50 protein-coding genes, 4 tRNA genes and 1 other RNA gene (2 of these 55 running past the window's edge) are annotated in these 57,671 nt (G+C 43.9%); 28 read left to right on the top strand and 27 right to left on the bottom strand.

Translation table 11 applies throughout. From position 1 onward, the window contains the following. Both FAI41_01945 and FAI41_01940 read right to left on the bottom strand, forming a co-directional pair. Window positions 1-205 carry the 5' end (the start) of an AbrB family transcriptional regulator gene (locus FAI41_01945; GenBank protein QCE32438.1) on the bottom strand. Its footprint begins 911 nt before the window's first position, so the window shows 205 of its 1,116 coding nt (coding positions 1-205); it begins with the start codon at window positions 203-205; the stop codon falls past the left edge of the window. Between the two features lie 15 nt (window positions 206-220). Continuing rightward, window positions 221-793, bottom strand: coding sequence for a hypothetical protein (locus FAI41_01940; protein ID QCE32437.1), 573 nt, complete (start codon window positions 791-793; stop codon window positions 221-223). Between the two features lie 183 nt (window positions 794-976). Between FAI41_01940 and FAI41_01935 the strand changes: the two genes are divergently transcribed. Next, on the top strand, window positions 977-2,494 hold the full coding sequence (locus FAI41_01935; GenBank protein QCE32436.1) for a bifunctional heptose 7-phosphate kinase/heptose 1-phosphate adenyltransferase: 1,518 nt from the start codon (window positions 977-979) through the stop codon (window positions 2,492-2,494). A gap of 21 nt (window positions 2,495-2,515) precedes the next feature. Beyond that, window positions 2,516-3,709 (top strand): hypothetical protein, encoded by a 1,194-nt coding sequence (locus FAI41_01930; protein QCE32435.1) that lies wholly within the window; start codon window positions 2,516-2,518, stop codon window positions 3,707-3,709. Between the two features lie 18 nt (window positions 3,710-3,727). Here FAI41_01930 and ssrA read toward each other — a convergent pair. Next, window positions 3,728-4,061, bottom strand: a transfer-messenger RNA (tmRNA) gene (gene ssrA, locus FAI41_01925). A gap of 102 nt (window positions 4,062-4,163) precedes the next feature. On the opposite strand from ssrA, the gene FAI41_01920 reads away from it, so the two are divergent. From FAI41_01920 to rimI, 5 genes are all read left to right on the top strand, one after another. Continuing rightward, window positions 4,164-5,078, top strand: coding sequence for an FAD-dependent thymidylate synthase (locus tag FAI41_01920; GenBank protein ID QCE32434.1), 915 nt, complete (start codon window positions 4,164-4,166; stop codon window positions 5,076-5,078). Window positions 5,079-5,341: 263 nt separating this feature from the next. Then, window positions 5,342-5,944: a NifU family protein gene (locus FAI41_01915; GenBank protein QCE32433.1), complete on the top strand. Its 603-nt coding sequence runs from the start codon at window positions 5,342-5,344 to the stop codon at window positions 5,942-5,944. Between the two features lie 69 nt (window positions 5,945-6,013). Further along, the gene (locus FAI41_01910) at window positions 6,014-6,607 is read left to right on the top strand and encodes a malonic semialdehyde reductase (protein QCE33763.1); all 594 of its coding nucleotides are present in this window, start codon (window positions 6,014-6,016) and stop codon (window positions 6,605-6,607) included. Beyond that, a complete protein-coding gene (gene tsaB / locus FAI41_01905; GenBank protein QCE32432.1) occupies window positions 6,604-7,278 on the top strand; it encodes a tRNA (adenosine(37)-N6)-threonylcarbamoyltransferase complex dimerization subunit type 1 TsaB in 675 nt (224 codons plus the stop codon). The genes FAI41_01910 and tsaB overlap by 4 nt, the downstream gene beginning before the upstream one ends. Next, the gene (gene rimI / locus FAI41_01900; GenBank protein ID QCE32431.1) at window positions 7,275-7,754 is read left to right on the top strand and encodes a ribosomal-protein-alanine N-acetyltransferase; all 480 of its coding nucleotides are present in this window, start codon (window positions 7,275-7,277) and stop codon (window positions 7,752-7,754) included. Before tsaB ends, rimI begins: the two co-directional genes overlap by 4 nt. Here the strand turns inward: rimI and FAI41_01895 are convergent. Further along, window positions 7,732-8,007 carry a sulfurtransferase TusA family protein gene (locus tag FAI41_01895; GenBank protein QCE32430.1) on the bottom strand — a complete coding sequence of 92 codons (276 nt, stop codon included), beginning with the start codon at window positions 8,005-8,007 and terminating at the stop codon, window positions 7,732-7,734. The genes rimI and FAI41_01895 overlap by 23 nt on opposite strands. Before the next feature lie 105 nt (window positions 8,008-8,112). Here FAI41_01895 and FAI41_01890 point away from each other — a divergent pair, with 105 nt between their 5' ends. From FAI41_01890 to lnt, 3 genes are all read left to right on the top strand, one after another. Further along, on the top strand, window positions 8,113-8,574 hold the full coding sequence (locus tag FAI41_01890; protein ID QCE32429.1) for a transcriptional repressor: 462 nt from the start codon (window positions 8,113-8,115) through the stop codon (window positions 8,572-8,574). Window positions 8,575-8,671: 97 nt separating this feature from the next. Then, the gene (locus FAI41_01885) at window positions 8,672-9,580 is read left to right on the top strand and encodes a GNAT family N-acetyltransferase (GenBank protein ID QCE32428.1); all 909 of its coding nucleotides are present in this window, start codon (window positions 8,672-8,674) and stop codon (window positions 9,578-9,580) included. Between the two features lie 27 nt (window positions 9,581-9,607). Further along, on the top strand, window positions 9,608-11,182 hold the full coding sequence (lnt, locus tag FAI41_01880; protein QCE32427.1) for an apolipoprotein N-acyltransferase: 1,575 nt from the start codon (window positions 9,608-9,610) through the stop codon (window positions 11,180-11,182). On the opposite strand, the gene FAI41_01875 is transcribed toward lnt, so the two are convergent. Beyond that, on the bottom strand, window positions 11,121-11,792 hold the full coding sequence (locus FAI41_01875) for a protein tyrosine phosphatase (protein QCE32426.1): 672 nt from the start codon (window positions 11,790-11,792) through the stop codon (window positions 11,121-11,123). The genes lnt and FAI41_01875 overlap by 62 nt on opposite strands. A 78-nt stretch (window positions 11,793-11,870) precedes the next feature. On the opposite strand from FAI41_01875, the gene FAI41_01870 reads away from it, so the two are divergent. After that, window positions 11,871-12,302, top strand: a complete 432-nt coding sequence (locus FAI41_01870) for a hypothetical protein (GenBank protein QCE32425.1) — start codon at window positions 11,871-11,873, stop codon at window positions 12,300-12,302. An 85-nt stretch (window positions 12,303-12,387) separates the two neighbouring features. Here the strand turns inward: FAI41_01870 and FAI41_01865 are convergent, their stop codons facing one another. From FAI41_01865 to FAI41_01855, 3 genes are read right to left on the bottom strand one after another with little or no spacing between them, the layout of a single operon-like run. Then, a complete protein-coding gene (locus FAI41_01865) occupies window positions 12,388-12,588 on the bottom strand; it encodes a Trm112 family protein (protein ID QCE32424.1) in 201 nt (66 codons plus the stop codon). 6 nt (window positions 12,589-12,594) lie between these two features. Then, window positions 12,595-13,221, bottom strand: coding sequence for a peptidase (locus FAI41_01860; protein ID QCE32423.1), 627 nt, complete (start codon window positions 13,219-13,221; stop codon window positions 12,595-12,597). A gap of 10 nt (window positions 13,222-13,231) precedes the next feature. After that, window positions 13,232-14,167 (bottom strand): tetratricopeptide repeat protein, encoded by a 936-nt coding sequence (locus FAI41_01855; protein QCE32422.1) that lies wholly within the window; start codon window positions 14,165-14,167, stop codon window positions 13,232-13,234. A 183-nt stretch (window positions 14,168-14,350) separates the two neighbouring features. Here FAI41_01855 and FAI41_01850 point away from each other — a divergent pair. Further along, window positions 14,351-14,425, top strand: a tRNA-Gly gene (locus FAI41_01850). A gap of 59 nt (window positions 14,426-14,484) precedes the next feature. After that, window positions 14,485-14,559, top strand: a tRNA-Gly gene (locus tag FAI41_01845). Window positions 14,560-14,788: 229 nt separating this feature from the next. On the opposite strand, the gene FAI41_01840 is transcribed toward FAI41_01845, so the two are convergent. Beyond that, window positions 14,789-15,187, bottom strand: coding sequence for a hypothetical protein (locus FAI41_01840; protein ID QCE32421.1), 399 nt, complete (start codon window positions 15,185-15,187; stop codon window positions 14,789-14,791). Window positions 15,188-15,388: 201 nt separating this feature from the next. On the opposite strand from FAI41_01840, the gene FAI41_01835 reads away from it, so the two are divergent. The 4 genes from FAI41_01835 to FAI41_01820 are packed head-to-tail and all read left to right on the top strand — an operon-like array spanning window position 15,389 to window position 21,996. Further along, window positions 15,389-15,811 carry an EamA family transporter gene (locus tag FAI41_01835; GenBank protein ID QCE32420.1) on the top strand — a complete coding sequence of 141 codons (423 nt, stop codon included), beginning with the start codon at window positions 15,389-15,391 and terminating at the stop codon, window positions 15,809-15,811. A 13-nt stretch (window positions 15,812-15,824) separates the two neighbouring features. Beyond that, window positions 15,825-19,292 (top strand): type I restriction-modification system endonuclease, encoded by a 3,468-nt coding sequence (gene hsdR, locus FAI41_01830; GenBank protein ID QCE32419.1) that lies wholly within the window; start codon window positions 15,825-15,827, stop codon window positions 19,290-19,292. After that, window positions 19,289-20,737 (top strand): SAM-dependent methyltransferase, encoded by a 1,449-nt coding sequence (locus FAI41_01825; GenBank protein ID QCE32418.1) that lies wholly within the window; start codon window positions 19,289-19,291, stop codon window positions 20,735-20,737. Before hsdR ends, FAI41_01825 begins: the two co-directional genes overlap by 4 nt. Continuing rightward, on the top strand, window positions 20,734-21,996 hold the full coding sequence (locus FAI41_01820; GenBank protein QCE32417.1) for a hypothetical protein: 1,263 nt from the start codon (window positions 20,734-20,736) through the stop codon (window positions 21,994-21,996). Before FAI41_01825 ends, FAI41_01820 begins: the two co-directional genes overlap by 4 nt. Before the next feature lie 18 nt (window positions 21,997-22,014). Here FAI41_01820 and FAI41_01815 read toward each other — a convergent pair whose 3' ends face one another. The 4 genes from FAI41_01815 to FAI41_01800 form a co-directional block, all read right to left on the bottom strand. Next, window positions 22,015-24,819: a TonB-dependent receptor gene (locus FAI41_01815; GenBank protein ID QCE32416.1), complete on the bottom strand. Its 2,805-nt coding sequence runs from the start codon at window positions 24,817-24,819 to the stop codon at window positions 22,015-22,017. A gap of 218 nt (window positions 24,820-25,037) precedes the next feature. After that, window positions 25,038-27,155, bottom strand: coding sequence for a TonB-dependent siderophore receptor (locus tag FAI41_01810; protein QCE32415.1), 2,118 nt, complete (start codon window positions 27,153-27,155; stop codon window positions 25,038-25,040). A gap of 107 nt (window positions 27,156-27,262) precedes the next feature. After that, entirely contained in the window at window positions 27,263-28,534 is a 1,272-nt protein-coding gene (locus FAI41_01805) for an AI-2E family transporter (GenBank protein QCE32414.1), read from the bottom strand. Window positions 28,535-28,639: 105 nt separating this feature from the next. Further along, a complete protein-coding gene (locus tag FAI41_01800) occupies window positions 28,640-29,164 on the bottom strand; it encodes an inorganic diphosphatase (protein ID QCE32413.1) in 525 nt (174 codons plus the stop codon). A gap of 262 nt (window positions 29,165-29,426) precedes the next feature. Here FAI41_01800 and FAI41_01795 point away from each other — a divergent pair. From FAI41_01795 to FAI41_01760, 8 genes are all read left to right on the top strand, one after another. Continuing rightward, window positions 29,427-29,500: transfer RNA gene (locus FAI41_01795), tRNA-Met, on the top strand. Window positions 29,501-29,564: 64 nt separating this feature from the next. Further along, window positions 29,565-31,244 (top strand): energy-dependent translational throttle protein EttA, encoded by a 1,680-nt coding sequence (ettA, locus tag FAI41_01790; GenBank protein ID QCE32412.1) that lies wholly within the window; start codon window positions 29,565-29,567, stop codon window positions 31,242-31,244. Between the two features lie 20 nt (window positions 31,245-31,264). Beyond that, on the top strand, window positions 31,265-31,813 hold the full coding sequence (locus FAI41_01785; protein QCE32411.1) for a GNAT family N-acetyltransferase: 549 nt from the start codon (window positions 31,265-31,267) through the stop codon (window positions 31,811-31,813). Between the two features lie 15 nt (window positions 31,814-31,828). After that, a complete protein-coding gene (argC, locus tag FAI41_01780) occupies window positions 31,829-32,800 on the top strand; it encodes an N-acetyl-gamma-glutamyl-phosphate reductase (protein QCE32410.1) in 972 nt (323 codons plus the stop codon). Window positions 32,801-32,931: 131 nt separating this feature from the next. Next, a complete protein-coding gene (locus FAI41_01775; GenBank protein QCE33762.1) occupies window positions 32,932-35,232 on the top strand; it encodes a nitric-oxide reductase large subunit in 2,301 nt (766 codons plus the stop codon). Window positions 35,233-35,353: 121 nt separating this feature from the next. Further along, a tRNA-Leu gene (locus FAI41_01770) sits at window positions 35,354-35,440 on the top strand. A 305-nt stretch (window positions 35,441-35,745) separates the two neighbouring features. Beyond that, complete coding sequence (locus FAI41_01765; GenBank protein QCE32409.1) at window positions 35,746-37,089, top strand: hypothetical protein; 1,344 nt, start codon at window positions 35,746-35,748, stop codon at window positions 37,087-37,089. Between the two features lie 228 nt (window positions 37,090-37,317). Beyond that, entirely contained in the window at window positions 37,318-37,965 is a 648-nt protein-coding gene (locus FAI41_01760) for a hypothetical protein (GenBank protein QCE32408.1), read from the top strand. Here FAI41_01760 and FAI41_01755 read toward each other — a convergent pair. Continuing rightward, window positions 37,901-38,572: a DUF4232 domain-containing protein gene (locus tag FAI41_01755; protein QCE32407.1), complete on the bottom strand. Its 672-nt coding sequence runs from the start codon at window positions 38,570-38,572 to the stop codon at window positions 37,901-37,903. The two genes, FAI41_01760 and FAI41_01755, sit on opposite strands and share 65 nt — an antisense overlap. A gap of 141 nt (window positions 38,573-38,713) precedes the next feature. On the opposite strand from FAI41_01755, the gene rfbB reads away from it, so the two are divergent. Together rfbB and FAI41_01745 are read left to right on the top strand one after the other, a co-directional pair. After that, on the top strand, window positions 38,714-39,790 hold the full coding sequence (gene rfbB, locus FAI41_01750) for a dTDP-glucose 4,6-dehydratase (protein ID QCE32406.1): 1,077 nt from the start codon (window positions 38,714-38,716) through the stop codon (window positions 39,788-39,790). 28 nt (window positions 39,791-39,818) lie between these two features. Next, the gene (locus FAI41_01745; protein QCE32405.1) at window positions 39,819-40,712 is read left to right on the top strand and encodes a glucose-1-phosphate thymidylyltransferase; all 894 of its coding nucleotides are present in this window, start codon (window positions 39,819-39,821) and stop codon (window positions 40,710-40,712) included. 78 nt (window positions 40,713-40,790) lie between these two features. Here the strand turns inward: FAI41_01745 and FAI41_01740 are convergent, their stop codons facing one another. From FAI41_01740 to FAI41_01730, 3 genes are all read right to left on the bottom strand, one after another. Further along, window positions 40,791-42,095: a hypothetical protein gene (locus tag FAI41_01740; GenBank protein QCE32404.1), complete on the bottom strand. Its 1,305-nt coding sequence runs from the start codon at window positions 42,093-42,095 to the stop codon at window positions 40,791-40,793. Between the two features lie 84 nt (window positions 42,096-42,179). Next, entirely contained in the window at window positions 42,180-43,208 is a 1,029-nt protein-coding gene (galE, locus tag FAI41_01735; GenBank protein QCE32403.1) for a UDP-glucose 4-epimerase GalE, read from the bottom strand. 47 nt (window positions 43,209-43,255) lie between these two features. Beyond that, on the bottom strand, window positions 43,256-44,080 hold the full coding sequence (locus FAI41_01730; protein QCE32402.1) for a hypothetical protein: 825 nt from the start codon (window positions 44,078-44,080) through the stop codon (window positions 43,256-43,258). A 165-nt stretch (window positions 44,081-44,245) separates the two neighbouring features. On the opposite strand from FAI41_01730, the gene FAI41_01725 reads away from it, so the two are divergent. Then, on the top strand, window positions 44,246-44,743 hold the full coding sequence (locus FAI41_01725) for a hypothetical protein (GenBank protein ID QCE32401.1): 498 nt from the start codon (window positions 44,246-44,248) through the stop codon (window positions 44,741-44,743). Window positions 44,744-44,826: 83 nt separating this feature from the next. Here FAI41_01725 and fdhE read toward each other — a convergent pair whose 3' ends face one another. The 10 genes from fdhE to FAI41_01675 form a co-directional block, all read right to left on the bottom strand. Continuing rightward, the gene (fdhE, locus tag FAI41_01720) at window positions 44,827-45,810 is read right to left on the bottom strand and encodes a formate dehydrogenase accessory protein FdhE (protein ID QCE32400.1); all 984 of its coding nucleotides are present in this window, start codon (window positions 45,808-45,810) and stop codon (window positions 44,827-44,829) included. A gap of 96 nt (window positions 45,811-45,906) precedes the next feature. Beyond that, window positions 45,907-46,584 (bottom strand): formate dehydrogenase subunit gamma, encoded by a 678-nt coding sequence (locus tag FAI41_01715; GenBank protein ID QCE33761.1) that lies wholly within the window; start codon window positions 46,582-46,584, stop codon window positions 45,907-45,909. Between the two features lie 23 nt (window positions 46,585-46,607). Further along, on the bottom strand, window positions 46,608-47,714 hold the full coding sequence (gene fdxH, locus FAI41_01710; protein QCE32399.1) for a formate dehydrogenase subunit beta: 1,107 nt from the start codon (window positions 47,712-47,714) through the stop codon (window positions 46,608-46,610). Window positions 47,715-47,731: 17 nt separating this feature from the next. Then, on the bottom strand, window positions 47,732-50,836 hold the full coding sequence (fdnG, locus tag FAI41_01705) for a formate dehydrogenase-N subunit alpha (protein ID QCE32398.1): 3,105 nt from the start codon (window positions 50,834-50,836) through the stop codon (window positions 47,732-47,734). A gap of 238 nt (window positions 50,837-51,074) precedes the next feature. After that, window positions 51,075-51,683, bottom strand: a complete 609-nt coding sequence (locus tag FAI41_01700; protein QCE32397.1) for a hypothetical protein — start codon at window positions 51,681-51,683, stop codon at window positions 51,075-51,077. Continuing rightward, window positions 51,667-52,383, bottom strand: a complete 717-nt coding sequence (locus FAI41_01695) for a ubiquinol-cytochrome C reductase (GenBank protein ID QCE32396.1) — start codon at window positions 52,381-52,383, stop codon at window positions 51,667-51,669. Before FAI41_01695 ends, FAI41_01700 begins: the two co-directional genes overlap by 17 nt. Further along, window positions 52,380-53,705, bottom strand: a complete 1,326-nt coding sequence (locus FAI41_01690; protein QCE32395.1) for a cytochrome bc complex cytochrome b subunit — start codon at window positions 53,703-53,705, stop codon at window positions 52,380-52,382. Before FAI41_01690 ends, FAI41_01695 begins: the two co-directional genes overlap by 4 nt. Continuing rightward, window positions 53,702-54,295, bottom strand: a complete 594-nt coding sequence (petA, locus tag FAI41_01685) for a ubiquinol-cytochrome c reductase iron-sulfur subunit (GenBank protein ID QCE33760.1) — start codon at window positions 54,293-54,295, stop codon at window positions 53,702-53,704. The genes FAI41_01690 and petA overlap by 4 nt, the downstream gene beginning before the upstream one ends. Window positions 54,296-54,435: 140 nt before the next feature. Beyond that, window positions 54,436-57,057: an aconitate hydratase AcnA gene (gene acnA, locus FAI41_01680; GenBank protein QCE33759.1), complete on the bottom strand. Its 2,622-nt coding sequence runs from the start codon at window positions 57,055-57,057 to the stop codon at window positions 54,436-54,438. 47 nt (window positions 57,058-57,104) lie between these two features. Continuing rightward, a protein-coding gene (locus FAI41_01675; protein ID QCE32394.1) for a citrate synthase crosses the window boundary here: on the bottom strand, window positions 57,105-57,671 show its end. It continues 783 nt past the right edge of the window; only the last 567 of its 1,350 coding nucleotides appear in the window; its start codon lies beyond the right edge, outside the window; the stop codon is at window positions 57,105-57,107.

Below are 57,671 nucleotides of genomic sequence, written 5' to 3'. Positions count from 1 at the left end.
GTTTGATTTTGAGGTTTCGGCCACTCACCGCACAGATAACAGCAGCAATCATAGGGCCGAGCATGAGGCCAGCGCCAAGATGAACAGTAAAAAAAGCAAGCGTCAGAAGAAGGGAGATAATGACAAGTGCGACCCAACTCCCAAAAAGGGAGTGGGGTTTTTCCTGTAAAGTCGGGCTACTCGGAGAAGGTTGCAAAACAGACACCTGAAAAGAGAGGAATCAGGCGCTGGCTCCGCCTGGAGGAGGGGGAGGATTTTTATTTTTACGGAAACGGTCGAGCTGCACAATCTCTGCTGTTTCTGTTGGAGCGGATGGAGAGTCCTGTTGTTCTTCGTCCGTATCCTCTTCCGGGAAAGGAGAACCGATAGGCACAGAGAATTGCAACTCTAACGGTACGGCTGGGTCAGAAAAAACGGCAATGGCCTTGAAAGGCACTGTGAGACGTGTTGGTTGTCCATTGAAAGAAAGCAGAACAGAAAAATGCTCTTTTCCAGCTTCACGGGAGATTTTTAGCTCACCAAACTGGCGCTGCAGGACAATGGTAATGTTTTCAGGATAACGGGCACGGAGCCAATCCGGCAAAATAGCCCCCGGATAATCCGTACGGTATGAAATGAAAAAATGATGTTCCCCCGGCAAGCCTTCCTCGGCAACATATTCCAAGGCTTTAACCATGACTTCCCGCTGGGCTTCTTCTAGCCATTTCGGGTAAGGAAGAAGACTCTGATTTAACAATTGTCCAAAGTCAACGGGGATGCCGTCATCGCCACCATTGTGATCATTTCCGCTCATAATAAATAAGATGCTTTTCACGATTTTAGAAAATTAAAAAAATCAGGCAGAAGATTTGCCTAAATAACTTAGAATTGCTTTTGATTATATCTTTATTCCCTTTAAGGGTAAAAGGGAAAGATAAAAGTTATTTTCTAGGAAAAGGGAGATTGGTTGGAATCTTCCGTTAAAGGCTAAGGATTTATGGGCTTTTTAGGTAAGAAATACGGGCATATCCTCATCATTGGCGATGTGATGTTGGATCAATATGTCTTAGGTCACGTTGATCGCATCTCTCCTGAGGCGCCTGTTCCGGTTGTCTTGGAAAAAAATCTTTTTGCTGTTCCGGGAGGTGCTGCCAATGTTGCTGCCAATGTTGCCGCTCTGGGCGCTTGCGTGAGGCTCATTGGGATTACGGGAAAAGATTCTGAAGGGCAAAAACTTAAAAATCTTTTAAAGGCGCTGTCTTTTCCTGAAAATAAATTACCTGAGGCCGCTTTGACAGAGGGAGCGGGGCAGGTCGATATCTCTGCGCTTCTGACATATGAGGGGCGTCCGACAACGGTGAAAACCCGTCTGGTCAGCGGTAATCAGCAAATTGCCCGTTTAGACAGGGAAGAGACTGGCGCTTTCCCAGATTTTATGTGCAAGAAAATCATTCAAGCTGTTAAAGAAGCGCTTGTCTGGGCGGATATCATTGTTTTTTCCGATTACAAAAAAGGGCTTTTGGAAGGTGGCGTTTTCCAAGAAATTGTCGTTTGGGCCGAGAACAGCGGTAAAAAGATACTGGTTGATCCGAAACAGGCAGATCTTTCTTTTTACAAAGGTGCTTCTTTATTAACGCCCAATAAGGCAGAGCTTTTAAAAGCAACGCATTTGCCTTTGGAGACAGAGTCTGAAATTGAGACAGCTTTAGAAGAAGCAGCGCAACAATCTGGTGCGGAAATTTTACTTACACGTTCTGCAGACGGTATGTCTTTTAGGCAACGAAATGGAAAAGTTTCTCATTTTTCAGCACACCGTGTGGAGGTGGCGGATGTTTCAGGCGCAGGAGATACCGTTTTAGCAACACTTGCGGTGATGTTGGCGAGGGAGTTTCGCATGACGGATGCCATTCAAATGGCAATAACAGCAGCTTCATTGGCTGTTACACGTCATGGAACCGTGCAAATTACCCTTGATTCTCTGCGTGAAAAAAGACAATCTTTAAGTAAGGAAAAAGAAGTGTCTGTGCCTTTTGCGCCGATTTTTAAAGATGCAGTGGAGGCGAGGCTTTTTTGTCATTCTTTGCGTGAAAAAACGTTGCATGAAAAAAAGAAGCGCTTGATTTTTACCAATGGATGCTTTGATATTCTTCATTTGGGCCATTTAAATCTTTTGCAAAAGGCTGCGGCGCTTGGCGATTATTTAATTGTTGGCTTAAACACCGATTGTTCTGTCAAAAAATTAAAGGGAGATAAACGTCCTCTCCAGTCAGAAGCGATCCGTGCGGCAACTCTTGCCGCTTTGAAGTGGGTTGATATGGTTATTTTATTTGAGGAGGAGACGCCAGCAAAGCTTCTTAAGGAAATTCAGCCGGATGTTATTGTTAAAGGGGGCGATTACCGTCCCGAAGAGGTTGTCGGAGGTCATGCAGCAGAAGTTTTTATTTTTCCGATAGAGGAAGGATATTCGACAACTTTATTTTATGAGAATTTATTAGAAAAACACAAAGTACCCTAGAGGCATTATAAGGAAATTACGATGGATCATCTGCAAGATAAATGGCTTCATTGGATATGTTTAGAGGCAGCGCCTTTATGGGCGTCTGCCGGGTTTAACAGCTCTCTAGGGCTATTTCATGAGCGCTTAACCTTTTCAGGGGAGGCATGTGATCCGCCGGCTTTGCGCTTGATGAGTCAGGCACGACAGGTCGCTTCTTTTGCAACCTTGGCACGTTTTAAAGAGGGGCAGAAAGCATGGGGAAATTTAGCCCTTTCTGTCATGGCGCGCCTTGAGAAACTTTATCACCAACGAGATGGCGGTAAAGGATGGATTTTTTCACTGGATCAAAAGGCGGAAATTTCAGATCGTAAACGGGATCTTTATGGCCATGCTTTTGTTTTATTCGCCTATGCGTCTTTAGGAAAGCTTTTAGAACAGCAAGATAAGGCGGAATTTAGTGCCTTAAAGCAGAAATCTCTTGTGATGGGGCAGGAAATTTTTACGCTTTTTGGCGTAGAAGATGAAAAAGGACATTTCCAAGAATTCCAAGCATGGCGTGAAGTACTTCCTTTCAGGGGAGAACATGCGCAAAATCCTTGGATGCATTTACTGGAATCTTGTTTAAGCCTTTTCGAAGTTTTCGGTGATAAAATTTGGAAAGAGAGAGCAAAGGTTATTTTGAAGCTTTTGCGGGTGCATCTTTTGACGCCGGAAGGCATTTTACCAGAAAAATTTAATGAGACTTGGCGGAGCTGGAAAAAGATCGGTAAAAATCCGATTGAGCCGGGGCATTTAATCGAATGGCGATGGCTCTTGGGAGAGGCGCGGCGGCTTTTGGATTTAGAACATTCAGAAGAGATTCATTTGATTGAAATTGCAGAGGGTTTTAGCGCTTTTGCAGAAAAATATGGACGCAGCTCACAGAAGGAAAGTTTTTTGGTTAATGCCGTTTTAGAAAATGGCAGAGTAGCAGATCCTGCAATGCGTCTTTGGCCGCAAACCGAATATCTTCGTCTCTTGGCATCACCGCATGTGCATTTAGCGCCGGAAAAGGTGCAACAAGAACTTATTGCACAAAGCGAGATGTTTTTTACCCATTTCATCCCTTCTTCTTTGAAGGGCGGATGGATTGACCGCCTCACGAAAGAGGGCAGGCAAGCAAGTTCAGAGATGCCGGCAACATCTTTTTATCATATTTTAAGCGCTGTTCTGGCAATCAGCGCCCGAAAGTAAATGAATTTTTAGAGAAAAAGTGGGAAGGCTTCTGTTGCCCGGTGCCCTCCCAAACCGCGCTTATCTCTGCGTATTAGGCAGCGACAGCGAGCACCTCATGGTTATCATTGGCACTTATAGAGTTTTAGTCCGGTAACGGTGGTACCATGCCGAGCAAAAAGAATATCTTTATTACGCACGTCGATCCTGTTTCGTCCCCATAAAATCACCTTGATAACAAAGGTATAAAGAAATGGTGGAGACGCCGGGCACTGCCCCCGGGTCCGTAACGTCTATTTCATAAGCCGTTTATTGCCATAGCTGACGAATCAGCATCAACAAGATGGACATTTTATCTGTGCTTTTCAAGGGGAAAAATCATTTTTTACCTAAATTTTTTCGGGATAGTTTGCGAAGGTTTTTAAAAAACGCTATTTCCGTAAGAGTAATTTTTATCTTTAGGGGATGGCGTGTTATGGGGCTGACATCGGAACAACAGCAAGAAGTCGCAGAGCTGAGGCAGGAAAAAAGACAAACGTTCAGAGCGGTTTCTGAGGGACTTGAGAAAATTCTATTTGAGCCTTTTAAAATGCTCGATCATGGTTTTTTGCGGGTTGTCGATTATATGGGGGATGATTCCGCTATCGTGCAGGCTGCACGTGTCTCTTATGGGCGTGGTACGAAAAAAAGCCTTCAGGATAAGGGGCTTATTCGTTACTTGATGCGCCACCGCCACACGACCCCTTTTGAAATGTGCGAAATTAAATTTCACGTTAAAATGCCTATTTTTGTTGCCCGTCAGTGGCTACGTCACCGTATGGCCAGTGTGAATGAATATTCTGCACGTTATTCCGTGTTAGATAATGAATTTTATTTGCCTGCTCCTGATCGGATGGGTGCGCAAAGCGACACAAACCATCAGGGAACAGGGGATATGCTCAGTCCGGAAAAAGCGGAACAGGTTTTAGAGCTTCTCCGTTCAGATGCCGAGAGATGCTATCGTAATTATGAGGCAATGATGGGAAAAGAAGGGGAAGAGGGGCTTGCCCGTGAATTGGCACGCATTAATTTAACAGTTGGCACATATACGCAATTTTATTGGAAAATTGACCTTCATAATTTGCTTCATTTTGTTTCATTGCGTGCTGATCCACATGCGCAGCATGAAATTCAGGTCTATGCCCTGAAAATCCTTGAAATTTTAGATCTCTGGGTACCTTTTGCCGCTGACGCTTTCAGGGAGTACCGTCTTGGAGCAAGAACGCTTTCTGCTTCTATGGTTGAGGCTGTTAAACGCATGATTGCCGGTGAAAAAGTCAGTGTCGAAGAGACAAAGATGAGCAAGCGTGAATGGGCAGAAATGTGTGAGGCCTTGGACTTAAAGGGGTAAAATTTTGAAAGACGGCTTAAAGGACGACTTACCCCCGGAATATGCCTTCATTGAGGATGAGGAAAAAAGAATTGGGCAATATACCGCTAAAATGTTTCGGATTTGGGGCATTGCAGCGGTTATTCTCATAGCTATTTCTGTGGGGATAGAAATTTTTTGGCCATTGCCAAAGTAAAAAATTTCAGAGAGATTCCTAGGTTTTCGGTATCTCTCTTCTTATATCTTAAAGATTAGCGCAATTATAAAGTTAAAAGGAATGAGACATGAGCGACCAGCAGGAAACAATGATACCTGTCCTTATTGATGTGCAGGACACCCCTAATCCGCAGGTACGGAAATTTGCATTAGGATTTCCTGTTACCGGTGCCGGAGAGCCGATTGAACTTTCTAACTTTGCGCAAGCACGTGAGGTCTCAGATCTTGCTGCGGATTTATTTGACTTCCCAGAAACAGAAAATGTTTTCTTAGGAAAAGATTTTATTTCCGTCATGGTGCGTTCGGGGACTTCATGGGAAGGATTTTCCCCTGTTGTTTTAAGTACGATTAGCCATTATCTTTCCCAAAAAAAGCCCCTCATTAAGACAGAGGCTTTGGCAAAAATTTCAACAGATGAGGCTGAGATTCGCCCAGAAGATCAAGAAATCGTTACAAAAATCAAAGAAATTATTGAGCATCGTGTCCGTCCGGCTGTTGCTCGGGATGGTGGAGATATTCTTTTCCGTTCTTATCAGGATGGGATTGTTTATCTCGTTCTTAAGGGGGCCTGCGCCGGCTGTCCTTCAGCACAAGCCACTTTAAAGGATGGTGTTGAAAGACTGCTTCAGCATTTTATTCCGGAAGTGAAAGAAGTGCGTCAGGCCGTATAAATATTTTTATTTTAGCCTATGAAAGAAAGAGACAAAATGCCCCTTGAGCATTCAGATACTGATCAGGAAATGAAAAACCTTGAGGGGCAGGCACTTTTGACAATGTGCCGGACGCCCAAACATTTTTTAGAAAAAGAAGTTGATCCTCAAATGTTAGAAGCGCTCTATGATCTTCTAAAATGGGGGCCGACATCTGGAAATAGTGCGCCGGCACGCTTTCTTTTTATAACCAATGAAAAAGACAAAGAGGCACTTTTGGCTTCGCTTTCACCGGGGAATATTGAAGCGCTTCGCTCTGCACCGGTAATTGCCGCTATTTGTTATGATCCTTTATTTTTTAACAAATTGCCTAAAATTGGGAGCGAACCGGCATTAAGAGAATGGTTTTCCGCTGATGTCGCTTTGAGCGAAGAGACAGCCTTTCGAAATTCTACTTTGCAGGGTGCCTATTTTATCTTTGCCGCAAGAGCTTTAGGGCTGGATGTTTTGCCAATCTCAGGCTTTGACGGCCCAATGGTTGAAGAGCTTTTTTTAAGAAAACAAGGCTGGCGTGTTAATTTCCTTGCCGGGTTAGGTTACGGCGAGCCACAAAATTTACCGAATGGATCGCCTGCGCCACGTTTGCCCCGCCTGCCATTTGAAGAGGCTTGCGAAGTCAGATGATTTCTCTGGTGTTAAATGGCGCCTGTGTTGGGGTTGAAAAAGGCAATCTTGTTGCGGCTGTAAAATCAGAAGAGAGACTTTTAGCGCAAGAATTTATTGAAGGGCGTACGGGCTCTAATCTTTTTCCCGAAGTGACCTCCCGTATTCTTGAGAAAATTCTCCCACAGAAACCCGATCAGATTGCAGCTGTTCGGGGGCCGGGTTCTTTTACAGGATTGCGTTCCAGTTTGGCCTTGGCAAAGGGACTTTCCATGGGCTGGCAATGTCCTTTAAAGGGGGTGTCTTTAGGGAATGCTTTGCGCCAAACAGTCTCGCAGACAGAGGCTGTGGTGATTTCACTTGCCAGAAGAGGATATGTCTTTGTTGATTTTCCTCATGCGGAAATTCGATCTCTCCCGATTGAGGAGGCGTTGAGCTTATTTTCTTCAGATATTAAAATGCTTGCCGGAGATGCTTTGGCAGGAAGTCAAAAAATTCCGGAATTATTGGAAAAAGCTTTAAATTTAGGGATTGAAATTGCGCAAGAGGCTTATCCTTCTGCGGTTGGAATTGTAAAAGCCGCCGCAGACTTGCCAGATACGGCACTGGACTGGCTGCCCCTTTATATTGATCCGCCAAAAATCAGCCGCCCAAAGGTTGGTATGCGTCCACCACCTTTTGAGGATGAATGATTCTGAAAAGCGAAGTGGAAAAAGAGAAGCGCATCATGCGTCCTATCTGTATGGCGCATGTTCCCTTATTGGCTTTGATTGACGAAAAATGCTTTGCCTCAGATCTCTGTTGGTCGGCGGATCTCTTTCGATCTGTTTTGGAAACAGGGGGGTGGGGAGAGTTTTTAATGTTGGCAGAAATGCCCATCGGCTTTTATCTCTGCCGAAGTGTTGCCGGTGAAACAGAAATCCTCACTTTAGGGATTTTGCCGGAATTCCAAGGGAAGGGCTTAGGAAAATATCTCATGGAATCTCTCTTTAAAGGGGCAAAATCCTATAAGGCAGAAGAGATTTTTTTAGAGGTTGAGGAAAGTAATTTTGCTGCACGGCGACTTTATCAAAATTCAGGATTTAAAATATTAGGACGGCGGGCAGATTATTACGGTAAAGGAAGGGATGCTTTTGTGATGGGATTTAGGCCCGTTTGGCCGGAATAAGGATTTTCCACTCATCTGTTTTTGTGTCATGTGAAAGGGTTTCTGGGGCAGGGTAATGCAACATTGCAAGAAGCGTTTTGGCATTAGAAAGGGCTGTTTCACCACAGCCGAGCATTTCGAGCGTCTGACCCGGCACCAAATGGTCAAGCTTCATTCTTAAATGAACACTTGGCATAGGACAGCGCAGTTTTCTGGCATCTAAAAAAGCGGTAGGGATATTTTTTGGCGTATGATGGGGCATGAAAGACAACATTTAAAAGAAAAACGAATAGTAATCTGGTTTAACTCTGTTCCTTGATGTTTTATAACTTTATAATCGTGAAAATGTAAGAAAAATGGGGGAATCTTTTTTAAAACAATGCGTAGTCAGATAGATCATAGTCAGAATACGCAATATTCTGAAGAATCTCAGCTTGAACGTCTTTGCCGTGATGCCGGTTTAAAGATGACGGGGCAGCGACAGGTCATTACCCGTATTTTATCTGAGGCTACAGGTCATCCAGATGCTGCTGAAGTTCATCAGCTTGCCATTAAAGAAAATCCTAAAATTTCTTTAACAACGGTTTATCGCACGGTGAAACTTTTGGAGGATCACGGTATTTTGGAGCGTTTGGATTTAGGCGGCGATCGTGCACGTTATGAACCGGCGCACCATGGGGTGCATTACCATTTGCTTAACAGTGAAAATGAAGAAGTTGTTGAATTTGATAATGATGAATTAACAGCACTTTTACATCGGATCGTTGAAAAAATGGGTTTTAAACTTTTGTCCCATAAGGTTGAGTTGATCGGTACGTCTCTTCCTAAAAAAGAAGATTAAATTTCGCTTTAATCTTTTTAAGTATATCCCCTTAAAATCTGTTCGTTTTTAGATCAAAAGAATAGGCAGTGAGATAAAAAGTAAGAAAGCGGTAGAAATGTTGGACGCAGATGCAAAAATTGGTGGCTTTTCCGAGGGGAAGGCCGCCTCAAACCATGTTCGGAATTTAGCTGAAATCTTAGCAAAAGAACATTCTGAAACGGGAGGAATACCCGAATTGCATGGGGGAGGTCTGGCCGTCCGCCTTGCAAAAAACGAAGCTGAGATTGAAGCGGCACAAGCAACACGTTACAAAGTTTTTGTCGAAGAGCTAGGGGTTTCCTGCACCGAAGAAGAGCGCCGTCTCAAACGTGATATGGATAAGTTTGACGCACGGGCAGATCATTTGCTTGCCATTGACACTTCTATTGAGAACGGTCCGAAAGGCATTGTCGGCACTTACCGTTTATTGCGCTCGGATATGATTAAGCCAGGAGAAAATTTTTACAGTGCAGGGGAATTTGATATTTCTCAGCTCTTAAAGTTTGAGGGTGTTCTTTTAGAAGTTGGACGCTCCTGCGTTTTGAAAGATTATCGCCGTCAGGTGGCAATGCAGTTGATGTGGCGGGGGCTAACAAATTATCTTTTTCTACACAAGATTGATGTGATTTTTGGCTGTGCCAGTCTTGCTGGGGCGAACCCTGAAAAACATGCAAAAGTTCTTTCTTATCTTTACCATAATCATCTTGCGCCACCTGCCTTGCGGGTAAAAGCCTTGCCGGAGCGTTATGTTGATATGCAAAAGATTCCCCTTGATTCGCTTAATCGTCGGGAATGTCTTTCAGAACTGCCAGCGCTTTTAAAAGGTTATTTGCGTTTAGGCGGCTTTGTTGGGGATGGTGCTGTTGTTGATGAAGATTTTAAATGCACAGATGTGGCGGTTTTGGTGAAAACAGAATTGATGACAGATAAATATTATCGTCATTATGAACGCCAGCTTCGAAATGCGCTCGGTGATATTTCCTAAAAGACTCTTAGAGAGACGTTGTAGCATATGGCAGATAAGGCTTTTTTAAAGCGTGCTGAAAAGTCTTGGTGGGGGTTTTTAGCCGCCGGTGCATTGGGAGCGCTTTCCTTGCCGCCTTGGTATGGTTTGATTTTTCTGCCATTCAGTCTCTTCTTTTTATGGCATGGTGCCGTCCATGCCCCGAATTGGAAAAAGACCCTATGGTGGGGATTCCTTTATGGGATGGGATGGCATGTTACGGATCTTTATTGGTTAACGGATGCGATCCTGACAAGAGTAGAGGATTTTTGGTGGGCTGTTCCTATTGCGGCGCCAGGTGTCTCTTTGTTAATTGCGCCTTTGATGGCTTTGCCGGCCCTTGCAGCACGTCTTCCTTTTTCTAAAAAAATTCACATTGCAGAAGAAAATGTTCCGAAATTTAAGCAAAAGGCCGCAATTGCAAGTCTTCTGCTCTTTGCAGGCATGTGGCCTTTATCGGATTTAATCCGAACGTATATTTTTACGGGTTTTCCTTGGAATCCCCCCGGATCAGCTCTGGCTTTCCCAGGACTTATCGGCAATATTTGCCTCCAACCCGCAAGTTGGATTGGTGTGGATGGACTGACATTCTTTCTGGTTCTATTTTGTGTTGCGCCTTTTTTGGGGCGGAAATCACTGCTTTGGACATTGGTTGGCGTGCTCCTTTATCTTTCTTTCGGGAGCGTGCGCTATTATTTTCCGCCAAAAGAAGCCAATATTCAAAATCCAAATGTTTTAATGGTGCAAAATTCCGTTGCGGAAACGGAAATTTTTACCCACCGATCTGGTCTGGAGCGTTTTAAGACTTATTTAGATCTGACACGTGGGGGCGTTGCAAAAGCTTTAAATACGCAAGAAATCATGCCTAAGCCTTTAGTGGTTGCATGGCCGGAATCTGCTTTTCCTTTTTTATTGGATGAAACGGAACAAGCGCAAGAAATGATGGCACAGGCTGCGCAAGGTCATTGGATTATTTCAGGTTCTTTGCGAGAGGATTCTGCGGGACGTATCTATAATACCGCACAGGCTATTTCTCCGGAGGGCGAAGATAAATTTATCTATGCGAAAAGCCGTTTGGTGCCGTTTGGTGAGTATCAGCCCGGTATTATTCCCTTTAATGTTTTGCCTGACCAGCTTACGCCGGGAAACGGCGTAACGACATGGAGCGCAAAAGACTTAGGTTCTGTAAGTCCTTTGGTTTGTTATGAAATGATTTTTCCGGGGCGTGTCGCTTCTTTAAAAAATCGTCCGGGCTGGATTTTAACAATTTCAAATGACGCTTGGTATAGCAATAGTGCCGGCCCTTGGCAGCATATGACGGCAGGAAGATTGCGAAGTGTTGAAGAAGGTTTACCGCTTGTTTTTGTGAATAATTTTGGGCCTTCCGTTGCATATTCACCGCAAGGTAAAGAAATTTCCAAGATTGGATGGGGAGAAATTACCTCTCAATTAGCACCGCTTCCAGCCCCTTTTGAACCGACCTTTTTTGCAAAATTTGGACGTTTAATAGCCGTTTTAATGTCTATTTTTTCTTGTTTGGTTGGGATTGGGCTTTGTTTTTACAAGCGCGGCTCCTCTGTATGATTTCTCTAAGTTTTTCATCCTCGTAATGGTTTTTAATCCATTCCAGAAATGGGATATTTTTTACCTCTCCTGTCGTTTGGTAAAGCTCTAAAAACTGGTCAAGAACCCCTGTTCGGCTATGACGAAAATGTAAAAAACGCCAATGAAGCTGTTTTTTGGCCTCGGAAACTTTTTTGCCTTCAAAAAGCAGAATAAGCGCACTGGCGATGCCGGCACGATCGGCACCTGATTTGCAATGGATGAGCATGGGTTTTGGGAGTGTTTCCCAAAGCGTATAAAATCGTAGAATACGGTCTTTTTGAGGGAAATTGCGACTTTCAAAAGCCATATCTTCGTAAGGCAATTCTAAGTGGAGGCAGGTTTTCCGTCCTAAAAGATCAGAGCCGCATGTTGGACGGTTTCCACGTAAATTAATGGCAGATTTCAAACCGAGCTTTTTAGTGAGTTTTTTGAAACGATAAGGGGTTGGATGATTGGCACGCCAAATTTGATGTGGCACCACGGGAGAGAGATTGGTCCAAAAGATTCTTAAAATCGCATGGTCTTTAAAAAGGGAATTACACCAGATTTTGAAGGCTTTAACTGGAAAGAAAGTGGATTTTTGAGACACATTTTTACTCTAAAGGCGAAGACTGCTAAAAATTAAAAGATCGCAATGCAAAAGCGATGGCTGTTATTGGAAGATAGAATGTGTAGCGAAAATTCAAAAGAGAAAGATAAGGCATCTTTTCGACTAAATTATGCTTATGGCAAAATATTTCTAGGACTTTTGTTGCTTGGAACAACCACAGCGTGTTTGGACGATTATGTCAAAGATATGCGTCTTGAAAATCCGTTAGGAGGTCCAAAGGCAGATATGGTGGTGGCGTATGGCAGTCATGAGCTCTTGGAGGGTGATGACGTTATGGATGATGAAAGCCCTGAAGCTGCTGAAAAAAGACATAAAAAACGCCGTCATAGACGGAGCAATGCTGCGCCTGTCATGATGATGCCGACAGCCCCTCCGGGAACTTCCTACGAGGAAGAAGAGGGTGAAGGCGGTAAAGACAAAAGATCGCACGGTGGAAGAAAATCCCCGACACCAGCAACCGAAGTTAATTATGGCGATGGCGACGAATAAGATCGCTTCCAAGATTATATGCATAAAAAAGACGTCCAAATGGGCGTCTTTTTTGTAAGAATCTTTTCAAATGTAAGAGGCTTTTTTAAAGCTTACGTGCCTCATCGGGCATCATAAGGGGAATGCCATCTTTAACAGGGAAGGCCAAGCCCGCCTGCTGGGAAATTAGCTCTCCCGTCTCCTCATTATATTCTAAAGGGCCATGTGTCACGGGACAGACCAGACGGTCAAGCAAAGATTGCTCAGGTTTTACCGGACGGGTTAGGGGGGTATGTTCTTCTGACATTTCAATTTAGCCTTTCATTAAAATTTCTAAGAGAATTTTGGCTCGCTCTTCTAGTCCAGGTGCTTCGAGAAGGGCTTGCTGATCCATAGGTTCAAAGGGAAGGAGCATCGGGAGAGTTGTTAAAAGAGCCTCATTTGAAAGACCGTTTATACTTTCCCAATTTGCAGCGAGATGACGCTCTCCAAGCCAGTTTTTAAGACCTTTTTTAATCATTTTACGATCCAGCGGCGGAGGTACGGCAGGAATGAAATCTCCCCCAAAAGCGCTTGGGTCAATTTTTCCCTCATGTCCACCATTCTGCAAGATACGTGTGCTTAAAAGATTAAAACGGCAAATTCCGGTGAGAGAGAGCGTAAGCTTTCCATCAGGAAATTCTCGGAAAGAGGTCAGTCTGCCAATGGTGCCAATATCCTCAAACTTCCCTTCTGCGTCATCTAAGGCAGGCTGAACGATACCAATCAGACGGGTTGTTAGCAATGGCGTTAAAAGGGAGGAAGCCGCCTCTTGATCAAAAATGCCTAAAGGAAGTTGACCTTGAGGAAGCAATAAAGCTCTTTTTAAGGGTAACAGTCCAATTAAAGGCGGAATATCGCCCAAGGTCATTTCTTTAAAAGGGGGAAGTGTCTGAGTCATCAGGTCGTTTTCATGAAAAAAGAAGAGAAGAGAGTTTGCGTCTGTAACGGCGGGTTAAGTCAGTTTCTCCCCAGGCCTCAAAGAAATGTAGCAGATTTTGCTTCGCTTGTTCAGACGCTTCTTGATTTGACTTGTCTGCCATCATCGAAAGAAGGCTATCTGCAGCTTTTTCAGGTTCACCTGCGGCATTTAAAGCCTCTATAAAACGAAATTGAAGCGCTAAATTTTCAGGGGAAAGTTCTGCTTCTTTTTTTAATGTCTCAAGTTCAGAGAGGGCTTCACCTTTTTTTGCGGCAAATTCAATAGCGGCCATTGCTCCCTTGATTTCTGGATGTTCCCGTAATTTTTCTGGAATATCTGTCATCGCTTCCTGAGCCCCCTCAATTTCGTCCATTGCAATGAGGGCACGTAAAAGTCCGTTCCAAGCCTCAGGCGATTCATTGTTTTTTTCGATCATTTCACCGAAATAGGCACAGGCTTCTTCTGGTTTATTTTCTTCGAGGGATTTAAAACCTTTTTCTAAAAGATGCGCCGAGGGAAGAGCAATACCGACTTTTTTAAAGGCGTTTTCAATAAATTTATGCACAGAGTCAGCCGGTTGAAATCCTTGAAAAAGATCAATGATTTTTCCCTGAATGAAAAGAACCGTTATCGGTACGGTGTTAAGCGGAAGACCACTTTGAATAAGCTGTTGGCAAAGGGCGCGGTTTTGCAAGACATTGAGACGACCTAAGCGTACGGCACCGTCAAGATTCTGGATCGTTTTTTCTAAAATCGGCAAAAGCTTTTCAGAAATGGGGTCATTATCTGTGAAGAATTGCAAAAGAAAAGGTTTTTTAACGCTACCTTCTAAAGCCTCCTGCATGAAATTTTTTTCAGTAATTTCAAGATAAGCTGTTTCCGAGGTATTTTGGGAAAGGAGAAGAGAATCGTTCATAAAAGACATAATGTACCGTAGACCTGATAAATAGCGTATTTTCTATAAATCTGTGCATTCTAATCCGATTAAACAAGCAAGATAATAAAAGAAAATAAGAAAAATAACATTTTTCTGCTCTTAGGACTTGCCAGAAGAGGTGAAGAAGACGTATACGATACTCATCGTCTCTTAAAGAGCAATTCAAAGAGTGCGGGCGTAGCTCAGGGGTAGAGCACAACCTTGCCAAGGTTGGGGTCGAGGGTTCGAATCCCTTCGCCCGCTCCATATTTCCAAAAGAAGTATGGAGCTTTTTTCTTGTATCTTTATAGAAGTTCTTAAAGAGTGCGGGCGTAGCTCAGGGGTAGAGCACAACCTTGCCAAGGTTGGGGTCGAGGGTTCGAATCCCTTCGCCCGCTCCATATTTCCTTTGAAATATGGAGCTTTTTTTTGCCTATTTCCTATAAAAAATTTCCAATAGCAGTGGGCGGTAGCGCCGTGTGACAGGGTGTCGTTTTATAAAAACGGAGACCGAAATTTTTTCATGTAATCTTATTTTCTCTTCAGGTGACTATCTCAATAAAAAAAACGGGATATCAGAAATGATATCCCGTTTTTATCGTTAAGATTTTTAGCAGAAGCTAAAAAAATTTATTTATCGTTTGTTTCAACATTTGTTGTTGTAGAAACGATATTGCCGTTTTTATCTTTTGTTGTTGTGATGATGGTTTTTTTCAACAAAGTGGCATCGCTATTGTTGACAACAACTGTGCTGCGTTTGTGGCATTGGAAGACCATAGAATCTTGTACGTTGAAGCCCAAAGCAAACCAGTTTCTCCAGCCACCGAAAGAGGCGTTGGTGTTGGAAAGTAGGGTGTACCCGCCAGGGCATTCTTCGTTAGCGATACGCTGGCATTTATTGGCAGGGTGATCAAAACCACTGCATGTTACATCAAGAAGATCGTGACCTTCTGGTGTTTGAATATGTTCAACAGTGGTGCAGCCAACAAGGGTTGCCGCAGCGAAAAGAGAAAGCACAATTTTTTTCATACAGAGTAGGTCCTAGAAAGGTGTGTCCTGAAATTTTTCCAGAGGAAATATGACCTGCATAATGAGCGTTTATCCCCCAGACTATGGAAGAAGTTTAGAGATTTTTAGAGATCTTTTGTAGAATGAATCTTATATTCTTATCCGAGTGTGGATTTTAAGAAGCAGTAGGCTTCTTATCTTTTAGAAAGGTTTAAGATTTAGATGAAGCCGTGGTTAATATATGCTTTTTTATCAATGTTTTCGGCAGGGGCTGTTTCTGTCATTGCAAAATTAGGCCTAACGGGCATTTCCTCAGAAGTTGGCTTGACTGTCAGAACGCTTTTTGTCGGTTTTTTCGTTTTGATTTTTGCTGGTGTTTTTACGGCGGCGAAAGATTATGCCGCTTTGGTTTGGCAAAACTATCTTTGGCTCGGCATTTCTGGCTTTGCTACGGCTTTATCATGGATTTTTTATTATAAAGCTTTAAAAATAGGCAATGTGGCAGATATTGCTTTGATTGATAAAGGCAGTGTCGTTGTCGCAATGATTTTAGCCTGCCTCTTTCTGGGCGAGGCAATAAGTTGGCGTATGGCGATCGGGTGCGCTTTTATCGTTGCAGGACTTTTCGTGATCGCATGGCGTTAAAAAAGGTTTTAGGATGTCTGAAAATTTTGAGTTTTTAGCTTTTTCCTGTCCAAAAATTGCAAAATTAGGGACATTTGCCGAGCGTTATTTTTTGGACGATCCCAATACATGCATGATGAAGCTGCGTCAATTTGCGGAAAGTTTGACCAAAGAAATTGCCGTCAGAAATCAGATTGACCTTTATGGTGAGGATCAGCGGGAGCTTACACAAAAAGATCTGCTGGGTGTTTTGCAGGCAGAGGACATCCTGCCCGTAGAGGTGCTGGATGTTTTTCACGATATCCGAAAATTGGGAAATCGTGCGGTACATGCGGGCACTGGAAATAGAGAACAGGCGGAGAATTTGTTACGCAAAGGCTGGGCAGTGTCTGTTTGGTTTTTCACCACTTATATTGAAAAATCATTCCGTTATGAGGATTTTGTCCTCCCGACAGCAGAGACATTCTTAAAGCAGCCCCCTCTAGATCAGCAGGAAACAGAACAAGAAGTTGAACAGATTCTCAAAGACTTGCAGGCCGAAAATCAAGCCCTGAAAGAGCAGCTAAAAAAACAATCAGAATCTGAAAAGGCAGCGCAGCGACGCACTTGGAAAGCACTGGGCGAGGCTAAGGCTGCCGCCTTATTTCATCTGAGTGAGGCAGAAATACGTGAGATTATTGACCAGAAGCTAAGAGATCAGGGCTGGGAGGCAGATAGTAAAAATTTGCGTTTCGGGGCGGGCGTTTTTCCAGAAAAGGGGCGCAATCTGGCCATTGCGGAATGGCCTTGTGAAAAGAGAAAAAGTGCGGATTATGCCTTATTTATAGGCTTGGAACTGGTTGGGATTTTAGAAACGAAAAAATCTCAAATCGGGGTCATGGCTGTTTTGGAATCGCAGGCGACGCTTTATGCGGAAAATGTGCGTTTTGAAAGAGGTGCCCTTATGAGCGGGGAGATCGAAAATCCTGCCTATCGTGTGCCTTTTATTTTTGCCGCAAATGGCCGCCCTTTTAATAAAGAGGATGCAACTTCCAGCGGCATTTGGTTTCGGGATTTACGTAAAAATTGTAATGCTGCACGCCATATCCAAACTTTTCCAACACCAGAGGGGCTGGCAGAGGCTTTAAAACGTGATTGGCAAGCGGCGCAACGGAAACTCCGGGAGACAGCGCCGGAAAAACAGCTTCAGGATTTAGGGTTAAGGCAATATCAAATCAGAGCCATACGGGCCGTAGAACGTGAACTTGACCAGCCGAAAAGCCGTAATCTTTTACTGGCAATGGCGACCGGCACTGGGAAAACACGTTTAGCAATGGCGATGATTTACCGCTTTCTTGAGGTAAATCGTTTTCGCCGTATTTGTTTTGTCGTGGATCGGACAACTTTAGGGAAACAAGCCGGCGATCATTTTGGAAGTGATAAAATCCGTCTTTCCCAGTCGCTCGCAGATATTTTTCCGATGCGGCATCTGCATTCAAAAAAAGGAGAAAATTTAGGTTCTGAAATAAAAATAGATATTCGTACGATCCAAGGCCTTGCGGCGGAGATTCTTGGGGTAGAGGGTAAAAACGGGGAGGAAAAATCCTTAACGCCGCCTCCGGGCGATCAATATGACCTTATCATTGTTGATGAGGCCCACCGCGGCTATATTGAAGATCGGGAGATGGATGAGGGCGCAAAAAGTTTTCGTTCCGAGAAATATTACCTTTCCCGCTATCGTCAGGCTTTAGATCATTTTGATGCGGTAAAAATCGGCCTTACCGCAACACCGGCGCCGCATACGATTGAAATTTTTGGGCAGCCTGTCTTTACCTATACGTATCGGGAGGCTGTTTTGGATGGCTATTTAGCCGACCATGAGCCGCCCATCCAAATCGAAACAAAGCTTAGCCGAGAGGGGATATGTTTAGAGGGCGGTAGTGAGCAGAAAATTTTAGATCGCCGCACAGGGGAGATTATTACCTGCAATCTGCCGGATGAATTGAAATTTGATGTTTCAGATTTTAACAATCAGGTTGTTTCGGATTCAACGACCGAAGCGATTGCTAAAAAATTAGCCGACCTTATCCCCTTAGAGGGAACACAGGAAAAAACACTGATTTTTGCGGTGAACTGCAAACATGCCGATAAACTCGTTTATGCCTTGAGAAAAGCCTATCGGGATCTCGGGGATCAAATACAGGATAAAGATATTGTCCGTATCACAGGCGATATTTTCAATAATGAAAACCTCATTCGAGCGTTTCGCAATGATTCTGCCCCTAAGATTGCGGTAACGGTGGATTTGCTGACCACGGGGGTGGATATTCCAAAAATCACGTCATTGGTTTTTGTCCGCAGGGTGAATTCCCGTATTTTGTATGAGCAAATGATTGGTAGAGCGACACGTTTATGCACGCTTGAAAAAGAAGGATTTGAAAAACGTGCTTTTAAAATTTATGATGCGGTAAGACTTTATGAGGCCATGCAGGATGTCACTAATATGATCTCTGTGGCTAAAAATCCAAAATTGGATTTTACGCATCTTTTCAGTGAATTGGCTGTCGGTAAAAATGCGGTGAAAGAAAATCTTAACCCTTCAGAAAACCAGTTTATTTTAAAAGAAATTGCTTACAAACTTAAAAACCGTATCGGGAACACAGGTGAGAAGGCAGGGCAGGAATGGCAAAAGATTTTTGCGGAAAAAACCGGTGAAACACCGGAAAAATTTCTTGAATCCCTTGAGAAAGTGACAACGCTTTCGGTTGATATGGGCGATTCTTCAGAAGCGGAAGCGGTGAGAGAGGCCAGTGAAAAGATTGAAGAAGTTAAGGATAAAATAGTCTCTTTCGGGCCAGAATTTGCGTATTGGCTAGACCATGAATCTTCTGAAAAATCTTTAGAAGAGGGAAAACTCGGCCGCCGTCATGCTGTGGTTTCCACACTGGCGGATGATCCAGCGGAAATATTGGTCAGCACCGGTTACGGCAAGGGGCAGCAACCGGCGGATTATTTACAGAGTTTTCGGCAATATGTCTTAGAGAATCAAAATCATATTGCGGCCTTAAGCCTCATTGCGACACGTCCGGCAGAGCTGACACGTAAAGATTTAAAAGAACTGCAAAGAATTTTGGATAAAGAAGGTTTTACAGAGCTAAAACTCGAAACAGCCTATCGGGAAAGCACCAATGTCGAAATTGCAGCAAAACTGATTGGTTTTATCCGCCATGAGGCGATTGGAGAGCCTTTGATCCCTTATGAGGAACGGGTTAATCAGGCCCTGAGAAAAATCCAGCAACAGCGGAAATGGATCCCTCGACAGATACGCTGGCTGGAGCTTATTGCAAAGCGGGCAAAGCTGGAAATGATTGTCGATAAAGAGGCGCTGAATGAACCGCCTTTTGATCATTTAGGCGGCTTTAAAAGAATGAATGCGCAGTTAGAGGGCAATTTAGAAAATGTCCTCACCCTATTTAATGAATCCCTCTGGGATCAAAAAAATGAGACGGAAAAGGCAGGATGATAGAGAATCTGGATAAGGCACAGCGTAAAGTGGATGACATCGTGGCAAAGCTCTGGTCGTTATGCCATGTTCTACGGGGCGGCGGTGTTAATTATCATCAATATGTCACCGAATTAACTTATCTCCTTTTTTTGAAAATGCTGCAGGAAACAGGGAAAAATAGTCGCCTGCCATCCATTTATAATTGGGAGATACTTGTTCAAAAAACAGGGGTAGAACAGCTTAGCTATTATCGGAAAATGCTGTTAGATCTTGGCGATGACCAAATCACGGAGGATCGTGTCGTGCGGATGATTTTCGGCAATGCGGCGACGATGCTGAAAAAACCTGCCAATCTGGCAAGCCTCGTGGATAATATTGATAAATTAGATTGGTTCGAGGCTCGGGAACATGGTTTGGGCAATCTTTATGAAGGCTTGCTGGAGAAAAATGCCGGTGAGCGCAAAAGCGGCGCCGGCCAATATTTCACCCCCCGTCCCCTTGTGGAAATCATGGTACAGCTGATGCAGCCTGAAGCCGGCGAAATCATCCAAGATCCTGCGGCAGGCACAGGGGGATTTTTAACCTCCGCCCGAGCAAAAATTGATCCTTGGTCTCTCTCATCCGAAGCGGAAATGTTTCAAAGAAAGAAAGCTTTCACAGGGATTGAAATTGATTCCGAAGTACACAGACTTTGTCTGATGAATCTCTATCTGCACGATATTGAGGGCGATGGAATGGGGGCTGTGCGCCTCGGCGATACGCTTAGCCCGGATGGAGAAAGATTGCCCAAAGCGGACCTTGTCCTGACCAATCCGCCCTTTGGCAGTAAGAGTGACGGCCCGCCCCAACGGGAAGATTTCGTGATTACCAGTGGACAGGTGAACCGCCAGCTTTCTTTTGTTGAGCATATTGTCAGGGGCTTGAAACCCGGTGGACGTGCGGCGATTGTTTTGCCGGATGGCGTTTTATCGGGGGATAATTGCGGACGGCGATTGCGGGAATGGCTGATGGATTGCTGCGATTTACATACAATTTTGAAACTGCCGACAGGGATTTTCTATGCGCAGGGCGTGAAAACAAATGTGCTGTTTTTGACCAAAGGGCGACGGGAAACAGAGAATACCAAAGAAATTTGGATTTATGATTTGCGCAGCAACATGCCGTCTTTTGGAAAAACAACGCCTTTGACAGAGGCGCATTTTAAAGATTTTAAGCAGGCTTACGGGACAGATAAATACGGCAAATCGCTAAGAATAGACGAGGGGGAGACTGGCCGTTTCCGCTGTTTCAGCCGGGAAATGATTAAAGAGAGAAATGATAATCTCGATATTTCGTGGCTGAGGGATGAAAGCTTGGGCGAGGAAGATACCAGAGAACCCGAAGAAATCTTAGAAATCATCCAGCAGGAATTGCAGCAGGCCATGCTGGAAATAGACGCCATGCAGGGAGTAGAAGAAGCGTGAGCCGAAAGCCCCAAAAAACAAAGAAAGTCCTGCCGCCGATTAAAGAGGAAGAAATCCCATACACCCTGCCGGAAGGCTGGAAATGGGTGAGATTAATTGAAATTATTAGTGTCTTATCTCCACCGGAAAAAATACCAGCATCTAAATACAAGCAGGAAGGTCTTTATCCTATTATTGATCAGTCTCAAAAAGAGATTTCGGGCTATACCAACAATGAGAAAATACTTGTAATTCCAGAGAATGGAATTGTTGTTTTCGGTGACCATACGAGGGTTGTCAAATTACTTTATAAGCCTTTTGCACAGGGAGCTGATGGTATTAAGCTTTTAAAAACGCATAGTTGTGTTTTGCCTCAATATTTACAGTATTATCTTGAAACTAATCCTGTAAAGGATTTAGGCTATCGTCGTCATTTTCCATTATTAAAACAATGCTTATTTCCACTCCCACCACTTGAAGTGCAGAAAAAAATTGTGGTGATTTTAGAGGCACGCTTTGAAAAACTCGATAGCGCTAGGGCAGGTTTGGAAAAGATTTTGCCGGAAATCAAAGCCTTCCGCCAAGCTGTTTTACAGCGTGCCATGCAGGGTAAATTAGTACTTCAGGAAGCAAATGATGAGCCTGCCAGTCTTCTATTGGAGAAAATCAAAGCAGAACAAGCTGGCCAGAAAAAAAGAAAAATTCTTGCCCCGATTAAAGAGGAAGAAATCCCATACACCCTGCCGGAAGGCTGGAAATGGGTGAGATTAATTGAAATTATTAGTGTCTTATCTCCACCGGAAAAAATACCAGCATCTAAATACAAGCAGGAAGGTCTTTATCCTATTATTGATCAGTCTCAAAAAGAGATTTCGGGCTATACCAACAATGAGAAAATACTTGTAATTCCAGAGAATGGAATTGTTGTTTTCGGTGACCATACGAGGGTTGTCAAATTACTTTATAAGCCTTTTGCACAGGGAGCTGATGGTATTAAGCTTTTAAAAACGCATAGTTGTGTTTTGCCTCAATATTTACAGTATTATCTTGAAACTAATCCTGTAAAGGATTTAGGCTATCGTCGTCATTTTCCATTATTAAAACAATGCTTATTTCCACTCCCACCACTTGAAGTGCAGAAAAGGATTGTAGCGAAAATTGAGCATTCTTTTGCCTATGCGGAAAAGCTGGAAATACATATTCAGCAGGCGCTGGATAATCTTGCACCGTTAAAACAGGCTTGGCTCAAGGAGGCTTTTAGCGGAAAAATATTTTATTAAGCCTCTTTCTAAATTTCTTTAAAAGGCAACATTGATAGAGCCAAAGAACTCTCTTGGTGCTGCCCATGTGAGGTTAGGTGTTTTATCGCCGGTGACAGAGGTACCGAGGTTATTAATCTGTGTTGTATAATGCTGGCCGAAGAGGTTACTCACAGAGAAGGCTAGCTTGACTTGGTCCCGATGTCCTTGTGGCCCCAGTAAAAGAGAGCCTGTAAATTCAGAAGTCCAATAGCCTGGATTTTTGACATCGCCGGAATAGGTGACATTCGTGCGGCTATTATAATTGACATTCAGATCCCAAGCCAAGCGGCCATTCATATAATGGAGATTTGTCTTATACATATAGCGAGGGTAATTAACCTGCTGAACGCCTTGGAGGGAGATGCTTGTGCCATTGGCACCCGGCACAGAGCCTTCATAAACCGCATGGTTATAAGAAAAGCTGTTCATAAAATCCAATTTTCCTAGGGAATCCGGAATGCGGAGCATGTGGGAGAGGTGGGCGAGGCCGACCAAATCCATACCATCCATTTTTTCATTGCCAAGATCGGCCAAATACTGACTTTGTGTCGAGCTTGCCGCATTTCCGATCGTAACAGTGCCAAGACGGCCAATATAATCGGTATGGTAATAATCCAAGCCTAAGTCAAAAGCTTTAGCGCTATAGCGGTAGCCAACGACATAGTTCCAAGTGCGTTCGCCCCGGAGATTCTTTTTTTCCTGTTCAAAAGCTGCTTGCCCACTATTTGGATTTGAATCATTTCCGAGTTTATAGCTCCATGCCGCACCGCCGGCATCAATGGGGCGCATATTTTCGGCCACATCGAAATAAAATTCATGTTTTTTCAGGAACTTCCAGTCATAGTTAAAATGCGGCAGAAAGGCATTGGACTGTGTTAAACGGCCATAAGGGCCACGGTAAGAATAGCTTGCAGGTTGTCCATTTCCGCCAGGACTACCGGCCCCCCAAGACCAGAGCGTGTCATCGCTTGCTCTGTCATACCAGCCGCCATTTTCGGTTTGTACCAAAGATTTAAACCCATAGGTAAAAGTCATATCTCTGGCAATTTTAAAGCCGTCTTCGATATAAAATTGAAAGGTATTGGTGGTAAAGACTGAATTGCTGGCCAAGACGCCATTGGCATTGGTTAAGTCAAAATCATTATTGGTTTGATTGGCACCATTGAGCGGATAGAAAAATTTAGGGGCATGATAGCGGTTATTTTCATACCAGACACCGGTTCTAAGCGTATTGCGATGCCCTAAGAGAAAGGAAAAATTTTGTGTGGCACCGACACGTCTGCCTTTTGTATGCTCATCTGAAATCCCCATATTGGAGGCGCCACCCGGGGCATAGTCAGGGGTTTTGTAAAATCTTGAGGCGGTTCCGGAACGGCTGTCAGTAACCTGGCCATAAGCAACGGTGCTGGATTTGATAGACGGGCTAATTTGAAAATCTGCCTTTAACCCTTCCAAATAGACTCGTTGAACTTCTGTATTGCCGTAGACAAGATTGCAGAGATCGGTGCTGGCTTGTTTCTTGTTGCAAGCACCTGCTAGATTATTTGCCGCATTATAATCAGGGGCAAAATTATAATCCCCATAGCCTAATGTTTTTTTCATAGAGGCTGTGTTATCCGTTGCCCCATATTCAGGTTGGTCTGCCCAGTTTGAGGTGACGGTAATTTTTCCGAAATTTGAAAGCGGTTGAACAAATTTAAAATTAACAGATTCTTCTCTATTATAACCATATGGGCGCTTACCTGCGCCGCCATAAGGGGCCAGGAGATCCATCTCTTTCTGGCTTGCATAGCTGTTGGTCCAAAGATCCTGCGCATTTCTTAAAAAAGAAACAGCAAATTTTGTTCCTGTTTTATTCAGCTTTCCTGAATCGAGCTTGCCAAAGGTACGGTAACCGCTGAAACTGCCGAATTGCTGGCTAATATGAACCCCAAATTTATCATTGGGGTCTAAGGTCGTATAGGTAACCGTACCGCCCAAAGTCGTTGCGGAAGGTGTCGAAAGTCCGCCTGCACCTTGAGAGGCAGAGAGGGCGGCAATATTTTCCTGAATAATAATCTGATTGGCATCTGCGCCGGCTTTTCCACCATAGCCTTGGCTTCCTAAGGGAATACCATCCATCGTAAAGCCAAGCTGTGTCTGGTTATAGCCACGTAAATAGAATGTATTGGCAAAAGCATCCAAGCCGCTTGCATCTGAAGATTGGAAACTTGCGCCCGGTGTTGATGCGGCTAAAGCCTGCAAAGCATTTGTGCCTTCGGCAAAATGTTCTAAAGTTGCACGGCCGATAGTGGTTTCAGCATTCGTAGAAGCTGCAATATTTACTTTGTGACGGCGGTGTCCGATAGCACCTAAATGTTCGTGACCGGCATGTGCGCCCGCAGCTCTTCTCTTTTTGATACGGGGGGAGCGATCCGCAACAGGTATAAAGAATTTTTTATAGGTTGCGCCGTTGCGAGGATCAGATGGATCTAAAAGATCATTATCTGAGGGAATAGGGTCAGCGAAAGAGAGTGGGTGGGCAAAATAATGCTGGTAGCTCGGGCTGTTTTCAGGGTTGAATGTTTTTTCTGAATGATCATCTGCCCCAACGCCCTGCTGCTGAAAGGGGAGAGGAGCGATTGTTTGCGCTATCGATTGTTCTTTCTCTTTCGTCTCTTGCGCCCTTGATTCCTTTTGGGAAAAAAGAACAGCGCTCGCAATCAACAAAGATTTTAGAACAAATCGATTTTTTAGGGGGTTTAAGAGGGCGCAAAGCGGGCGGAAAAAGGGTTTTTGGTATTTTTGCGCCCTGATCCTCATTGTGAGTGGGCTACCTTAGAAAAAAGAGGGCGGAATAATTCTGCCATCTCTGTAAGGAAATAAAATTGTGCCGGAGGGCGCAAGTGATCAAAGGTGGCGAAACAGCTCAATGGTCAAATCCCAAAAAGTTACGACTTAATTGATGAGCCGAGATATAGAGGGAATTTATTTTAAGAGCAAGTGTGATTCTTGCATCGTCTCTTTTTCTCGTTTTAAAGTTAAAAATAGAGAGAGGCGGTGAGGTGCCAAGTTCTTGGTAAACCCAAAGCCGCAGAATTGCTAGCACCGCTACCGGGGCTGGCACTTGGTGTGAGCGAAGACCAATAATTTTCCTGTGTGACATTATCGACTTCAAAGCGAAAAGTAACATTTTTATCACAAACTTTCGTTGTAAAACGAGCACCTAAATCCAGTGTGACATATTGTGCTGCCCAACTCGTATCATAAACATTTGCCGCTCTTTGCCCGACATAGTGAATGTTACCGTTAAAGGCCATGCCATGTAAGATTTTAGGGTGGTAATCAAGAAGGAAATTAGAGGCCCATTCAGGGACACCAGCGATTTCCTTTCCTTCATAATTTGGTGCACTGGCATGTTCTAAAAAAGGGTGAAGCCATGTAACGCCGCCAAGAATAGAAATTTCTGGCGTGAGGCTCCCTGATGTTTGAAATTCAATACCGGAATCTCTTTGCAAACCATTATAGCCATAAATTTTGCTTATCGGATCTGTAAAAGCATAGGGACGTGTCATGGTGAAACCATCAAGGTTAAAATTGATACGGTTTCGATAGAGATATTTAATTCCACCCTCATATTGTTCTGAATGATAAATTGGGAGCGTTTCTCCCGCATTGAGAGAACCGGCGGAGGCTTGGCTGCCGGCACCAATGGATTTTCCCCAATTAAAGTAAGCGCTAAAAGATTTTGTCGGGTGAAAAGTTGCTGCAACAGAGGGTGAAAAATCGCCATAAGCATGAGATTGGGAAGTTATTTGATGCTGTTTGTTATAATTTTCGAGATTGATCCAACCCCATGAAAATTGTCCCATAACGGAAACATATTTTCCAAGATCCATGTAATCTCCAAAAAGAAAACTCTGCTGTTGGGTGGTGGATTGGTGGTAGCTTCCAGAAAATTTTGGCTGTGGACCTGGAACAATTTGTGGGTTCTCCAAGCTGGCCGTTCCAATATCAAAGGACTGAAATTGTGTAGGCGAATCCATATCCGCCGTATAGCCGTTGGTGCCGATATTGAGGTTGTGGCGGATAAAGCCTGTTCGTAATGTTGAATTTAAATAGGCTGTATTGCTCCAAATCGAAAATTCACGCCCAATCGGAATGGCAGTCACTGTTTGATTATAATCGCCTTGATTATTCAAAATGGTATTGGTGATCGAATGATTATAGCTTGGGGAGCTTTGATAAAGTCCGCCTAAAGTGAGATGTAGATTAGGGCTGAAATCATGTTTTAATTTCATCACCCCTAAGGCGGTAGAGGCATTTACACCCCCTTGGGATTGCCCGTAACCGGGAACAGCAGCGCTTGGAGCAGGGGGAAGGGCAATGTTGGCGCCATAGGCAAAAATCCCCGGAAGTCCAGAATAGGACATATTATACTGACTGCCATCCAGCTCTAATTTTGTATGTTTGGCAAGCTGGATATCAATATCGCCGCTATAGGCGTTACGCCATTGATTGGAACCTTTGACATACATCTGGCCTGTTTGATTCATGTAGTTAAAGCGGATTTTGATAGGTCCTTTACCCAAGGAAGTATCAAGAGATTCCAAAGGGGAGGCATTTGAATCATAACCAAAATTAAAATTGAAAAAGGGTTTATCGGTTGGGCGCTTTAAGGCGACTTCAACCATTCCTGCAGGACTTTCAGGTCCGTAAATAGCTCCAGATATGCCGTTCAAAACGGTTAAACTATCGACTTCTTCTGTTGCTAAGGGCGTCGAAAAGCTAGCATTAAGCCCATCAATACGGGAGTTAGAAAATTTATCAGCGGTAAAGCCACGATTTACAATGCCTGTAAAAACAGGGTTGTCGCCTCTGGCCTGAACTTGAACCGAGGGCATAAAACCGACCATTTGGTCGACAGTTCTTAGCTGTTGGTTTTCAACGACATCATGGCTTGTTTGCATGACGGAAAAGGGGGCTTTTTGGAGATCTAAATCTCCTAAGGGGCCAAAATTGGCCTTTTTATTAAGATAGTCGGCCTTGATGCCCGATATTTGTTCTGCTGGGGTGGGTGCAGGGGATTTTATAACACCTTTCACGTGGAGACGCTCAGCGGCGGTTGCCTTATAAGAAAAGGAACCGGCCGTGAGCATTAAAAATAGAAAGGTAAGGAATTTCCCCTTGCACGGGGTAGAAGAGAGATCGCAGTCAAAAAAAGTTAGAGAAGGAACCTTTCGGATAGATTCTTTTTAAAGAGGGACTATTCGGTTTCTATATCATTCTTTTTACGGGTGTGAAGATGAAATTTTTTCTCAAGTTTGAGTATTGTTTCTCTATCTTTCTTTTCAGCCTCTTCATAGGCAGCCTGACGTTCCTGTTTGGCAATATCATCCATCTCCCGAAGTTGACGGGGAGAAAGTTTAATGGAGGAGGGGACAGGGGGTTCACCTACGGAAACGCCGTCTGTGTGCTCTCTCACTTCTGGAGGCGCCGCCCATGCTCGCCAGAGACTGGTCATGCAGACCATGATGGCAGGGCCTAAGAAAAGACCCAGTAGTCCCATCAATTCAATGCCGCCCAAAATACCGAACAAAACCCAAAGGAAAGGAAGATTTGTCCGGCCACCGATCATCGCAGGACGCACAAACTGATCTGCAATGGATTGAATAATATAGCCGATGATAAAGCAGGCGATGGCCCAAGCAACGGATTTAAAGGCAATGACAAGGCAGCAGAGCAAGAGAACAAAAGTTCCCACAAAAGGAATCATAGAGCTAATGCCCGTGACCAATCCCATGAGAAGGGCTTGTGGCGCCTGTGCTAGAATGTAGATAATGCCGATTAAGACGCCCTCTCCGATCCCAACCAGCACCAACCCTGTGAGGGTGCCGTAAACAGAGGCAACGATTTGCTGTGCTAAAGCTTCGCCTTGCGCACCAAAAAAACGGATACTGACGCGATTGACCTGTATGATAAGGACATTGCTATATTTTAAAATGCAAAAAACGGCAGTGAGGGCAAAAGTAAACTGAACGGTGATGTCCATAACGGCTAAACTGAGATTTTTTGTCAGGTTTGCCGCCGGTGTTACGTCAATGGATTGCGCAAGATGTTTGATTCCTTCCGCAGAAGAAAGGTTTTTATCCCACCAATTGCTGATAAAGGGAAATTTCTCAAACCATTTTGGCAGCGGAAGTCCCGTATGAATCATTGACATAAAAGAAGGGACGGCATCAATTGCCTGAATGCTGGCCTCATAGGTGAAGTAGCAGATAGGGGCAATGGCGAGCAGGCTGATAAGCGTCACGGCCAATGTTGGGAGGATTAGCGGACGCCAGTGCTTGCTATTAGGAAAGAAACCTTCCGCACGGTAATAAAGCGGCCAAGAGCAAATGGAAATAATCACAGCCCAGCCAAGTGCTGGCAGGAAAGGGAGTAAAAGCAACGTACTCGCCGTGATAATGCAAATCGCTAAGAAAAACCTGGCATATTTCTGGAGTTCTTTGTTCGAGAGAACATTTAAATAGGGCATAACGATGAAAACTTTACCAACAAAAAGCACGTAGCTTTTAAAAAACGAAAAGAAAAAGCTGGAAAATAGCGTTATCTTCCAGCTTTATTGAGGGGACAAGTTTTATTATTTTTGAGCCTGTTGGACGGAATCTTTAATGATTTCGAGCGCTTCGTTTTCATCACCCCAATCGGTTACTTTTACCCATTTGTTTGGCTCAAGATCTTTATAATGTTCAAAAAAATGTTTGATATTATCAAGCGTAATTTTTGGAAGGTCTGAAACATGCTTGATATGGGCAAGGCCCGGATGAATTTTATCGGAAGGAACGCAGATGATTTTTTCATCTTGTCCGGATTCATCTTCCATTTTAAGAACGCCAACCGCACGGACACGAATAACGGCGCCGGGAACGATCGCTTCAGGAGCTAAAACCAAAGCATCCGCAGGATCGCCATCAGCTGCGAGCGTATTTGGAATAAATCCATAAGAGGCGGGATAGGCCATCGGGGTAAAGAGGAAACGGTCTACCATGATGGCGCCGCTGTCTTTATCAAGCTCATATTTAATTCTGGAATTTTCAGGAATTTCAATAACAACATGGATGTCATTGGAATTAGGGATAAAAGCAGGAATCTTAGAGACGTCCATTGTTCTGACTTGTCCTTTAAAAGAATATTCAAAATGTTTTAATGCTGTTTAAAAAGGAAAATATCAGGCAGAAGGCATCCCCCTGCATCCGTAAAATATTACCTTTTATGTATTTATGCGTTTACTCAGCCTCGTTCCTTTATACAAAATCTCTTTTTGAAAAACTAGTTTTTCAAAAATTTTACAAAAGAAATGTGATTATTTTGTAAAAAAGGCTTGAAAAAAAAGAATGAATGAGAGAAATTCACGCTCAGCGCCCTATGCGCCTGTAGCTCAACTGGTTAGAGCCGTCCGCTCATAACGGATTGGTTGCGGGTTCGAGTCCTGCCGGGCGCAGGGCGTTTTGCATTTATGATTTACGGCAAATTTATAATTTCCAATTTTGATAGAAAGGGGTCACATGGCTGCCCATCAATATGTCTATGTGATGAAAGATCTCACAAAAGCTTTTCCTGGCGGACGGGAGCTTTTTAAAGGGATTACCCTTTCCTTTATGCCGGGTGCTAAGATCGGTATCTTGGGGGTCAACGGTGCCGGTAAATCGACACTACTTAAAATCATTGCTGGAAAAGATAAAGAATTTGGCGGTGAAGCGTGGGCGGCAGATGGCATTCGTGTTGGTTATCTAGAGCAAGAGCCAAAGTTAGATGAGAATTTAACAGTTGGTGAGAATGCCGCACAGGGATTTGGTGAAATCCGCAAAAATGTTGAGCGTTTCAATGAGATTTCCGCCCGCTTTGCGGAGCCGATGAGTGATGAGGAAATGAATGATTTGCTTGCGGAGCAGGCAGATCTTCAGGAAAAGATTGATGCGGGGGACGGCTGGGAGCTTGACCGTAAGCTTGATATTGCGCTCGATGCCTTGCGTTGTCCTTCTTCGGATTCTTCTGTGAAACATCTCTCAGGCGGAGAAAAGCGCCGTGTGGCTTTGTGCCGTTTGCTTTTGGAAAAGCCTGAAATTCTCCTTCTTGATGAGCCAACAAACCATTTAGATGCAGAAAGCGTTGCTTGGTTAGAACGCACATTGCGGGAGTATCAAGGGACTGTCATGGTCATTACCCATGATCGTTATTTTCTTGATAATGTGACCAATTGGATTTTGGAAGTTGAACGCGGACGTGGCATTCCTTTTGAGGGAAATTATTCCTCTTGGCTGGAACAAAAACAAAAACGTCTTGCTCAGGAAGAAAAAGAAGAAAGTTCCCGTCAGCGTGCCTTGGCGGCAGAGCAGGAGTGGATACGTTCTTCTCCAAAAGCACGTCAGGCCAAAAGCAAAGCACGTATTCAGCGCTATGAGGAATTGTTGGCAGATGGCGGTGATCGGGGAAATGGTTCTGCGGATATTGTGATTGCGCCTGGACCACGCTTGGGAGGAACGGTTATTGAGGCCGATAAGCTTTCAAAAGGTTTTGGGGATCGTCTGCTTATCAATGATTTGAGCTTTAAGCTTCCACCAGGTGGCATTGTCGGGGTTATTGGGGCAAATGGTGCAGGTAAGTCCACGCTCTTTAAAATGATGACAGGTTTAGAAACACCGGATTCAGGTTCCTTAACTCTGGGGGAGACGGTAAAACTAGGATATGTCGATCAGTCTCGTTTTGCCTTGGATGATGAAAAAACGGTTTGGGAAGAAATTTCCGGCGGAACAGATGTTATTCATCTTGGTAAGCGTACCGTCCCTTCACGTGCTTATGTCGGCGCTTTTAATTTTAAAGGATCAGATCAGCAGAAGAAGGTCGGTATTCTTTCCGGTGGAGAGCGTAACCGTGTCCATTTAGCTAAGATGCTCCGGAAAGAACATAATGTTCTTTTATTGGATGAACCGACCAATGATCTTGATGTTGATACTTTGAGAGCGTTGGAAACAGCTTTGGAAACTTTTGCAGGATGTGCTGTGGTGATTACCCATGATCGCTGGTTCCTGGATCGCTTAGCGACACATATCCTAGCCTTCGAAGGGGATTCGCATGTTGAGTGGTTCGAGGGGAATTTCCAAGCTTATGAAGAGGATAAAACACGTCGCTTAGGGGCAGATTCAGTTAAGCCGGGTCGCTTACGCTACCGTCCTGTGGTTCGGTAATTTTTAAGGCGTAGTGCTTTATGAAACAGTCAGAATCTTTTCGGATTTTGACGCCGCATTTATTACTAACACCTGTTTCACGTGATGATTTTGAGGATTTGGCCAAGTTTAAGGCAGATCCTCAAAGTTTCTCCCATATGTTGGGGGGAATTCGGACACCCCAACAGACCCAAAAAGAGCTGGAAAAAGATCTGAGTTTCTGGCAGGAAAATGCTCTGGGGATGTTCACATTGCGTTTGCGAGGGATGGATGTTGCTAAAAAAGCGGCGTTCGTCGGAATCTCGGGGGTGCATCAGCGTCCGGATTGGTCTGGCTTTGCGCTTCGTTTTGCAATATCACCATCTTTTCGGGGGAAGGGAATGGGGAGAGAGGCCGTCTTATCTACATTAGATTTTATTTTTAAAGCGGGTTTACCCTCTATTATTGCCTTGGTCAGAGAGGATAATTTGCCTTCTCGTCGTATCTTGAGCAGTGTCGGAATGTCGCCCTGCGGTATTTTCATCCGAAAGCAGGTACCTATGTGGATTTATGAGGCAAAAGCGCCTTTAGACATTTCCTCCCTAAAATAAGGTCACATCTGACGGATGAATCTTGCGCAACGAAACGAAAAAACAACGATTTTTATTGATGGGGCTGCTGGCACCACGGGCTTGTCTTTGCAAAAGCGCCTTGAGAATGTAAAAATTCAGCAATATTTTACCCTTCTGCATCTTCCTGAAAAATACCGTAAAGAAGAATCCTTACGTCAGGAAATGATGGAAAAAGCGGATATTACCGTTTTATGTTTGCCGGATTCCGTTGCGCGCCAAGCTGTTTCCTTGGCCGAAAAAACAGCAACAAGAATTTTAGACGCAAGCTCTGCCCATCGTGTTTCAGAGGGGTGGATTTATGGTTTCCCTGAGTTACAAAGAGGGCACGCAAAGAAAATTGCTTATGCCCATAGGGTGAGCAATCCCGGCTGTTATGCAACAGGCGCAATTGCTATTTTAAGACCGTTGATAGAAGCAGGAGTCATCCCTGAAAACTACCCTCTCTCTCTTCACGGCGTTTCGGGCTATAGCGGTGGCGGAAAGGGGATGATTTCCACATGGGAAAGTGGCAATGCGCCCGCTTTTGAATTATATGCGCTCAACCAAGAGCATAAGCATTTACCTGAAATTAAGAAATACGCCTCCCTTGAGAGAGAGCCGCTTTTTATACCGTCAGTTGGAAATTTTTTGCAGGGGATGATTGTTTTTTGTCCGCTGCAAAATGATTTTTTGAATCGGCAGCTTTCTTTAGCGGAAATCAGAATGCTTTTTATAAAATATTATGCTGATTTTATAGAAGAAGAGGGAAGGGGGATAAGGGTTCTCGATGGTAAGGCGCTCCTCTCAGAAGAGCGCCTCGCTCCTGAAGAAATGGCAGGACGAGATGATCTGCTCATTCGAATACATGGGACGCAAAAAGGACGTACCTTGATTAGTGCGCATTTTGATAATTTAGGGAAGGGAGCCGCCGGTGGGGCGCTGACTAATCTTTTACTGATGCATAAAGGTCGCTTAGGACTGATTTAATTCAAATTTTTCTCCTGTTCTCTTGTTTATCCGTTTTTTCGGATTTAATACGTATTTGAAATATGCATTTTTAACTCTCCGAACGAAGGGAGGTCTTCGTGTCCTATTCATCCGTGGATGCGTCAAAGCTTATGGAAAGAGATCAAGATCCTGATCGACTTTCTCCGTGGTGGCGGCGCGCTCTCATTTTTACTGTTGTGATCGCATCCATTGCGCTTATTTATATTACAGCACATACGCCTCAAATTTCTCCGCCAATTCCTGATAAAATTGTTAATATTGCAGATGGTTCTGTCATTGCGACAAAGGAAGATATCCAAGAAGGGCAGAATGTTTTTCAACGTTACGGCCTGATGGATAATGGGAGTCTTTGGGGGCATGGCGCTTATTTAGGGCCAGATTTTGGTGCAGCAGCATTGCACCGTGAAGCGCTTATTTTGCATGAAGATCAGGCGCAGGCAAAATATCAGACAAGTTATAAAAAGCTGAATGAAGGCGAAAAAGCGGCAATTAATGCAGAGGTTGCAACTGTTTTAAAGCGGAATGAATATGATCCGAAAACAGGAACGCTGCGTTTAAATGCTTCTGAAGCGCAAGCATGGAAAACATCGCCTGCTTATTGGGCTGAATATGTGAAAAATCCGGCACATGACGGTGGGTTGAAACCAAACCTCATCACAGATGCGACACAGTTGCGTCAAATGGCTGCGTATTTTGACTGGGCGGCTTGGGCCTCCATTGCGAAACGTCCAGGAACGGATCATTCTTATACCAATAATTTTCCTTACGATCCGGATGCTGGAAATATTCCAATGCCGGGGGCAGTGTTATGGAGTGTTTTAAGTGCGCTGACCCTTTTAGCAGGGATTGGTGGCGCTGTTGCTATTCGTGACCGTTATCCAAGTGCAGGTTGGGTGAGTCAGTTAAAAGAGCAGCTTCCCTCACGTTTAAAACCGGGAACAGCAACACAGGCACAGCGTGCCTTGGGTAAATATATGCTCGTTGCCGTAACCCTGTTTTTCCTACAGACATTGATGGGCGGAGCAATTGCACATTATCGTGCCGATCCCAGCAGTTTCTATGGTCTTCCTCTTTACGATTGGTTTCCCTCTAACCTCTTACGTGCGTGGCATTTGCAGTGCGCCGTTTTCTGGGTGGCAACGGCTTATGTTGCCGGCAGTCTTTATATGGCTATCGGCCTTCGTCCAGAGGGGGATAAGCTTGCGCATTCCAACCTTTTAAAATGGATGATTAATGGCTTATTTGCTGCCTTTATCGTTGTTGTTGCAGGTTCCTTTCTTGGTATTTGGGCAGGTTTTTTACAGCTAACCGGTGATTTTTGGGAATGGTTTGGGGCAACAGGTTGGGAATGGCTGGAACAAGGTAAGTTTTGGCATTTTCTTCTTGCGATCGGTCTTTTTGGCTGGTTTGCCTTGTTGTTCTGGCTTGGCCGTGCAAGCAAAAATGAGAATAAAGCGGATAGAGCGCTTATTCGGGTTTTCTGGTTAGCGACTTTGGCAGTACCTTTGTTTTATGTGCCGGTACTCTTTATTGGTCATAAAACGAATTATTCGATGGTGGAAATTTGGCGTTTTTGGCTCATTCATTTATGGGTTGAGGCTTATCTGGAGTTTTTTGCGACCACTTTGGTCGGCGTCATGTTTTATATGCTCGGGATTGTTCGGGTTAAAACCGTTCTACGCACTGTATATTTTGATGGTATTCTCTTCTTTATGGGCGGTGTTTTGGGAACGTGCCATCACTGGTATTTCACAGGACAAAGTCAAATTATGTTTGCCTTTGGAGCACTTTTTTCCGCAATGGAAGTTGTGCCACTGACATTGATGTGTGCTGAAGCATGGGATTTCTTCTCTGCGACAAAACGTGACACAGATGGCGGTTCCTCCGTGGTGCATAAATATGCCTTTTATTATCTTGTGGCCTGTGGTTTCTGGAACTTTGTCGGTGCTGGTATTTGTGGCTTTTTCATCAATATGCCAATTATGAGCTATTATGAAGTCGGGACAATGCTGACAGCAAACCACGGCCATGCGGCCTTTATGGGTGTGTTTGGCATGTTAGCCTTAGCGATGGTTGTGTTGGTGCTTCAGAATCTCGCAACGCCAGAGCAGTGGCAGAAAATGGAAAAATGGGTCAAAGTTTCTTTGATTGGAACAAATCTCGGACTGGCCTTGATGTGTGTCACGAGCCTATTTCCGGGAGGCCTTTTTCAACTCTGGGATGTTATGACGAATGGTTATTGGCATGCACGGAGTGAGGCTTATATCCATAGCCATTTAGCAGAAACGATTGAGTGGAGTCGCATCTTTGGAGATCTTATCTTCATTCTTTTTGGGTCTCTTCCTGCTTTTGTTTTCGCATTTAAAGGCTGGATAGGTCTTTTTTCACAGGAATCGAAAAAGCTTTATTAATAAAGAGAATTGTTTCACAGAAAAAGGAGAGGTTTTTACCTCTCCTTTTTTATTTTTGAATAATTCTTATAAAAGGGCTTTTCTGAAAGAAAGAAATCGGTTAAACAGAGTCATGTTTTGTGCGAGAGTGGCGGAACGGTAGACGCAGTCGACTCAAAATCGACCGTCCCAAAAGGACGTGGGGGTTCAAATCCCCCCTTTCGCACCATTTTTTTAAAGATAGATTACTCACTATTTTAGTGTCGGCAAAGGAAGAACGAGATGATAAATGCTCCAAAATGTCCCTTTGCGGGGATTATTGAAAAAATAAAGTCGTTTTTAAAAGGCGCAAAGAAGTAGTTTTTCTATTTTCTGGGTGCGCTTTTTTCGGTTATCGTCCTTTTTAGGGCGATATTTTTGTGTTGGCATAAGTAAATTTCGCAGCTGTTCCTTTCTATTCTAATAGAAGGGAATTTTTGTTTTTACGTTCTTTGAATGGTTAAAGATCAAAGGGAATGTTGAGATTTCGGCTTCATGTTTAATACCCTGAGTATAAAAAGAATTTTTTCGCTTCTTTTTGCAGCCCTTTGCGTATTCTTCGTTGAGAGAGGGGTTGCTTTTGCGCAACTTGACCATGTGGCTAAAATTCAGGCGCAAACACATGAATTGCACCTTGCTATCCCAGAACCAGACACCCCGATAAGCAACTCTTATGCTTATATGCGCAGAGAATCTTTTGTTAGAAACGCCCAACCTAATACGCAACAAATACCATTTAATACATATCCTGCCGCCCCTAAAGTCGGTAAATCTTCTTATATTATTTCTTTAAATTCGCCGGTGCATGATTCAAGCGCTGGCATCCCTTATGAAAAGCCCGCTTATGATTATGAACGTTTTGCCGGCAGTATGGGACTATCCACGGCTACTCAAAATAAGTGGTCAAATAAAAAAGGCTGGTTAAACCAGACACTTTATTCCTTAGATAAATTTTTCAATCAGCCCGTGCCAGAGCAATGGTCGGGGGGGACTTTGTATGAGCTATTTCCCCCTGGAGAAAATCCTGGAGAGTGGACGATTGAGCCTTATTTTATTGCAACTGTTCCTAATGGCCAATTTGATAATCTTGGACGGCGTGTGCCGGATGATCCGCCGGGTTATTCTTTTGCCCAGCAATGGTATTTGCAATATGCCGTCACGAAACGTTTGAGTGTTTATGCTAATCCTGGTTATAGCTATAGCTGGGGAGGGGGGGATCGCTCTGGTTCTGTTGAGGCGCAAGATCTTCCGTTTGATCTTTTTTACCGTATGACACCGGATCATTCTTATCCTTTGGTCACGGCTTATCTCGGCGGGCAGGCACCCACCGGCCCTTATGATAATCTCCAAAATTCCAACAATGGCACAGGTACAGGGGCTTGGTCTTTTAATTTTGGGGTAAGTGCGATGGCAAGTTTTCCTTTTTTTGGTCATGCTTTGATTACAGATTTATGGGCACAAGCCAATCAAACAACAGGAGATGTTCGTGTTAAAGGCATGTCAACCTATGGGACAGATCAGGATTTTAACGGATGGGCCATTCCAAGCCAGTTTGGAAGTGCGGGAGCCGGTTTTGAATTTGGTGTGACCAAGAAATTTATGTTGGATTTGGAATTAATTGGCTACTGGAATGCGCCGGTAAATATGAAGGGTTGGGAAGCTGGGCAATGGCAAGAATATCAAGAGTCAGATTGGACAGATGTTTTTGATGTTGGGCCAGGAATGGAATATAGTTTTAACGAACATTTTAGCTTGGTTGCTGAAGTTATTATTCCTCTCGCTGGGGTCAATACAACGGCATCTTTATCACCATCAGCAGCGATTGTTTGTTCTTATTAAAAACAATTGCTAATCATTCTTTTTCAGTATTAAGATTAGGCCGAGAAAGATTCCAATCTAGAATTTCATATAAGAAAGTAAGAAATAAGTAATATGTCTCAAAATTATAATAAGATGACTTTATTGAAATTTAATGCCAATTATTCTCATCATCATTTTCATTTTATGAAATAAGCAAAGACAAGAGGAGAAATCTTCTAAAAAAGGTTAATTTTAGAAAGTCGTATAATGTTACAAGTTTTGATGACCATCGGTTGGATGTGGGGCATCGGTGTGATTGTGCCGGGAATGGATTTTGTTCTTATCTCTCGGATTTCTTTTTTGCATGGGCGCAAGGCTGCTATTTTAGCAACGTTTGGAGATGCTGCGGCGATTACGTTGTGGAGCGGTGCCGCTTTTGCAGGCATTCAGACAATTTTTGACCATGCGCCAAAATTATATCAAATTTTACAAATTGTCGGTGCCCTCTATCTTGTTTTTCTAGGCGTGCGACTTGTTTGGCAAAGTTTTAAACCTTTCTCGTCAGAAATTTTGGCGCAAGAGGCAAAAACAAATCAAAATAAAGGGTTTTTCTTAACAGGATTTCTTGTGACTTTAGCCAATCCGGAGGCTGTGCTTTGGCTTGCGGCAATTTTTGCAGCGACTTTGCCAGCGCATACGGCTTGGGGGTGGGGGCTGCCGATCATGGTAATGATTGGTGCCATGGAAATTATTTGGTACAGCCTCGTTGCCTGTCTTTTTGGGCATCCTCTGGTTTCTGAAAAATTTAACCGTTGGCGGCGTTGGGCCGATGTCATCAGCGGCTTGATCTTTATGCTGTTGGCGGTTCAGATTGCCCTGGGGAGCTCGCTTCTATCGGCTTTTCATCTTCTCTAAAATCTTTTGGACTTTCTGGTTCCCCTTTGAGAGCCGAAATATATTTTCTGTTGAGATTACTTCCTTCTTTAAGATGGCTTTCTTGGTACCAAGGTGTCGTGGTGACACCGCAAATCGTATTTTTAAAAGGCACTTGCCATTTCATATGGGGAAGTAAAACCTCAATAGATTGCGGGGAAAGACAAACGCCCGTTGCATAGACCGGTGCTGAAATCCAAAAAAGAATGGTGTAGGCTTTTGACTGCCCCTTATTTTCTTTTTTTTGAAGAAGATAAGGGCGCTCCTTTTCTTGGTGTGGAAAGCGTCGGAAGTGATATTCTTCGGGTTTTTCATGTGCAACGGAGAGAACATGATTATCTTTATCTAAAAATTGAATTTTAGGTATTTCTGGTAGTGTACAGTCTTGGTGGGAGATATTTCTGAAAAATAAAGTGGCTTTATCTTGAGACATCCCATTATAAGGCCCTTCCTCTGGTAAAAAGGCGATTTCGATCTGCTCGCTTGTACAAGCCGCAGCTAAGGATTTTGCTTGTGCAGATGTCGGCAAGAAAGTCGGCCCACAAAATAAAGGCAGGAGAAAGAAATATTCTTTTAAAGAGGTAGGCAAGAGAGACCTTTTTGGGGGGTGGAATAAAAGTGATTTTAGAGGTAGAAGCTTAGAGAAAAACTGTCTGTTATCTTAAAGAGCGTTTTAAAATAGCTAGGTTTAAAAAATATAGGCATTTACTATACAATCAAAGGGATCAGCATGCGGATATTTGTTACAGGGGGTTGTGGATTTATTGGTTCGGCCGTGGTACGGGAGTTGATTGCCCGTGGGCATGAAGTTTTAAATTTTGATGCCATGACCTTGGTTGCCTCTTCGGAATCCGTTGCCTCTTTAGAGGATAATGAAAAATACCATTTTGTCCAGGGAGATATAACGCAACCTGCACAGTTGGAAAAAGCTTTTTCAACATTTCGTCCGCAAAAAATAATGAATTTAGCAGCGGAGACGCATGTTGATCGTTCCATTGACGGGCCAGCAGGGTTTATTGCAACAAATATCGGCGGTACATTTACGCTCTTGGAAGTTGCTCGTCATTATTGGGAACATTTAGAGGGGGAGGAGAAAGAAACCTTCTGTTTTCATCAAATTTCGACAGATGAGGTTTTCGGTCCCCTTTCCATGGAGGATCCTCCTTTTGATGCAAAGACACCTTATGCGCCGCATAATCCCTATTCTGCCAGTAAAGCCGCCGGGGATCATTTGGTAAGAGCTTGGTATCATACTTATGGTTTTCCTGCTTTTGTCAGCAATACAGCGAATAATTACGGTCCATGGCAGTTTCCGGAAAAATTGATTCCTCTTGCTATTTTAAATGCTTTAGAAGGCAAAAAAATTCCCGTTTATGGAAATGGACAGCAAAAACGGGATTGGATTTATGTCGAAGATCACGCAAAAGGTTTGGCGGATGCGATTGAACAAGGGCATCCTGGAGAAACTTATTTCTTGGGCGCTTCACAGCCAAGAACCAATCTTGATGTGGTAAGGCAGATTTGTCGTCTTGTAGATGAAATGGCACCGCAAGAGGGACTTGATCGTTCTCAACTTATCGAATTTGTGACAGATCGCCCAGGACATGATGTTCGTTATGAAATTGATCCAACAGAGGCTGAAAATAAGCTTTCATGGAAGGCTGAAAACGATTTTGAATCCGGCATTCGTTTAACGGTTGCTTGGTATTTGGAAAATAGATCGTGGTGGAAGAATATTCGTGAGGCTCTTTATACCGGAGAGCGCTTGGGCCTTGGAGATAAAAAGGCTCCTTTTAAAGGGCAATAAATCCTTAAAGAAAAGGAATGTTAGAGAGATGAAATCACATAAAGCGCGTAAAGGGATTTTACTTGCCGGCGGGCATGGCACACGTTTGCGTCCGCTGACAAACGTCATTAGTAAACATCTTCTTCCGTTATATGATAAGCCGATTATTTTTTATCCGCTTTCTTCCATGATTTTAGCAGGTCTATCTGAAATCATGCTGATTACAACGCCAACGGAGTCAGCCTTATACAAAAAGCTTCTAGGGGACGGGTCGGAATTCGGCATAAAACTTGTCTATAAAGAACAGCTTGAACCTGCTGGGATTGCACAGGCGCTTTTGATTGCAGAAGAATGGCTTGATGGTGCCCCCTCCATGCTTATGCTCGGAGATAATATTCTTTTAGGGACTCACGTTGCCGATCGTCTTCAGGCGGCGAGCCGCTCTGTTGAGGGGGCAATCGTTTTCGCACATCAGGTTCGTGACCCTGAAAGATACGGTGTTGTTTCCTTTGATAAGGCGGGAAAGCCTTTAGATATTATCGAAAAACCGAAAAATCCGCCTTCTTCATGGATTGTAACGGGTGTTTATTTTTATGATGGTCGTGCACCTTCTATTGCACGCTCTTTAAAACCATCTGTACGAAATGAACTTGAAATCACGGATATTAATCACGCTTATTTAGAACAAAATGCGTTGACAGTAGAACGTTTAGGGCAAGGATATGCCTGGATGGATGTGGGCATGCCGGAACCTCTTTTGCGTGGCGCCGAATTGATTAAGGGTTTACAGGATTACTCTGAACATGCTGTTGGTTCCCCGTTAGCCTCAGCCTATAATATGGGTAGAATTGATAAAAATTGTTTTGAGGCCGGCATTGAAAGTCTCGGAAACACAAGCTTGGCACGTTTGCTGAGAAATGAGTTAAATAAAGGTAATTTTTAAAAATTGATATCTCATCCATAAAAAAAGGCGCTTAAGAGAGAAAATCTTGAGCGCCTTTTTTTATTTTAAAAGTGAGAATTATTTAACATTTAGAATGTTTTTCACTTCAGGCGTTTCTGTGACTTCCGGTAAAATAGCAATGCTTAATTTTGAAGGATAAGAAGCCATTGGGATACCGCTACAGGAGGATTCATTGGCGGTAGGATCTTTTTTGGCCGTGAAATTGACAATGACGCGAGAGGATTGCCGTTCGGTTTGCCCTTGTACAAATTCAGCATTTTCATATTCAAGTGGGTAGTGGCAGAGTTCTTCGAGTTCGCCATTGGGTAGAAAGGTCATTTCAGAAGCTTGAAAACTTTTACCGTCTTCTGCAGGATAATATACAAATTGAATTTGCTGGCCTTTTAGGTTCTTATAAATAATACCATCGCAGAAATAGGGGCTTGCAGCAGCCATATCTGAAAGCCAAGCGGAAAGCCAAGGGATCGACATTTGGCTGACAGCTTGGGTAAAGGAATGATTTCCCCAAAGTGCAAAACCTGAAAAAACAATGGCGTTAGAGATTAAATCTTTCTCTTCTAAATGGACACCGGGATCCGTATTCCCGGCTGTTTTTTCGCCATGAACAGAAAGCGTATAGCGGTAAATTCCGAGATCATTCACATCTCTTGGCATTAAGAGTGGATTGGACGAGATATTAAACATGCCATCCCGAAGGAAAAAGAGAACCGGTGCAGCCTTTGGGTTAGCAGGGACTTTGTATTCATAGGCTTCTGCGGAAATGATCGCGGTTACTTCACTTAGATGTGGAAAATAGGTTGCGCAATTTTCATGCGGGGCAAGGTCTGGGAGAAAATGTAACGTAATGGTTTCTTTATTCTCATCGGGATGAAGCGTGCTGATATGAAGGGGCAGTTTACATTCTCCATTACCGGCATTGGCGATAATGATGTTCGGATTTGAATCCGGAGAAGGCGTGAGTTGAAATCCCGGATAGGCAACTTGCTGGCGTGTTCCTGTATCACTTGTCCAAGCATTTTTGGTTAAGATTTGCGCAATAGCAGCACGCTCTTCATGCAGCGCCGACATATAAATATCGGTATGCTTAAAGGCGTGTAAATTAAGCGTTTCTCCTGCTGTTGTTTTAAGCGTTAAGGTAATTTTTGTCTGAACCCCACGTCCATCCTTTAAGTCCGCTTTTAACAAAAGGGCAGGCGGTGAATCTGATGCTGTAATTTCTTTACTTCCTTTGCTTGCCGCAGAGACTGCAGAGACTTGCGTGGTCGAAGCCGTTACAGATGGTTCCGTTGCGGCAGATTGTGCATATACGGAGAGGGGAAATAAAAGAAAAGATGTAAGCAACAGGGAGGTTTTAGAGAGCATTATTTGATAAATCTTTGGTAAAGCGAAAGGCGAAGAGATTGAATGGATTGAATGGAATATGTTTATAAGCGCTAGATTATAGGACTAGCCCTCATAACCTTGAGGATTATGAGATTGCCAATGCCATTGATCTCGGCAGATTTCTTCAATATTTCTGTTTGTTTTCCAACCAAGGATTTTTTTGGCTTTTGAGGGATTGGCCCAGCAAGCGTCAATATCCCCCGGACGGCGTGGATGAATTTTATAAGGAATAGATAAATGATTTGCCTGTTCGAAAGCTTTTACCAGCTCAAGAACGCTAGTATTTTCACCGCTTCCAAGATTTAGGGTAAGAAGTTCTGACTTTTTGGTAACTTCCTGCTTTTCAAGATATTCAAGAGCGGCAATATGTCCCTCGGCTAAATCCATAACATGGATATAATCTCTCAATCCTGTGCCGTCCCGTGTGTCATAATCATTTCCAAAGACAGAAAGCTCTTTAAGTTTTCCAGAGGCAACTTGGGAAATATAGGGTAAAAGATTGTTTGGAATATCTTTAGGATCTTCACCAATTCTTCCCGAAGGGTGTGCTCCGCCGGGATTAAAATAGCGTAAACGGGCAATTTGCCAGCCTGCTTCGGAGGCGCTTAAATCTTTTAAAATATCCTCGCCGATATTTTTTGTTTGGCCATAAGGATTGATTGGCTGGCGTGAAGCCTCTTCGGAAAGGGGAGATATTTCAGAAGTACCATATACGGTCGCAGAAGATGAAAAAACAAGACGGCGAACATGATGGCGTCGCATGGCTTGCAATAAAGAAATCAAACCGCCGACATTCACATGATAATAGTGAAGGGGGTTTTGAACAGATTCTCCAACGGCTTTGAGGCCGGCAAGATGAATAACGGAAGAGATATTTTCCAGCGCATCATCAAGGGCTTTGTTATCTAAGATATCGCCATGAATGAAACGAGGACGTTTGCCTGTAATTTCTTCGATACGATCAATCGCAACAGGAGAGGAATTACTGAGATTATCTAAGATCGTAATTTCATATCCGGCTTGTTGTAATAAAACGGCGCAATGGGCACCAATAAACCCGGCACCACCCGTTATGAGGATTTCTTTATGCATAAAAAGCCTTTTATCGTTTACGATTGTCTTAAGGTAATTTAATCGCTTTAAAATGTTTTCTCAAATGATAAAATTTTATTTGGTGTAGAAAGTTGAATAAAGATAAATCCCAAAGATTCGCCAATAAGTCCAGGAAATTCACGTCTTACGAGCAGAGCGGTTCGCTCTCCGGAATGTTCTGTCTGTAAGTTTGCGTTTGGAAGCGTTTTCCATTGTGCAATATCTTGATATGGGTGAGGGTATAAAAAACGTAAGCCTCCATTTTTTCCTGCAAAACTTGCAATAAGTCCTGTTTTTTGGGTTAAAAACGAATTGATTTCCACATGCCGGAAGCGGTAGCTCTGTGCCGCCATAAGGGTAACAAAAAGCATTAAGAAGGGAAGAGAAAGAAAGCGTTTTTTTGTTGGAACTTCTGGTGTTGTAAAAGGTAAAAAAATGCCAATAATCAGAAGGGTTCCTAAAAGATAAAGGCTAAAAATGTAAAATTGTGTTGGAAGTGTATGCCCGAAAAAGGTGAGATGAGCTTGTAAAAAGGAAAGGTCATTTTCTTGTAACGGAAAAAAACTTTTAATTCCCAGATAAAGGGAAAAGGCAGAAAAAACACTCAAGAGTAAAAAATTAAAAGGTTTTTTAAAGCTCAAACAAAATCCGCAGAGGGAAAAGAGGGCAATATTGCTCAGGCAGAAAAGCGTAGGGGAGAAATAATTTGAATGATTTTCGAGTCCTAAAAGATCAAGATGTTTTGGTAAATGGCATGAGAGACAGAGATTGCTGAGAAAAATGATGCCAATCAAGCAAGCGCAAAGCAAATTTTGAAAGGAAAAGAAAATCTTTTCTCTCCAAATATTTAAAAATAAGGTGATAAGATACATCTGCCTAGCACAATCCTGTGATGAAAAACTTTTGAAAATATAGAGAAAAAATAAGAAAAAACGCTAGATTATTTTGATAAAAAAGTAGAAAATTACGGAAAGTGTTTTGTTTTCCATAGATTCAAAAATATGGGGCTATTGGGTCTCCTTATTGTGATGGGGCGTATGTCTATTTCTTCTTTACTTTCAAAAAAATCTCTGCCGATCCTTGCTTTGTCAGGTTTTGCCGCATTATTCTCTGTTTCTGCAGCACAAGCTGGCTCCTCCTCTTTAAAACAAGTTGAGAAATGGCAGACCGCTTATCAAAATTTACAATCGCAATCGACAGCGTGTAAGCATTCCTACCCTTCTAAAGTGGGGCAGATGGTGACACAGGATAAATGTCTGGAAAAAGTCTATTCAAAATATGGACCGATTTTTTATGGCAATATCTGGCCTCAGCTTCAAGAAATGGTTTTGTCTTACCGTTTGCAGCTCTGCTTTAATATTGATCGTGGACAGATTGGTTTTAAAGAGGCGGATGATAGTCTTAACCGTCCATTGCAGGAAATTGGTGCGATTGATTATCAGCGCCACGCAATGCTTTATGCCAATCAGACAGTTCCAACTGCCGTTTCTCAGGCAATGATTTTAAAAGCACCGGGATTGTCTTTCTTAAATTAAGATTTTTAGATCCTTTTGAGAGAAAAGGCGCTCAATTGGAGCGCCTTTTTTTTGTGAGGTTAAGATTATTCAGTATAACATCTTTATTTTGTCGGGAAGGGAAAGGCAAAAGGATTAACGGTTCTTCTGCTAAATCCTTTTTCCTCGACCAAGGCATCCAGAACAAGGCTGGCAAGATCGTCACCACAGATTTCATGATGGGGATCACGGTCAAAACGAAAAATCTTGCTATATGTTTTACAATCACCACAGCTTTCAATTTCAATGGCAGGCATTTCTTCTTTTACAGACCAGTAGTCAATATGTTCAGATCCAAAACATTCAGGGCAGACAGAACGGACTTTATGCCAGCGTGTTTCGCATAAGGCGCATTGTTCATAGCGCAATCCCTCATGCGCACCAACCATCACCATATCGGCAACAGCAGGACTACCACAGCAAGGGCAGTCTACATAAGATGGGATCGTTGCTTTGGTTTCTTTAAAATCAGAAATATAAGATTGCGCAGCCTGTGCCCAGCAAAGGGACAGAGAAGCCCATAAAGGAACAGCAAGGGCAGCCTCACATTTTTTGAACTGCCCATTGAGTAAGTTCCAAGCTTGTGCGGCAAAAAAATCTGAATCTTTTGCCAGTTTCTCAAAGCCATGTAGATTTTCTTTTGGAAGAAGAGAGGCAATTTTTTGATAAAGAAATTGATACTGTTCTTGAAGAAAAGCTGTTTTTTCAAAAATCTCTTGTGCTGGAAAATCCTCAGATTTCAACCAAGATTTGAGAATTTCAACTTCTCTTTCTTTTAAAGGATTGTCATTTAAAATATTTTTTTGCGCTATGACCATTTGGCGTAGAAAATGCAGGTATTCCCCCCCATCTTCGCCTGCTTTCTGAGCAAGAAGTTCTAACCTTTTTGCCCGTCTATCATAGAGTTTGGAAAGATCCGTTGCGATAAGCGGTTCAATTTCTTTCGCCCCTTGAAGAAAAGGCGCTGCAGCTTTTAAGTCAGAGGGGAGAGGCGGCTGTTTGAGAGATTTCTGCTGACGAGAGAAAATCGGAGAATTAGAACTACTCATAAATGAGGAACCACCTTATCTAAATATAATAAAAAAAGGACTGCAAGACGACATCCTAAGAGAATGCCACACTACAATCCTTTTTTTCAAAGCGTATTAATGTCCGGAAGTATGTTTTTTACTTTCGGTAATTTTTTCACCTTCACCTTTAGCTTCTTTGGCCATGAGCTCTTCATACCAACGGCTATGATGTGCACGTGCCCAACGAAGGGAAACGAAACCTGTAATCATTGCCGTAATAGAACCACGTACCCAGATACCAAAGTAGATATGTCCTAAAACCAACAACATAAGCGCCAAAGCAATGGCAGAATGCGCTAGAACGGCGACCCGTAAAACAGGAACAGGGAAGAAATCTGCGAAATATTCTCTCCAAATCATTAGACCAGAAACAAGCAAAACACAGATACTGCTCATAATGCACCAGAAAAGGACTTTCTGACCGGCATTATATTTACCGATGTGAAGATCTTTAGAATGCTGGTTTAAAAGAACGGAATCAATATTTTTGAACCAAAGAAGATCTGTCTTTTGAAACAAATTCCCTTTGACGAATTTAAAGAACATAACGAAAAGGCAGAGAAAAACCACAACACCAAGGATAGGGTGATAGATTCTCGCCGTTTGAGGTGTTCCTAAAACATGCCCAAGAAAATCAAAGCTTGGGAAAAAGAAAGATAGTCCGCTTAAACCGACAATAAAAAAGCAAATCGCATTTAGCCAGTGCAGAAGACGTTTCCCATATGCCGTGCGCATAACGACACTTTTATTCATATTTGTCATTATATTTGCTCCGCTTATTTATTTTTATCTGCTGCAGCATCGGCCTCACGAATGGCTTTTTCTTCAACAGTTTTATCAAGTTTCTCGTGAACGACAGCCTCAGCTTTGTGGAGATCTTCACGCAGGAGTTCTTTTGCATTACCGGACTTCACAGCGTCTTTCACTGTTTCGGCCTCGTCTTTAACCGCAGAGGCAATGCTTTCAAGATCATCTTTTAGCCCCGGAAATTCAGAAGCATCTTTATGATCGAGTTCTCCCATTTGGTCATCACCGCAAGGACCAACAAAGGCAAAGTGAGAGAAAACGCCTGCAATCGTTCCAATAAAGGCTGCTGCTCCAAGAGGTTTCAGCCAATCTTTCCAACCGAGAACAATCGGACTAATGGAAGGATCTTTTGGAAGACCACTGTAGATTTCAGGCTTATCCGCATGGGGAAGGACGTAAACAACATGGGTTCCGCCAACACCTTGAGGATTATAGATGCCCGCATTCTCAAAGCCTCTTTCCCGTAAGCCTTGAACACGTTTTTCAGCGAGATCAAGCATGTCCCCACGTTCACCAAAGGCAAGGGCACCGGTTGTGCATGTTTTAACACAAGCGGGTTCCTGGCCAACGGCAACACGGTCGGAGCAGAGGGTGCATTTGTAAGAACGGTTATCTTTATGGCTGACACGTGGAATGTTGAATGGGCAGCCAATCATGCAATAACCGCATCCGATGCAATGTTCAGATTCAAAATCGACAATGCCGTTTTCAAACTGAACAATCGCTCCCGGAGCTGGGCATGATTTTAGGCAGCCGGGTTCTTCGCAATGCATGCATCCATCTTTGCGCATGAGCCATTCGAGTTTTCCCTTCTCATCGACATATTCGTCAAAGCGAATAACAGTCCATGTTTCCGGCTCTAGATCCATTGGGTTGTCATATACACCATAATTATGGCCAACTTTTGCGCGCAGATCATTCCACTCATCGCATGCCGCCTGACAGGCTTTACAGCCTGTGCAGATAGAGACATCAATTAATTTCGTAACCTGTTGGGCCGCATCACGTACGCTAGGTGGAGGAGACATTCCATTTGTAGCAGAACGGCGCCGTATGTCCTGTGACTGTAAGGTCATTTTTTCTTCCTCAACCCTTAAATTTTCTCAAGATTAACCAAGAATGCTTTAAATTCTGGCGTATGTGTATTTGCATCACCAATTGGCGGTGTCAGTGTGTTCGCCATAAAGGCAGGTTTTGTCGCACCGATAAAGCCAAAGTTGGAAGGAATACCGATTTGATAGAGCGATTTTCCCATAACTTTGAGTTTGGATAGACGTTTTGTAACAACCGCTTTTCCTGTGATGTAGCCACGTTTTGAAGTTAAGCGCACCATGTCACCTTTTGCGATGCCGAGAGAGTTTGCAAGCTCCTCTGGAATTTCAAAAAACTGCTCTGGCTGCAAGATCGCATTGATGAGTGCATGTTTTGTCCATGTGCGGAAAAGTTCCGTAATGGAGTAGGTGGTTGCCGTATGCGGAAATTCTTCAGAAGTTCCGAAAAATTCTGCACGGTTGGACGGCAAGAAACGCACTGCCGGATCTTTCAGATTTTTACTGCGGAAAGGCAGGTGCTTAACAGGGGATTCCACAGGTTCATAATGTTCTGGGAAGGGGCCATCCACCATAGCTGTCCCACAGAAAAGTCGACCGACACCTTCTGCTGTTGTAATGAAAGGCCCTTTAAGAGAACCCGGTGGCTCATTCTGAGGGAAGTCAATGGCATCAGCACCGGCCCAAGAGCGACCGTTCCAATAAACATATTGACGTTTTGGATCCCAAGGGACGCCGTTAATATCGGCAGAGGCACGGCTATAGAGAAGACGTACATTTCCAGGCCAGCTCCAAGCCCAGCCAGGGGTGCAACCCCAGCCAGTGTCCGTATTGTCACGGCGCGCCATCTGGTTGCCTTCTTCAGTCCAAGAGCCTGTAAAGCACCAGTTAAAGGCAGATGTCGTACCATCATCACGAAGGTCAGATGCCATCAGGCTATTCCGCAAAAGTTGACCTTTACGCAGAATGATTTTTCCACTGGAATCTTTGAGGTCTGCAAGAGCATAACCGTTCGATTCTTTTGCAAGCTCCTCTGGACTTGGTTCCTCAGGGTCTAAATAATCCCATGTCAGGTTTAGGATAGGCTCAGGTGCAACCGGCTGTACTTTTCTTTTTCCCTGTTTGTAAAGGGCGACATCCTCTTCGTAGAGTTTGCGGACTTTGTTAAAAATTGTACCGATAATACGGGCATCCGGCCACGATTCGCCAGGAGGCTCGGCACCTTTCCAGTGCCATTGAAGCCAACGTGCCGAGTTGACAATTGAGCCATCCTCTTCGGCAAAACAGGTTGTCGGCAGACGGAAAACCTCTGTTGGAATAGCGGCGGAATCAACGTCGTTATATTCACCGACTTTTTTCCAGAAATTGGCCGTTTCCGTATTCAATGGATCCATGACAACCATGAATTTCAGCTTGGAAAAGGCTGCAATTGTACGGTTTTTATCAGGCCAAGAGCCAAGACCGTTAAAGCCCTGAACCAAGAGACCATTCATTTTACCGTCAAGCATATTCTCCACCATCTGGAGAACATCGTAGCTTTTATCCCATTTTGGTAACCAGTGATAACCCCAGAGATTTTCTTTGGTTGCATGGTCTCCCCACATACTTTTAAGAAAGGAGACAAAAATACCTTGGAAATTTTTCCAGACATCAACCTGATTGAGCGCATCTGGTGTGACCGGACGGCTTGCATAGTAAGCTTCAAGCGTCTGCTGGGTGTCTCGTGGCAGATCCATATAGCCGGGGACTTTAACGGAAAGCAAACCAATATCGGAATAGCCCTGAATATTGGAGTGACCACGAAGGGCATTCACCCCACCGCCAGGCATTCCCATATTCCCAAGAAGCAATTGAATCATTGCCGCACAACGAATGGTTTGAGAGCCATTTGTATGATGCGTAAAGCCGAGGGCATATAGCCAAGAGGTTGTTTTGTCTTTGGCAGAGGTTTCTGCAATAATTTTGCAAACCTCTAAGAAATCCTCGATAGGTGTTCCACAAATTTCAGAGACGACTTCTGGCGTGTAACGTGCAGCATGTTCTTTAAGAAGGCTTAACACACAGCGAGGATGTTTGAGTGTTCGATCTTTTAGGACATGGCCGCTGGCATCAACATCATAATCCCATGAGGATTTATCATATGTCTCCTCACCGGTTTTCCCGGGATTATGACCACTGAAAAGCCCTTCTTTAAAGGAAAATCCAGGTTTTACGATAAAGCTAGCATTCGTGTAGTCACGTACATAATCATGCTGGATTTTATCATGGGTGAAGAGATAGTTCATCATTCCCAAAATAAAGGCAGCATCAGATCCGACACGCACCGGCGCATAAAAGTCAGCAACGGCAGCTGTCCGGTTAAAGCGTGGGTCAACGACAACAATTTTTGCTTTATTTTGGAGGCGTGCTTCTGTGACCCATTTAAAGCCAACAGGATGCGCCTCAGCAGCATTCCCACCGAAAATCAAGACAACATTGGCATTTTTAATATCAACCCAGTTATTGGTCATGGCCCCACGACCAAAACTGGAGCCAAGGCCTGAAACTGTTGGGGCATGGCAGGTGCGGGCTTGGTTATCTAGGGCCAAAATTCCTAGAGAGCGCGCAAATTTCCAATCTAGCGTTCCTGTTTCATTCGAAGCAGCGGAAGAGGCCAACATGCCGGTAGAGGTCCAGCGGTTAACCAGCTGACCTTTTTCATTATGTGTAATGAAATTTTTATCACGGTCTTCTTTAATGAGGCGAGCAATACGGTCTGTTGCCTCGTCCCAGCTCATACGTTTCCACTCGGTGCTGCCGGGGGCACGGTAAGAGGGGTATTTTAAGCGTGATTCGCTGTGGATGAAGTCAATAAGGCCAGCACCCTTAGGGCAGAGTGAACCTCGGCTAACGGGATGATCTGGATCGCCTTCAATATGAAAAATGGAGCCTTTGGCATTGATAGCACCATCTCCCAGTGTGTACATCAGAAGGCCGCAACCAACCGAACAGTAGCAACAATTATTGCGTGTTTGCTTTGCGCGGGATAGTTTATATTCACGTGTTTCCAGCGCATGTGCAAAAGGCGGTTTAAAGCCCAAGGCCACCACACCGGTACCAACAGCGGTTACCCCCGCTCCGCGAAGAAATTGTCTGCGCTTTAATGTCATAAGCCTCGTCTCATCTTAACCGATATTGCACCAAGTTCCCTATAGGTAAATAAATAGGGTAATCTTTAATTGTGTATTTAAACATTTTCATAGCGTTTTACTATTCGAATGTGAAGAGTCGTCCCTGTTCCTACAGGTAATCAATCTTTTTGCTGAGGGAAAGAGGCAACAGTATTTAGTACTATTTTTGTACTCTTTCAGAAAGGTCTTTGCAAGTTTCGTAAAATTAAATTTCACCTTAGGGATTTGAGGCCTGAGGTGGCGGTGCATCCGGCAAGGGTAGGGGAACGGTGCCTTTAAAGTTCACAATAGCTAGGATTTTTTCAGCAGTTGTATTGCCCGCAGAAGGGGAAGTTGTTCCCCAAGCCACACAGCTGATAAGCCATTCAGGAACTTTTAATTTTGATTTTTGTGTGTCTTTTGTGTCATCGGGCATTTTTACCTCAGCAACGCACCATCCTGCTTCGGCAGGAATGCGGCGCTGTTTGACAATGAGGTCGGTGACATTGGCGTAAGAGCGTGAGGCAGAACTCTTTTTAGGGTCGATTTTTGTAACAAATCCGGCGCTTGGAGCTTCTTCTCCCATGTAGCCAAATTGGCTGAGACTGATTCCTTTGCCATAATCTTCTAAGAGTGCCATGTTGCAACCAAAATCATTCTGCTGGGATTTTAAATCCTCATCAGCAGCGCCTATCGCATATTTGGCAGAAACGCATTCCCCATTTGAGATGCCAAGAGGGTAAGAATCTTTTTTCTTTGTTTCTGCGGCCTCTGCTGTTTTGAAAAAAACAGGCAGTAAACAAAGCGCTAAAAGTAATTTTAGGGATGCTTTATTTTTTCCAGACATTTGATCTCCAAATAAAAGCGGCAATCCCGACAAGTACAAGATAGAGAGAGATCAAAATACCGCTAAGATGACGGGCGCTTTCATGGGGATCATCAATCCACGCTAAGAAAGAAGTGACATCTTCTGCCATTTGTTGGTCTGTTGGGTGTTTTCCGTCAGGATAAACGAGCCTCAGAGCAGATTCTTGTTCAAAAGGGGGGGGCATTTTGAATTTGTGATGATGGGTAAGTGCCACAGGATTGTAGAAAAGTCCCGGTTCTAATTTTATATTTTCCGGCGGTTTTTGGTAGGAAAGAAGCATTTTTTGCACATAGGGAGCACCATCTTTTAAGAAGCTTGAGAGGTGGGATAAGTCTGGCGGAACATCACCGTGATTTGCTTTTTGAGCGGCATTCTCTGTTGGGTAAGGCATTTCAATGGCATCAAAGACGGTGGCTTGCCGCTGTTTAAGTAACCCCTCATCATTCAAACCATCTGGAATTTGGTGACGTCCTGCCCATGATTGAATTTCTTTTGCTGGAATGCCAAGGGCCAGCATATCGCCATAATGGACTTGTTTCATGCCGTGGCATTGATTGCAAATATTTGAAAAGACGTAAAAACCTTTTGCGGGATCGCCTTTAGGCGCTTGTGCCGCATAAGCATTGAAAGCAAAGCCAAGCCCACAGGTGAGAAGCGTATAAAAAGAGATTTTCTTCATTGGATTTTCTCCTTTAGTCCCTGTGCTTTTCTTTTGTTTTCACGTTCTTTCCAGGCAAAAAAAGGTAAAATCGCATAAGCGTAGATGAGCCACCAGCCTAAGCAAAGACGTGCAAGCCATAGGAGATTTGTCGATGGCGGCTTTAAACCGGCAAAGCAAAGCCCTGCAAAAGCGGCAATAAAAAGGGCAAAGAAAAGTTTTAAAATGCCACGTTCTGACATTTCTGTTTTTGGAGAGCGGTCAAGCCAAGGTAAAAGCGCAATTGAACAAACGGCTAAAAGAACAGAGAAAAGCCCTAAAATCTCAGAGGGAACCGCACGTAAAATGGCGAAGAAGGGGGCCAAGTACCAGGGCGGATGAATATTGCTCGGTGTACGCATGGGGTTTGCGGGCAGAAGATTTTCGGTTTCACTTACCCAGTGCGGTAAAAAAGAGGCGATGGTAAAGAGAAGGAGTAAAAGTAAAATAACGCCAATGATGTCGTTGACGACAAAATAAGGATAAAAGGGCAAACGCCGATTAGGTTGTCCGCAATGCGAACTGGATCGGCATGAGCCTGTTTTCTCTTTTTTTTTCTCTTTAGTGCTTGGGCGATGACAGCAACCGACTTCGCCGGGTTCGGGATTGGTGCGGCGCATCCCCAAGCCGTGGACGCAAAGAATATGGAAAGCAACAAGCAGCAACATAAATAATGCGCCAGCAAAATGGAAAATAAAAAGACGTTGCAGACTGACTGTCGCCGCAGAGGGATTACCGGCATCCTCAAAGGAAGCCGCCCCAAAGATCCATGTACCGAAACCGCCGGAAGGGAAAGGCACGGCATCCAAGGCATTCTTACTGACAGTTGCGGCCCAGTAGGAAAGTTGCCCCCAGGGGAGGCAATAACCTGCAAAAGCAATGGCTAAAAAACCGCAAAATAATGTCCAGCCACTCAGCCAAGTCAGTTCTCTGGGAATTTTATAGGAACCATGCCAAAGCCCTCTACCAAGATGACAATAAAGAGCGATAAAGAGAACAAAAACACCACCTTGATGAAGAAGGCGCAAAAACCACCCAGAAGGAAGTCTGCGCATAATATCTTCCACAGAGGTAAAAGCATGCGTTTCTGTCGGTGTATAGACAAGCGCCATGAACAGGCCACTGATGACCATCAAAGCAAGTGCTACCAGCAAACAGGCACCCGTTGTCCAAAGAAGCCATAATTTGCCACGTTTAATAACGGAAAAATGGGCAAAATGCGGGATAAGTCCTTCCAGCATAGGCAGGCGGGAGTAGAGCCAGCATGGTTCTTTCGGATTAGAGGGGGGGGCAGGAAAAGTCATAATTTTTCAATCGAAGAAAGGGAAAAATCAGGAGATTGTTCAGACTTCCCAATCTGTAAGCGCAAAGTTTTTTCAGTTGACTGGAAAGTAACCGGCGGAACCGGAAGGTTAAAAGCTGCGGGCATATTTTTGAAAACACGTCCTGCGCCATCAAACCAAGAGCCGTGGCAGGGGCAATGGAAAGCAGAGTCTTTTTGAGGTTCAAACATCGTAATGCAGCCAAGATGGGTGCAAATATTGATAAGAATTAAATATTCAGGTCGCAGAGAGCGATGCCAGTTTGAAGCTTCGGGAGGTTGTTGGAAACGTTTAGAATCCGGATCTCTGAGGCGGGTGCGAAGCGTTTGCTTTTGAAGCTCTACAAGCATTTCAGGGGTTCGGTGCTGAATAAAAACGGGGAGTCCCCGCCACTGGACAATTTTATGCGCGCCTTCTTTTAGATCCGAGAGGTCAACTTCAAGAAGTGCGTTTTGAGAGAGCGCCGCAGTGGTTCCCCGATTAACCCCATAGAGGCTGTCAATAAGCGGTACTGCTAGAGCGCAGGCACCAGCACCAGCACAGGCGCAGGTTGTATAGCCTGCAACAGACATTTTCCCAGCATTTTTAAGAAGATCTCGCCGTGAAGGTTTTGCGGATTCAAAAGACATGAGGCTACCTTAAAAAATGGGAAAACGGAGAGGATGGTTTTATGTATAAATCCTCTCTGTTTTCTCTGCCAAGGGTTGATTTTTTATTTTTCGACTTCAGCGGCCAAGCGTTTTAAAATATTTGGCAGGATACCGCCATCATGGAAATAAAGAATTTCAGCCTTGGTTTCCAAGCAAGCTGTCATCATAATTTTTTCCTGTCTGCCATTTTTATATTTAAAAAGAACAGGGATCTGACATCTTGGGCTTAGATTTTCGGGCACTTCAATTTCGACAATTTCCTCTCCTGAAAGTTTCAATGTTCTGCGTGTTACATTTTCCGGAAAACGTAGAGGGAGGATCCCCATACCAACGAGATTGGAACGGTGAATGCGTTCGAAATCTTCGGCAATAATGGCTTTTATGCCTAAGAGATTAGGGCCTTTTGCAGCCCAGTCACGGCTTGAGCCCATACCATAATTTTTACCGGCAATAACAATCAGGGGGATATTTTCTTTTTTATAGTTTTCAGCGGCGTCAAAAATAGAAACTTCTTCTCCATCAGGGTAATGCCGGGTTATACCGCCCTCACTGCCGGGGATGATTTCATTTTGAATACGAATATTGGCAAAAGTTCCTCTTGCCATGATTTCATCATTTCCACGGCGACTGCCATAAGAATTAAAATCTTTAGGCTGAATGTTGCGCTTTTCTAAATAAAGCGCCGCAGGGGAGTTCGGGGCGATCGCACCTGCCGGGGAAATATGGTCTGTCGTCACATTGTCACCAAAGAGAGCGAGAATACGTGCATTCTTAATAGGTGTTCTTTCTTGTTTTTGCGCAATTTTATCAACCCAAGGTGGATTGTGGATATAGGTTGAGGCTATTTCCCAATGGAAAATAGAGGAAGGTTCTGATGCTTTTAAATTCTGCCATAAAGCAGAGCCTTTTTCGGCATTGGCATAGCTGCCGGCAAAAATAGAGGCAGTGACATATTTGGCAACATATTCCTCAATTTCTTTAGGGTTGGGCCAAATATCGGAAAGAAAGACATTCTTGCCGTTGCGATCTTGCCCGATAGGTTCATTGGTAAGATCAAGATTAAAGCTACCTGCCAGTGCGTAGGCGACAACAAGCGGCGGGCTTGCGATATAATTGATTTTAGTTAGGGGAGAAATGCGTCCCTCAAAGTTTCGATTTCCTGAAAGAACAGCTCCAACAGTGAGATTATTCTGCTCAATAGCCTGTGTGACCTCAGGTGACAGTGGGCCGGAATTACCGATGCAGGTGGTGCAGCCATAGCCAACAACTTCAAACCCAAGGGCATCTAAATCTTCTTTTAGTCCAGATTTTTCAAGGTAATGTGAAACGGCACGAGAGCCCGGTGCAAGAGATGTTTTAATACGGGAAAGTGGTTTTAAACCTAAAATTCGTGCTTTCTTCGCCAAAAGGCCAGCGGCAATCATCACGGAAGGATTCGAGGTGTTCGTGCAGGAGGTAATGGCCGCAATGACAACATCCCCATTTCCGATTGTTTCTCCGTTTGAAAGGGGAAAGCGCTGTGCCTTAGAGGGGGTTTCGACTGAAAATGTCTTAGGAATTTCGGATAAAATATGCCTTTCAGATGGGTTTTTCGGCCCAGCCATACACGGGAGAACTTCTCCCAAATCAAACGCAATAACATCTGTAAAGGAGGGGTCCGGGGTATCCTTTTCTCTGAAAAGCCCCTGTATCTTAAGATAGGCTTCCGCAAGGGCAATATGTTTTTCATCCCGTCCAGTGAGTTTAAGATACTCCATTGTCAGGGAATCAGCCGGAAAGAAGCCGCAAGTTGCACCATATTCCGGTGCCATATTGGCAATAGTCGCCCGATGCGCTACCGGCAGATGTTCGAGGGCAGGGCCAAAGAATTCGACAAACTTCCCAACAACGCCCTTTTGGCGTAATTTTTGGGTAATGGTCAGCACGAGATCCGTTGCGGTTGTGCCGGCCGGCAGGGAGCCTGTCAGTCGCATACCGATAATTTCCGGGATACGCATGGAAATGGCCTCGCCGAGACTGGCGGCTTCTGCTTCAATACCGCCAACTCCCCACCCCAAAACGCCCAAGCCGTTAATCATTGTCGTATGGCTATCTGTTCCGAAAACACTATCGGGAAAGAGAATATTATCTACATTTTGGACGAGCGGTGCGAGATATTCCAAATTTACCTGGTGGCAAATACCGTTTCCGGGAGGAATGATGCGAAAATTTTTAAGCGTTTTCTGTGCCCAATCTAAGAAACGGTAACGCTCGTTATTTTTTTGAAACTCCGCCACCATATTTTTTTCAAGCGCTTCCTGCGTTCCGGAAAAATCAACGGAAATGGAGTGGTCAATCACAAGATCAACAGGAATGGATGGGTTGACGGCGGCAGGGTCTTTGCCAAGCTTTTCCATTCCATCTCTTAAGACTGCAAAATCAACGATAGCAGGCACGCCCGTGAAATCTTGCATGAGAATACGGGCTGGAGAAAAAGGGATTTCGTTATCAGATGAAGCGTCCTTCCCCCAAGAAAGAAGAATATTCGCAGCTTCTTCTTTGCCTTGGCGCAAGACATTTTCCAGCAGGATTTTTAGAGAAAAAGGCAGTTGCTCTGTTTGGGAGGGGATGCTTGCTAAGGCTTTTGGCAGGGAGCTGTAAAAATAATCTTTTTCTTGGAATGAAAATGTTTGCGCAAAGAGCATTTCTTGGAGCAGGGTTGGTTTCGTTTTTGACATGACATCATCCATTTTTAGGCATTTTTTTTAAAAAAATCTTCTGGAAGGTTCCGCATGGCGTGGCCTGTGTAAATTTGACGGGGGCGGGCAAGGGGAGAGCCTGTTTCAAGCATTTCTTTCCATTGCGCCATCCAGCCTGCCGTTCGGGAAACAGCAAAGAAAACTGTAAATAAGGAAGACGGGATGCCCAGAGATCTTAAAATAATGCCTGAATAAAAATCGATATTGGGATAAAGATTTCGGCTGATGAAGTAATCATCTTGACGGGCAGCTTTCTCCAGTTCTAAGGCTAATTTTAAATGCGGGTCATGCGAGAACCCAATTTCCTCAAGAACTTCATGGCATATTTTTTGCATATGTTTTGCGCGGGGATCTTCATTTTTATAAATACGGTGCCCAAACCCCATGAGGCGTGTTGGATTTTCTCGATCTCTTACCTTGGCAAGGAAGGCAGGAATATTTTCAATTGTGCCGATTTCCTCAAGCATATCAAGAACAGCTTCATTCGCACCGCCATGCGCCGGACCCCAAAGTGCCGCAATCCCGGCGGCGACACAGGCAAAGGGATTAACACCTGTAGA

The sequence above is a fragment of the Acetobacteraceae bacterium genome, from assembly GCA_004843165.1.
Taxonomy (GTDB): domain Bacteria; phylum Pseudomonadota; class Alphaproteobacteria; order Acetobacterales; family Acetobacteraceae.
This window is presented reverse-complemented; position numbering and strand designations above follow the sequence as displayed.

Bases quoted from the DNA above. Each gene is read 5' to 3' on its own strand.
- FAI41_01775 (QCE33762.1), top strand. From the start codon at position 32,932: ATGGAAAGAGATCAAGATCCTGATCGACTTTCTCCGTGGTGGCGGCGC.
- FAI41_01940 (QCE32437.1), bottom strand. From the start codon at position 793: ATGAGCGGAAATGATCACAATGGTGGCGATGACGGCATCCCCGTTGAC.
- argC (QCE32410.1), top strand. From the start codon at position 31,829: ATGAATCTTGCGCAACGAAACGAAAAAACAACGATTTTTATTGATGGG.
- FAI41_01840 (QCE32421.1), bottom strand. From the start codon at position 15,187: ATGAAAAAAATTGTGCTTTCTCTTTTCGCTGCGGCAACCCTTGTTGGC.
- FAI41_01835 (QCE32420.1), top strand. From the start codon at position 15,389: ATGAAGCCGTGGTTAATATATGCTTTTTTATCAATGTTTTCGGCAGGG.
- FAI41_01745 (QCE32405.1), top strand. From the start codon at position 39,819: ATGAAATCACATAAAGCGCGTAAAGGGATTTTACTTGCCGGCGGGCAT.
- lnt (QCE32427.1), top strand. From the start codon at position 9,608: ATGGCAGATAAGGCTTTTTTAAAGCGTGCTGAAAAGTCTTGGTGGGGG.
- FAI41_01870 (QCE32425.1), top strand. From the start codon at position 11,871: ATGTGTAGCGAAAATTCAAAAGAGAAAGATAAGGCATCTTTTCGACTA.
- FAI41_01935 (QCE32436.1), top strand. From the start codon at position 977: ATGGGCTTTTTAGGTAAGAAATACGGGCATATCCTCATCATTGGCGAT.
- FAI41_01930 (QCE32435.1), top strand. From the start codon at position 2,516: ATGGATCATCTGCAAGATAAATGGCTTCATTGGATATGTTTAGAGGCA.
- FAI41_01700 (QCE32397.1), bottom strand. From the start codon at position 51,683: ATGTCTGGAAAAAATAAAGCATCCCTAAAATTACTTTTAGCGCTTTGT.
- FAI41_01895 (QCE32430.1), bottom strand. From the start codon at position 8,007: ATGTTGTCTTTCATGCCCCATCATACGCCAAAAAATATCCCTACCGCT.
- FAI41_01765 (QCE32409.1), top strand. From the start codon at position 35,746: ATGTTTAATACCCTGAGTATAAAAAGAATTTTTTCGCTTCTTTTTGCA.
- FAI41_01860 (QCE32423.1), bottom strand. From the start codon at position 13,221: ATGACTCAGACACTTCCCCCTTTTAAAGAAATGACCTTGGGCGATATT.
- FAI41_01910 (QCE33763.1), top strand. From the start codon at position 6,014: ATGAAAAACCTTGAGGGGCAGGCACTTTTGACAATGTGCCGGACGCCC.
- FAI41_01915 (QCE32433.1), top strand. From the start codon at position 5,342: ATGAGCGACCAGCAGGAAACAATGATACCTGTCCTTATTGATGTGCAG.
- hsdR (QCE32419.1), top strand. From the start codon at position 15,825: ATGTCTGAAAATTTTGAGTTTTTAGCTTTTTCCTGTCCAAAAATTGCA.
- FAI41_01715 (QCE33761.1), bottom strand. From the start codon at position 46,584: ATGAATAAAAGTGTCGTTATGCGCACGGCATATGGGAAACGTCTTCTG.
- ettA (QCE32412.1), top strand. From the start codon at position 29,565: ATGGCTGCCCATCAATATGTCTATGTGATGAAAGATCTCACAAAAGCT.
- FAI41_01885 (QCE32428.1), top strand. From the start codon at position 8,672: ATGTTGGACGCAGATGCAAAAATTGGTGGCTTTTCCGAGGGGAAGGCC.
- rfbB (QCE32406.1), top strand. From the start codon at position 38,714: ATGCGGATATTTGTTACAGGGGGTTGTGGATTTATTGGTTCGGCCGTG.
- FAI41_01695 (QCE32396.1), bottom strand. From the start codon at position 52,383: ATGAAGAAAATCTCTTTTTATACGCTTCTCACCTGTGGGCTTGGCTTT.
- fdxH (QCE32399.1), bottom strand. From the start codon at position 47,714: ATGACCTTACAGTCACAGGACATACGGCGCCGTTCTGCTACAAATGGA.
- FAI41_01810 (QCE32415.1), bottom strand. From the start codon at position 27,155: ATGCTCACGGCCGGTTCCTTTTCTTATAAGGCAACCGCCGCTGAGCGT.
- FAI41_01920 (QCE32434.1), top strand. From the start codon at position 4,164: ATGGGGCTGACATCGGAACAACAGCAAGAAGTCGCAGAGCTGAGGCAG.
- FAI41_01825 (QCE32418.1), top strand. From the start codon at position 19,289: ATGATAGAGAATCTGGATAAGGCACAGCGTAAAGTGGATGACATCGTG.
- FAI41_01760 (QCE32408.1), top strand. From the start codon at position 37,318: ATGTTACAAGTTTTGATGACCATCGGTTGGATGTGGGGCATCGGTGTG.
- acnA (QCE33759.1), bottom strand. From the start codon at position 57,057: ATGCTCTTTGCGCAAACATTTTCATTCCAAGAAAAAGATTATTTTTAC.
- FAI41_01740 (QCE32404.1), bottom strand. From the start codon at position 42,095: ATGCTCTCTAAAACCTCCCTGTTGCTTACATCTTTTCTTTTATTTCCC.
- FAI41_01805 (QCE32414.1), bottom strand. From the start codon at position 28,534: ATGCCCTATTTAAATGTTCTCTCGAACAAAGAACTCCAGAAATATGCC.
- FAI41_01890 (QCE32429.1), top strand. From the start codon at position 8,113: ATGCGTAGTCAGATAGATCATAGTCAGAATACGCAATATTCTGAAGAA.
- FAI41_01725 (QCE32401.1), top strand. From the start codon at position 44,246: ATGTCTATTTCTTCTTTACTTTCAAAAAAATCTCTGCCGATCCTTGCT.
- rimI (QCE32431.1), top strand. From the start codon at position 7,275: ATGATTCTGAAAAGCGAAGTGGAAAAAGAGAAGCGCATCATGCGTCCT.
- petA (QCE33760.1), bottom strand. From the start codon at position 54,295: ATGTCTGTTGCAGGCTATACAACCTGCGCCTGTGCTGGTGCTGGTGCC.
- FAI41_01865 (QCE32424.1), bottom strand. From the start codon at position 12,588: ATGTCAGAAGAACATACCCCCCTAACCCGTCCGGTAAAACCTGAGCAA.
- FAI41_01730 (QCE32402.1), bottom strand. From the start codon at position 44,080: ATGTATCTTATCACCTTATTTTTAAATATTTGGAGAGAAAAGATTTTC.
- tsaB (QCE32432.1), top strand. From the start codon at position 6,604: ATGATTTCTCTGGTGTTAAATGGCGCCTGTGTTGGGGTTGAAAAAGGC.
- FAI41_01690 (QCE32395.1), bottom strand. From the start codon at position 53,705: ATGACTTTTCCTGCCCCCCCCTCTAATCCGAAAGAACCATGCTGGCTC.
- FAI41_01800 (QCE32413.1), bottom strand. From the start codon at position 29,164: ATGGACGTCTCTAAGATTCCTGCTTTTATCCCTAATTCCAATGACATC.
- galE (QCE32403.1), bottom strand. From the start codon at position 43,208: ATGCATAAAGAAATCCTCATAACGGGTGGTGCCGGGTTTATTGGTGCC.
- fdnG (QCE32398.1), bottom strand. From the start codon at position 50,836: ATGACATTAAAGCGCAGACAATTTCTTCGCGGAGCGGGGGTAACCGCT.
- fdhE (QCE32400.1), bottom strand. From the start codon at position 45,810: ATGAGTAGTTCTAATTCTCCGATTTTCTCTCGTCAGCAGAAATCTCTC.
- FAI41_01855 (QCE32422.1), bottom strand. From the start codon at position 14,167: ATGTCTTTTATGAACGATTCTCTTCTCCTTTCCCAAAATACCTCGGAA.
- FAI41_01785 (QCE32411.1), top strand. From the start codon at position 31,265: ATGAAACAGTCAGAATCTTTTCGGATTTTGACGCCGCATTTATTACTA.
- FAI41_01815 (QCE32416.1), bottom strand. From the start codon at position 24,819: ATGAGGATCAGGGCGCAAAAATACCAAAAACCCTTTTTCCGCCCGCTT.